The organism is Methylomonas lenta (assembly GCF_001644015.1).
Lineage (GTDB): Bacteria > Pseudomonadota > Gammaproteobacteria > Methylococcales > Methylomonadaceae > Methylomonas > Methylomonas lenta.
Genome location: NZ_LUUI01000076.1, coordinates 57,672 through 100,776, shown reverse-complemented (window position 1 = coordinate 100,776; position 43,105 = coordinate 57,672). Strand labels below are relative to the sequence as shown.

Annotated in this window: 29 protein-coding genes and 1 pseudogene (1 of these 30 running past the window's edge); 19 read left to right on the top strand and 11 right to left on the bottom strand. The window is 47.7% G+C overall.

What is annotated here, in order from left to right; translation table 11 throughout:
* Positions 1–375 precede the first annotated feature (375 nt).
* On the top strand, positions 376–1,401 hold the full coding sequence (hypE, locus tag A1359_RS05115; protein WP_066978946.1) for a hydrogenase expression/formation protein HypE: 1,026 nt from the start codon (positions 376–378) through the stop codon (positions 1,399–1,401).
* Positions 1,402–1,422: 21 nt separating this feature from the next.
* On the opposite strand, the gene A1359_RS05110 is transcribed toward hypE, so the two are convergent.
* The 3 genes from A1359_RS05110 to A1359_RS05100 are packed head-to-tail and all read right to left on the bottom strand — an operon-like array spanning position 1,423 to position 5,195.
* Positions 1,423–2,892: an endonuclease/exonuclease/phosphatase family protein gene (locus A1359_RS05110; protein WP_066978943.1), complete on the bottom strand. Its 1,470-nt coding sequence runs from the start codon at positions 2,890–2,892 to the stop codon at positions 1,423–1,425.
* Positions 2,893–2,895: 3 nt separating this feature from the next.
* Complete coding sequence (locus A1359_RS05105; RefSeq protein ID WP_066978940.1) at positions 2,896–4,500, bottom strand: glycoside hydrolase family 57 protein; 1,605 nt, start codon at positions 4,498–4,500, stop codon at positions 2,896–2,898.
* An 8-nt stretch (positions 4,501–4,508) separates the two neighbouring features.
* Positions 4,509–5,195, bottom strand: coding sequence for a DUF4912 domain-containing protein (locus A1359_RS05100; RefSeq protein ID WP_066978937.1), 687 nt, complete (start codon positions 5,193–5,195; stop codon positions 4,509–4,511).
* 185 nt (positions 5,196–5,380) lie between these two features.
* On the opposite strand from A1359_RS05100, the gene glgX reads away from it, so the two are divergent.
* A complete protein-coding gene (gene glgX / locus A1359_RS05095) occupies positions 5,381–7,549 on the top strand; it encodes a glycogen debranching protein GlgX (protein ID WP_066978972.1) in 2,169 nt (722 codons plus the stop codon).
* Positions 7,550–7,716: 167 nt separating this feature from the next.
* Here the strand turns inward: glgX and fchA are convergent, their stop codons facing one another.
* Together fchA and cysS are read right to left on the bottom strand one after the other, a co-directional pair.
* The gene (gene fchA / locus A1359_RS05090; protein ID WP_066978934.1) at positions 7,717–8,346 is read right to left on the bottom strand and encodes a methenyltetrahydrofolate cyclohydrolase; all 630 of its coding nucleotides are present in this window, start codon (positions 8,344–8,346) and stop codon (positions 7,717–7,719) included.
* Positions 8,347–8,355: 9 nt separating this feature from the next.
* The gene (gene cysS, locus A1359_RS05085; RefSeq protein ID WP_066978931.1) at positions 8,356–9,771 is read right to left on the bottom strand and encodes a cysteine--tRNA ligase; all 1,416 of its coding nucleotides are present in this window, start codon (positions 9,769–9,771) and stop codon (positions 8,356–8,358) included.
* Between the two features lie 112 nt (positions 9,772–9,883).
* Between cysS and A1359_RS05080 the strand changes: the two genes are divergently transcribed.
* The gene (locus A1359_RS05080) at positions 9,884–10,465 is read left to right on the top strand and encodes a peptidylprolyl isomerase (protein ID WP_066978928.1); all 582 of its coding nucleotides are present in this window, start codon (positions 9,884–9,886) and stop codon (positions 10,463–10,465) included.
* Between the two features lie 42 nt (positions 10,466–10,507).
* Complete coding sequence (locus tag A1359_RS05075) at positions 10,508–11,233, top strand: UDP-2,3-diacylglucosamine diphosphatase (protein ID WP_066978925.1); 726 nt, start codon at positions 10,508–10,510, stop codon at positions 11,231–11,233.
* Positions 11,234–12,007: 774 nt separating this feature from the next.
* On the opposite strand, the gene A1359_RS05070 is transcribed toward A1359_RS05075, so the two are convergent.
* Entirely contained in the window at positions 12,008–14,542 is a 2,535-nt protein-coding gene (locus A1359_RS05070) for a glycogen/starch/alpha-glucan phosphorylase (RefSeq protein ID WP_066978922.1), read from the bottom strand.
* A 643-nt stretch (positions 14,543–15,185) separates the two neighbouring features.
* Here A1359_RS05070 and gltB point away from each other — a divergent pair.
* Both gltB and A1359_RS05060 read left to right on the top strand, forming a co-directional pair.
* Positions 15,186–19,838: a glutamate synthase large subunit gene (gene gltB / locus A1359_RS05065; RefSeq protein WP_066978919.1), complete on the top strand. Its 4,653-nt coding sequence runs from the start codon at positions 15,186–15,188 to the stop codon at positions 19,836–19,838.
* Between the two features lies 1 nt (position 19,839).
* Positions 19,840–21,294, top strand: coding sequence for a glutamate synthase subunit beta (locus A1359_RS05060; protein WP_066978915.1), 1,455 nt, complete (start codon positions 19,840–19,842; stop codon positions 21,292–21,294).
* 70 nt (positions 21,295–21,364) lie between these two features.
* Here the strand turns inward: A1359_RS05060 and A1359_RS05055 are convergent, their stop codons facing one another.
* The gene (locus A1359_RS05055) at positions 21,365–22,816 is read right to left on the bottom strand and encodes a TolC family protein (RefSeq protein ID WP_232322123.1); all 1,452 of its coding nucleotides are present in this window, start codon (positions 22,814–22,816) and stop codon (positions 21,365–21,367) included.
* A 333-nt stretch (positions 22,817–23,149) separates the two neighbouring features.
* Here A1359_RS05055 and A1359_RS05050 point away from each other — a divergent pair, with 333 nt between their 5' ends.
* Genes A1359_RS05050 through A1359_RS05040 form a run of 3 tightly spaced genes read left to right on the top strand, consistent with a single transcriptional unit; the run spans position 23,150 to position 26,815 of the window.
* Positions 23,150–23,419: a YtcA family lipoprotein gene (locus tag A1359_RS05050; RefSeq protein WP_066978912.1), complete on the top strand. Its 270-nt coding sequence runs from the start codon at positions 23,150–23,152 to the stop codon at positions 23,417–23,419.
* Between the two features lie 7 nt (positions 23,420–23,426).
* A complete protein-coding gene (locus A1359_RS05045; protein WP_066978908.1) occupies positions 23,427–24,590 on the top strand; it encodes an efflux RND transporter periplasmic adaptor subunit in 1,164 nt (387 codons plus the stop codon).
* A complete protein-coding gene (locus A1359_RS05040; RefSeq protein ID WP_066978905.1) occupies positions 24,587–26,815 on the top strand; it encodes an FUSC family protein in 2,229 nt (742 codons plus the stop codon). Before A1359_RS05045 ends, A1359_RS05040 begins: the two co-directional genes overlap by 4 nt.
* A 302-nt stretch (positions 26,816–27,117) precedes the next feature.
* On the opposite strand, the gene A1359_RS05035 is transcribed toward A1359_RS05040, so the two are convergent.
* The 3 genes and pseudogenes from A1359_RS05035 to A1359_RS05025 form a co-directional block, all read right to left on the bottom strand.
* Complete coding sequence (locus tag A1359_RS05035; RefSeq protein WP_066978902.1) at positions 27,118–27,741, bottom strand: response regulator transcription factor; 624 nt, start codon at positions 27,739–27,741, stop codon at positions 27,118–27,120.
* Entirely contained in the window at positions 27,738–30,734 is a 2,997-nt protein-coding gene (locus A1359_RS05030) for a PAS domain S-box protein (protein WP_066978899.1), read from the bottom strand. Before A1359_RS05030 ends, A1359_RS05035 begins: the two co-directional genes overlap by 4 nt.
* A 15-nt stretch (positions 30,735–30,749) precedes the next feature.
* Positions 30,750–31,172, bottom strand: a pseudogene (locus tag A1359_RS05025) (IS5 family transposase); the annotation flags it as partial.
* Positions 31,173–31,850: 678 nt separating this feature from the next.
* On the opposite strand from A1359_RS05025, the gene A1359_RS05015 reads away from it, so the two are divergent.
* The 10 genes from A1359_RS05015 (at position 31,851) to A1359_RS04970 (ending at position 42,997) form a co-directional block, all read left to right on the top strand.
* A complete protein-coding gene (locus tag A1359_RS05015; RefSeq protein WP_066978893.1) occupies positions 31,851–32,663 on the top strand; it encodes a Crp/Fnr family transcriptional regulator in 813 nt (270 codons plus the stop codon).
* A 96-nt stretch (positions 32,664–32,759) separates the two neighbouring features.
* Positions 32,760–34,565, top strand: a complete 1,806-nt coding sequence (locus A1359_RS05010) for a diguanylate cyclase domain-containing protein (protein WP_066978890.1) — start codon at positions 32,760–32,762, stop codon at positions 34,563–34,565.
* Positions 34,566–35,109: 544 nt separating this feature from the next.
* Positions 35,110–36,087, top strand: coding sequence for a hypothetical protein (locus A1359_RS05005; RefSeq protein ID WP_066978888.1), 978 nt, complete (start codon positions 35,110–35,112; stop codon positions 36,085–36,087).
* Positions 36,088–36,121: 34 nt separating this feature from the next.
* Complete coding sequence (locus A1359_RS05000) at positions 36,122–36,406, top strand: hypothetical protein (protein WP_066978885.1); 285 nt, start codon at positions 36,122–36,124, stop codon at positions 36,404–36,406.
* A gap of 30 nt (positions 36,407–36,436) precedes the next feature.
* Positions 36,437–37,384, top strand: coding sequence for a hypothetical protein (locus A1359_RS04995; protein ID WP_066978882.1), 948 nt, complete (start codon positions 36,437–36,439; stop codon positions 37,382–37,384).
* 49 nt (positions 37,385–37,433) lie between these two features.
* The gene (locus A1359_RS04990; RefSeq protein ID WP_066978879.1) at positions 37,434–37,733 is read left to right on the top strand and encodes a hypothetical protein; all 300 of its coding nucleotides are present in this window, start codon (positions 37,434–37,436) and stop codon (positions 37,731–37,733) included.
* A gap of 192 nt (positions 37,734–37,925) precedes the next feature.
* Entirely contained in the window at positions 37,926–39,347 is a 1,422-nt protein-coding gene (locus A1359_RS04985; RefSeq protein WP_066978877.1) for a hypothetical protein, read from the top strand.
* Between the two features lie 24 nt (positions 39,348–39,371).
* Positions 39,372–40,478, top strand: a complete 1,107-nt coding sequence (locus tag A1359_RS04980) for a class I SAM-dependent methyltransferase (RefSeq protein WP_066978874.1) — start codon at positions 39,372–39,374, stop codon at positions 40,476–40,478.
* A gap of 29 nt (positions 40,479–40,507) precedes the next feature.
* The gene (locus tag A1359_RS04975; RefSeq protein ID WP_198159277.1) at positions 40,508–41,788 is read left to right on the top strand and encodes a GNAT family N-acetyltransferase; all 1,281 of its coding nucleotides are present in this window, start codon (positions 40,508–40,510) and stop codon (positions 41,786–41,788) included.
* A gap of 300 nt (positions 41,789–42,088) precedes the next feature.
* Positions 42,089–42,997, top strand: a complete 909-nt coding sequence (locus tag A1359_RS04970) for a hypothetical protein (RefSeq protein WP_066978868.1) — start codon at positions 42,089–42,091, stop codon at positions 42,995–42,997.
* On the opposite strand, the gene A1359_RS22285 is transcribed toward A1359_RS04970, so the two are convergent.
* A protein-coding gene (locus A1359_RS22285) for a hypothetical protein (RefSeq protein ID WP_157200476.1) crosses the window boundary here: on the bottom strand, positions 42,946–43,105 show its 3' end. 206 nt of this gene lie beyond the right edge of the window; the window shows 160 of its 366 coding nt (coding positions 207–366); its start codon lies off the right edge, out of view; it ends in the stop codon at positions 42,946–42,948. The genes A1359_RS04970 and A1359_RS22285 overlap by 52 nt on opposite strands.

The window sequence follows — 43,105 nt, the reverse complement described above, 5'->3', positions numbered from 1 at the left end:
AAATAAAGCTTTTTTGCCTTATTATAAATCTCCTCTCCCCAACCCTCTCCAGCAGGAGAGGGAGCTTTTTCTTAACTTAATGGCATTGACTGCAAGGATAGCTTGGCTTCCATCTAATACGGCTGGCTGCATTGTTAAGGCAAGCAAAACTATGCGGATTTAAAAATAGCAATCCCGCGCGTTGCGCTTGTGCTAGGCTGTAATTTAAAGTGAACATACTCCCAAACGCTAGACATTTTCGCTATGCAAGCTTTTGAATTTATCCACAGGTCATTGCAAAACCGAGTTTTTCTTTTTTCTTCCATCGCATCACGTATCCTATCGGGAGCGATCGTTTAATTTGCGACTTATTAACACAGCATTCAATCAATATTTATGAACTTATCTCGGCATTTTCCCGAATCTCATATTGCCTTGGCTCATGGCAATGGCGGACGATTGATGCGCGAACTGATCGAATCCCTTTTCGCCCATCATCTGAAAAACGACTTATTAGATACAGCTGTCGATGCTGCATGCCTGCCCATTACTACCGGTGCAGGGGACATCATGATGACTACGGACGGCTTTACTGTGGAACCGCTGGAGTTTCCCGGCGGCAATATCGGCAGTCTTGCCGTACACGGCACTATCAATGATTTAGCGGTTTCCGGTGCCATTCCACTGTATCTAACACTCAATGCTTTTATTGAAGAGGGGCTGGAAGTGGCTCTACTGGATAGAGTGCTGGAAAGCATGGCCCAGGCCTGTCGTGAAAGTAATGTCAGCGTGGTTGCAGGTGACACAAAAGTTTTGCGTCGAGGTCAGGGCGGAGGCATTTATTTTGCCACCACAGGCATCGGCATACGGCCATCGCATTTAAAACTGGGTATGCAGCAAATTCGTCCGGGCGACGCTATTTTGCTAAGCGGCTCGGTGGGAGATCATGGCACTGCTGTATTACTGGCTAGGGAACAATTTGGCTTATCGGGTGAACTTAACTCTGACTCGGCCAGCGTACTACCTATCTGCCAAGCACTGACTGAGTTAGCCGGCTTACGATTTATGCGCGACCCCACGCGTGGAGGTTTGGCCACCGTTGCGCATGAAATGGCCAATGCCACCCAAGCCAGTGTGCGATTGATCGAGACACAAATACCGGTCTTAGATCCTGTACGCATGGTTTGCGAAATACTGGGTTACGACCCAATGTATCTGGCTTCCGAAGGACGGGTGGTTGCGGTGATAGATCCTGCCACTAGCGATACTGCAATCGAAAAACTACACGCTTTAGGTTATACAGATGCAGCCATCATTGGCCATGTCGAAGTTGGTAGAGCGCAAGTCATTTTACAAACCGAAATCGGCGGCGAGCGCATCTTACAAGAACTGGAAGACGATCCTTTGCCACGGATCTGTTAAACCAACCTATGGCTTTTAAACTTACTTAGGCTCAAACGTCAGCAAATATCCGCAATGGTCGGACACCTGACCATAATCCGAATCGGTAAATATCACCCTGGCCGAGGTCACACGCAGGTCGCTGGCTTTATTCATAAAGACGTAATCAATGCGATAATCGTCGGCCATTGAATGTCCCCAGTGAGCATCGTTGACGCGAAATATTTTTTCGAACAAACCTTGATGATTGGCGGCCAGATATTGATCTTCGTATTGATTGCTACTAACAACCAACTGATAACCAACAGAACCGGCGGCAATATTAAAGTCCCCACATAACAAGGTTGTTTTTACTGAATCGTTTATTTGACTGTCAGCCCATTCCCCTAAGCGCTGAAACTGTTGTTTAAAGCCATCTTCCCACCAACTCAGATGAGCTGAAAATACATTCATAGCACCTATGTAAGGTACCTCGATACGCGCCTTCACCACTTTACGGGAATGAATGCTGTAGGCATCTTGACTATCGGAGACGTACTGCGACTGAGTGTGATGCAAGGGGTAACGGCTTAAAATCGCTACGCCTTCCCTGTATTTATCAAACCCCAGATGCGACCAGTCGGTGTAAAGATGCATAGGCTGCTTTAAGCGCTGATTGATAATGTTGGCGGAATTGGATCCCCAATCCCCATGGCCGTCATTCCAATATTCGGCCACTTCCTGAAAGCACACCACATCCACATCCTGTTCGTTGATGGCTTTAGCGATTTGCGACAATTTAAAATCCTGTTTATCTTCCTGGTAACAGTGCAGATTTAAAATCATCAGTGTCAGTGGTTCGCGACTGAAACAATAATTTTTGCCGCCATTGTTATCCCAAATCTCGCCTTGCCGAGTTTTACAGCAAATACTGTATTGCAGCGCAAACAGGTCCGCGACTTTTAAGCGGGCCGTCCACAATTGCGCCCCTTGTTGCCTAATGCGTTTATTTCTATGGCACTTGACTTGCTGACTATTACGCCAGTTATCGCCTGTCCATTGCAATACCAGACTTTCGGCATGCAGCGCTGGGTCGACCGCCACCTTGACTTGCACATATTGCTGGCCGTCATCCAGCTTGGGTTTAAAACTAAGATTCTGTAACGGCAAATCACTGGTCAAGGTAATGCCGCCGCCTAGCCTACTCTGGTAATTCCAACCTTGGTTGTTATCCCAAAACTCACCGGCATCACAGCGTAAATGTATAGAAAAACTGATGTTGCCAGCCAACGTTCTAACGGATTTACCACTAAAAGTCACCCGCGCCCGCCAGAACTCTTGTTGTTCACCACGCGGACCAATGTATTTAGCCGCTAAGGTATGCCAAACACCATCATCCCCAGCCCAGATTACCTCGACCTGTTTGTGATAAGCCAGGTTATTCACCGCCAGCAAAAAATGCACAACCTGCTGCTGGGCGTCTTTTTTTCGTGTTAGCCTGTTTTCCACCGCCAGTAATTGAATGTTGGCCATTGCTTACTCCTTGCGCTCTGGAACGCAATAATCGCGAAAATCAATTTCCGGAAAGATGTCATCCATCACTTCCAGTGCGGTCAGATACCGCCCGTCAATGCGGTTTTTTCGGATGCAATCATGCAGATAATTAAAGCGAGCCAGATGATCGGTAAGCCGCTTTTTAGCATATTCGACCGTAGTGCCGGATTTTAGAATAAACGGCCAATCGGAGGCCTGTGCCAATAATAACGACCGTACCGCCTGATTCAAAGCCCGCTGCTGCAGTTCGCTAAGCTTGAAGCTTTTTAAATCTGCCGTCAGCTTTTCCATTTCGCTACCGGCCTTATGCAACAACGGATATATCCAGTCGTTGCTTTCATTCAGCCAATATTCTGAATAGCCCTGATCGCCCCAGGTAGAGGCTGACGGAGTTGCTTGTTGTTGGGTAGGCTGACGTTGCAAATAATCTCCGCAACTGACTGTCTCAATACCGCTATTTTCAGCCGCCGCCAACCGCAACACCCACTCCAGCCAGTGTGGACCTTCGTACCACCAATGGCCAAATAATTCAGCATCGTAAGGTGCAACGATAATCGGTAATTGATCCATGGCCGGTGTCAGCGCTTGAATTTGCTGCTGACGTTTACTGATAAAGTCTTCCGCATGTTGACGGGCTTTGAGCAAAGCCTTGTCCGGTTCATACAGTTGTTTAAACTCACCTTCACCGGTAACCCGATGATATTTAATCCCGGTGTTGATACGCGTGCTGCCATCGAGAATATAGTCAGCAATATAATCCAGCGGCAAATCAAAGCCGATGTCGCGGTAATACTCACGATAATCCGCATCGCCGGGGTAACCTTGATCTGCGCTCCATACTTGTTGCGAACAAGCCGGATCGCGGCCAAAAGCCATCAGCCCATTCCCACAATCCAGCGGCGCATAAACCCCATGCTTAGGCGACTGGGTAGCATCCATGATGCCGTGACTATCGACAAAAAAGTACTGCACGCCTGCATCCAGCAAAATAGTCTCCAGTCCTGGATAATAGCCGCACTCCGGCAACCAAAAACCTGCAGGCGCATAGCCAAAGCGGGCTTTAAAGCTATCGATACCGACCTTTATCTGATTGCGAACTGTAGCTTCGCTGACATTCAACAGCGGTAAAAAACCGTGGGTGGCCGCTGTAGTAATAAGTTCTAGCCTACCGCTACGCTGATGCTTGGCAAACGCTGCCAGCAAATCAGTTTGATAGTGGTTTTGGTAACTGTGCAAGGCTTCCAAAAAACTGCTGTGATAGCGCCTGGCCAAGTCATTAAACAACGGCTGATCCAAAGTACGCGTCACTTCCTTATTTGCCAGTTCAATTAACTTTTTTAAATGACGCAGATAGCGATTTTGCAGTAATTCGTCCTGCAGCATGCTAATCAGCGTGGGTGACAACGATAATGTCAGCCGGCAGCTGACTTGATCCTGCTGCAACCTGTCCAACATGGCAATCAGTGGCAAGTAGCAGTCGGTTATAGCTTCAAATAACCAGTTTTCTTCAAAAAAACTGTCATGCTCTGGATGATGCACATACGGCAGATGGGCATGTAAAACGATGCAGAGATAGCCTTTGTTCATCTTGAAGCTTATTTTCCTTGTCCTGAGGCGGTTTTGCCGGCAGCAGAAGCCGGGTTATTAGCTGACATTATAAACTGCGCAATAGCATTAGGCAGCTGAATACCTGTCTGCATAGGCATAGAAATTGAGGCTGCGGTAGTATTGGAGTACAGCTGGGGGGTAAAAATGTGCTTGTCATCAATTTGGCCTAGTACAGCCCGATAGTGCATCAAATTATTAGCAGGGACAGTCTCAGGCAACAAAATATCCTGCTGACCATCAGCCTGCTTAACATCAATATCAAACCAGTCCGGCTCTACATTAAAAAAGCTTGATTCATTTTCCTGCGGATCAATAATTTGCGGCTCAGGCTGGGTATAAATCCTCAGAATCATCGCCTGTTCTGGCTCGATACGGTTTAAGGCATTTTGCAACCGACGCTTGGCTACATCCCAATAGACATGTAAACGGCGCGGAGTTAACGCCAACAACACCAAGCGTGACTGATGACTCACTTTACCCGGCGCATATTCGCGGCTAATTTGTTGGCTGATTTCCAGTAATTCCTGCGATGAGAAGCGACTTTTCGCTTGCCGCCCTACCCTACTGGCAAAAAGTTGCGGCGAAAAGTCACGACTGATAGCCTGGCTGATAATGCACATTTCCTGCCGAGACAGCGCGATACGGTGACCAGGATTAGATTGTACTTGGAGCATTATTTGCCTGAAAATTAATATTTTTAATTCAAAACCACCCTGCAAACCTGATGCTTAATGCAATAGGTACTCAAACAGGCATTCGATCAAACTCTACTCGTTGTCGATTATTTGCGCAAGATAAGGGCCAATTTGCCGTTATTTGCAGTAGAATCCTATCTATCGCAACGCTTTTAATTCAGTTCATGCACAAAAAGTACACATTAAAATCCGGCAGCCCCTATCCAAATGGTGTGCAAGTTGAAGAGGATGGTGTCAATTTTTCCATCACCAGCCGCCATGCTACCCAAGTGGAACTGTTGCTGTTTAGCCAAGAAGATAGCCCACGCCCTTTTCAAATCATATCTTTGCATAAGGGTAGCCATCACACGTTCTTTTCCTGGCATGTTTTTGTTGAAAATCTACCCACCGGCATTTGGTATGGTTGGCGTATCGATGGGCCCTCGTTTACCCGCGAATCCGGCCTACGCTTCGACAAGGAAAAAGTATTACTCGACCCCTGGGCGCGCGCCGTCAGTGACAAACTCTGGCAACGGAAAAATGCCTGTATACCGGGCGACAACTGCGATACAGCTATGCGGGCTGCGGTGGTTGACGAGAAAGATTACGATTGGGAAGGTGATATCCCTCTGGCGATACGCAGCGAAAAAGCCATTATTTACGAATTGCATGTTGGCGGCTTCACCAGCCATCCTTCTTCTAAAGTCAAACACCCCGGTACTTTTCTCGGCCTGATTGAAAAAATACCTTATCTGCAACAGCTAGGCATTACCCATGTCGAATTATTGCCCGTGATGGCTTTTGACGAACAAGACGTACCTCCTCACACCTCCGAACTTGGACTAAAAAATTACTGGGGCTACAGTACGCATAGTTTTTTTAGTCCGCACCCCGGTTATTGTGTCAGCCAACATCAAGCCTCGCATTTAACAGAATTTCGCGACTTGGTGAAAGCCCTGCATCAGGCCGGCATCGGTGTGATTATGGATGTGGTATTCAACCATACATCCGAAGCTGGCGTCGATGGTCCTGTGATCAATTTCAAGGGTATCGCCGGCAACAGCTTTTATCTGACAGATATGCACGATAAACGCATATTCCATGATTACACCGGCTGCGGAAATACCGTCAACGCCAACCATCCATTGGTAAGCAATTTTATTATCACTTGCCTGGAATACTGGGTGCAGGAAATGCATGTGGATGGCTTCCGTTTTGATCTAGCCAGCGCGTTGGCACGCGGCGAAGATGGTCATGTCATGCAAGATCCGCCTTTGGTATGGGGTATAGAACTCTCACAACAACTCGCCAAAACCAAGCTTATCGCCGAAGCCTGGGACGCTGCGGGACTATATCAAGTCGGCAGTTTTCCTGGCTATCGCTGGGGTGAATGGAACGGTATGTATCGCGACGTCATTCGGCGTTTTTTGCGCGGTGACTCTGGTGTATCGAATGAAGTAGCTACCCGTCTGTGTGGCAGTAGTGACTTGTATGAGCATCAGGGTCGCCTGCCGATCAGTGGCATTAACTTCATCACCTGCCATGACGGCTTCACCCTCAGCGACCTGTTCAGTTATAACGAAAAACACAATGATGCCAATGGCGAAAGTAATCGCGACGGTTGCAATAACAACCTCAGTTACAACTTTGGTGCCGAAGGTCCGACCCAAAATGCGGCCATCAACGCTTTGCGCCATAAACAAGCCAAAAATGCTTTCGCCATTTTGTTACTCAGCCATGGCGTGCCTATGCTGTTAGCCGGCGATGAGTTTTTGCACAGCCAACAAGGCAATAACAACGGTTATTGCCAGGATAACGAACTAAGCTGGCTGGACTGGACAGACAGCAAACGCAACGTTGACGTTCTGCGCTTTGTGCAACAAATGATACAGCTACGCAAACAACACCCTTCGCTGATGCGGCGCAACTTCCTGAGTGGCGCAAAGCTCGAACACAGAGATATTGCCGATATCAGCTGGCATGGCCTAGAGCCTGGTCAGCCACCGGAATGGAATAACCCGGAAACACGCATCCTGGCATTTACCCTGGCCGGCATCAACCCTGATGACCCGGATTTACATGTCATTATGAACATGTCCGAGGATAAACACATCATGCAGCTGCCCAGCATCTTCAACAGAACCTGGTGTTTGGCGCTGGATACTTCGTTACGCTCTCCCAATGACATCATTCCACCGGAACTGCAAAAACCACTTAGCAAACCCAGCTACCCGGTCGACAGTCGTTCGGTAGTGGTGCTTGAAAATGTCGACAACGATCTGCTGCACACTAAAAAATCCCCAGGCTTTTTTAGCAAACTAGCCGACATGAAGATTTTTAATCCGAATGAATAAGGTTTTTTATGCTGCAAAAGGGCCGTAGGTCCGATTAGTGATAGCGTAATCGGACGCATGTTGGACTTCGTACCTCCGATTACGCTGCGCTTTTATGCCCTTTAGAATAACTCTAAGCTAAGCGGGCTAGTTTTCCCCCTCCATTGAAACAGAGGGTTAGGTCATGATTACAATTTGTCTTTTACGAGTTGGTAAATCGCCTCTACTTCCAGGTCCATGCCTTGCATGACATCTTCTAATTCAGCCAGCTTGGCTTCGGCGAATTCGCGATCTTTCAGACTGGAAGTATTGATGTAGACATTTAATGCCGCGCTTTTCAGACCGGCATAACCCGCCATCACCGCCACCCCGGCATCACTAATTACACCCAGATTGCCTTTTTCCGCCGCAACCCGGCTCAGGGCGATCGTTTTGGCGCAGGCTTTCGCACAGGCCAAAGGTACTTCTGTAGCCTCTCTCAACATGATCTGGATTTGTTGACTACGCTGCGCTTTATCTGCATCAGTCTCCTTAGCTAATCCATAGCAGGCCATCAATTTGTCAAACACATCGACATCGGCTTTAATCATGCCAAGCAAGGTCTGCCGCAAAGCTTCAGATTCTGCCAGCAATGCCTGCATGTCCAGTTCGACTTCGGCGTATTTGGGTTTACCGATGGTTAAATTGCAAACCATGCTCAGCAGCGCTGCTGCTTGCGCACCCATTACTGCCGCCGCACTGCCGCCGCCTGGTGTGGCTTGTTTGCTGGCCAGCTCGTCCAGAAATATTTCTATTGATTTATCTTTAATTTCGCTCATATTCTGCCTTTAATTTTCCCGGCGCCAATCTGTTGTGCCGTCAGGTCGGTCTTCCAAAATAATCCCAAGTTGTCTTAACCCATCTCTGATCTCATCGGCTTTAGACCAGTCTTTGTTTTGCTTAGCTACCAATCTAAGTTGAATCTGTTGATTGATATATTCTTCTGTTAATTCCACAACATTAATTTGGGTATGGATAGATAAACGAAATACTTCCTTTAGCCAGATGTCCGGTTCAGTTTGAAGTATTCCTAATAAATCACCCAATTTTTTTAAAGAAGAGGCTAACTTGGCAACTATTTTTAATTCATTTTTGTCCTTTGCCTTGTTTAGCTCTTTGGCCAAATCGAACAATACAGACAGAGCTATAGGTGTATTGAAATCATCATCCATGGCCTGCTCGAAGCGCTGTTTGTATTCAGCGTCTATTGCCATATCGGTAATCTCAACGCCTCTTAAGGCGGTATACAAGCGCGTCAAAGCCAGACCGGCATCATCCAGTTGCTCATCGGAATAATTTAATGGGCTACGATAATGACTGGACAGAATAAAAAACCGGATCACTTCCGGCCGATATTGCTTCAGCACCTCGCGCACGGTAAAAAAATTACCCAAGGATTTGGACATTTTTTCTTCATTGACCCGCACGAAACCATTGTGCATCCAATAGTTAACGAAGGGTTCGCCAGTGGCACCTTCGGATTGGGCGATTTCATTTTCATGATGGGGAAATTGCAAATCCATGCCGCCGCCGTGAATGTCAAAATGATTGCCCAAACAGCAGGTAGACATGGCTGAGCATTCGATATGCCACCCCGGACGCCCCTGCCCCCAGGGCGATTCCCAATATGGTTCGCCGGGTTTGGCCATTTTCCATAGCACGAAGTCCAAAGGATCACGTTTGGCATTATCGATATCCACCCGCTCACCGACGTTTAAGTCTTCGGTATTTTTACCAGACAATTTACCGTAGCCCTTAAACCGGTTTACCGCATAAAACACGTCGCCATTGCTGCCCACATAGGCATATTCCCGCTCGATCAGCTTGTTAATCATATTCAAAATATCGGCTATCGATTGGGTGGCTTTGGGCTCAATATCCGGCGGTAAAACAGACAAAGCGCGTTCGTCTTCGTGCATCGCATCGATGAATCGCTCGGTCAGTGCCGAATATTCTTCGCCATTTTCGTTGGCGCGCTGGATGATTTTGTCATCAATGTCGGTGACATTGCGGACATAGGTCAACTCATAACCTGCATGGCGCAAATAGCGCGCCACCGTATCAAATACCACCATGACTCGGGCATGACCGATATGACAATAGTCGTACACCGTCATGCCGCACACGTACATGCCGACTTTACCGGGCTGTTTAGGGATGAATTCTTGTTTACTTCGGGTTAGCGTATTGTAGATTTTCAGCATGAGGATGAAGTGAAAAACAGCGAAAGACCGAGCAATCTATCAAGATTCCGACTTCTCTTTCAAGATAAAAACACATAGAATTCACGGCTTACAGCAATTTTATGGAGCTTTTATGCGTAACACTCTTGTTTACCTGATGCTGTTTTTGTTCTCAACCCTTTCATTTGCAACGGAAAAACAAATGTCCGACACCCAAACAAAAGTAAAACTGACCACTACACTCGGCGCTATCGTAATCCAGCTGGATAATGCTAAAGCCCCTGTTTCCGCCGCTAATTTTGCTGAATATGTGAAACAAGGTTTTTATTCCGGCACTATATTTCACCGTGTCATTCCCGGTTTTATGGCGCAAGGCGGCGGTTTTGACAGCAGCTTTGAGCAAAAAGCCACCCTAGCCCCTATCAAAAACGAAGCTGACAATGGCTTAAAAAACAAACGCGGCACATTAGCCATGGCGCGCACTAACGATCCTAACTCAGCCACTGCTCAGTTCTTTATCAACCTTAAAGACAATGGATTCTTGGACCACACTGGCCCTACACCAAGCGGCTGGGGCTATGCAGTATTCGGCGAAGTGATCGAAGGCATGGAAGTGGTCGATGAAATGGCTAAACAACCTACCGGCAACCGTGGCGGACACCAGGATGTGCCTAAAACCGAAATCGTGATCGAAAAAGCTGAAATTATTGAATAAATTTTGCGTCAGGTTCCGCCTAATAGGCGGAACTGTTATGCTTTGAAACAAGACATACTCTTCATCTCCGACCTGCACCTCTCGCTAGAAAAACCCGAGATTACCCGCCGTTTTGTCGATTTTTTGCAACAGCGTGCCAGACAGGCAGAGGCTTTATATATCCTGGGTGATTTGTTTGATGCCTGGATAGGTGACGACGACAATACGCCGCCGAACAAATCCGTCAAAAATGCCCTCAAACAACTCAGCGCATCCGGTACGAAAGTCTTTCTGTTACAAGGTAATCGAGATTTTTTGCTGGGCCAGCGCTTTTGCGATGAAACAGGCATTATCTTGCTAGACGAGTTTGCGGTAATCGAGCTCAGCGGCCAACCTACCCTGCTGACGCACGGTGATTTACTCTGTAGTGACGACTTGGCCTATCAAGCGTTTAGGCTGAAATCACGCAGCCCGGAATGGCAACAAAATGTGTTATCCAAACCTTTGTGGCTACGGTTGTTAGCGGCACGCTGGTATCGCTTGCGCAGTTATTTTCATAAGCGCAAAAAAAACCAGGACATCATGGATGTGAACCAGAAAACCGTGCTGGAAACCCTGCGGAAATTTGAATGTCGCACTTTAATACACGGCCACACACACCGCCCGGCCACACATATTGTTTCTATTGATGGTCATGCTGGGCAACGCATTGTATTGGCTGACTGGAAAAAACACAGCGGCGAATGCTTGTGCTGGGATGGCGCAGTATTTTTACGAGAATCACTTTAAACAAAAGTGCCAGGCAAAAAAAACCGGTAGTACATTAAGTAAACTCTCTGCACCACCGGACCTTTTACTATCTCCACTTCAATTGACCGAAATTTAACCCAGTAGTTCACTCGACAATTAATTTTTTTAAAATCCAATGATGGCGCAATTGTTCAATCCATCCTCTCTAGCAGTCATACACTTAGCCTAACTTTCCAGTCCCCTGGGGGAAAGAGTGCGTTGAAAAGCTTCCATCCCAGGTTGTTTAAGACAGCATTTCAGAGAGGTCATTCGGAAAGTTTCAAGCTAGATACCGCCTCGATGTATTAATTTTAGGATTTGGTCTGGAATAACTTCCCGAATTGAAACCCCATGCCAAACATCGTCGTTAGTGCGTGTTTTAAAAGTAGCAAATCGGCCTGACAGATAGAATGCCCAGTATTTTACCAATGACTAAAAAGCTTAATAAATCAAAAGTTAAGCGCTATCCAACTGACTTGTACATACCGTTCCTCAGGAGCATCCCGGATCGCTAAACGGGTTATGCATTTATGATACGAACTCGCCCTTTTAAAACTCGCACTGCACAACATAACCAATAATCGCGCAGAGCAGGATTTGCCCATGGCTTAGGACAAACAAAAGGTCTCCGACTGCTTTCGATCGGAGCACCATACCCATGCCTACTGCCGAATATCCAGCTATCCACAGACCATGGCTAACCGGGGATCTAATCCGCTCATCGCAATTCAAATTGCCTTGACGACGAATGCTGCGACTATGGCGTGCCAGTAGTTACGAAAAGGATTGCATACTTTTTTTCACATCCTCCTGGGTTAACAAGTCAATCTTGATGGGGTTGACCTTCCAGATATCCCGAGAATATTCCTGAATGGTTCGATCGGAGGAAAACAAACTGCTACGCGCCACATTCAAAATCGACATGCGTGTCCAATGTTCGGTATCCAAATAAGCTTGGCCTACTTGATATTGGCAGTCGACAAATGACTGGTAATCGGCAAGCAGCATGTAGTTGTCGCCCTGCAGGAGAGCGTTAACGATAGGTCTAAACAGATCACGATCGCCCCCCGAAAAATAGCCGTCTGAAATCAGATCAATCACGGCTTTGAGTTCGAGATTGGAATGATAAATATCCATAGGGTTGTATCCCTGAGATTTAAGCGTCTGAACTTCGTCTGCATCCAAACCGAACAGAAAAAAGTTTTCCGCACCCACTTGTTCGCGTATTTCAATATTCGCCCCATCCAGCGTACCTATAGTCAGTGCGCCATTCATGCAGAACTTCATATTTCCGGTGCCTGATGCCTCTTTGCCGGCCGTTGAAATTTGTTCTGACAAATCGGCCACAGGATAAATACGCTGCCCGTTGCTGACGTTAAAATTGGGCATGAAAACCACTTTTAGACTATCCCTGACTGCCGGATCGTTATTAATGACATCGCCCACGGAGGTGATGAGTTTGATGATCAGTTTAGCCATGTAATAACCGGGGGCTGCCTTACCGCCAAAAATAAAGGTACGCGGTACGAAGTCCTTATTAGGATTGGATTTCATGCGGTGATACAAGGAAATGATATGCAAAACGCTCAGGTGTTGCCGCTTGTATTCGTGGATACGTTTAACCTGAACTTCGAATAGCGACTGCGGATCGATGATGTAACCGGTGCTGTGGCGCAAATAGGCAGCAAAATCTTCTTTTATCGAGCGTTTAATGTAGCGCCACTCGGAACGAAACGATGGCTGTTCCGCATAAGGTTCCAGTTGTTTTAAATGACTGAGTTGTTTAATCCAGGATTCGCCAATATTTTGCGATATCAGTTTGGTCAGCTTAGGGTTAGATAGGGCCAGCCAACGCCGCGGCGTGATCCCATTGGTTTTATTGCTGAACTTTTCCGGCCATAGGGCATAAAAATCGGCTAACACGTCTTTCTTCAGCAATTCGGTATGCAATGCCGCCACACCATTGATGGCATGGCTGCCGACGCTGGCCAAATGCGCCATCCGTACGTATCGCTCGCCGGATTCATTGATCAACGACAAGCGAGCCAGACGTTCGCTGTCACCCAGAAAGCGGATTCTGACTTCATTCAGAAAACGGCTATTAATTTCAAGAATGATTTCCAAATGCCTGGGTAATATGCGTGCAAACAGACTTAACGGCCATTGCTCAAGCGCTTCCGGCAACAAGGTATGATTGGTATAAGCAAAGGTTTTTTGCGTGATGGCCCAAGCCGGATCCCACTCCATGGCATGCTCGTCTATCAACAAGCGCATCAATTCCGGGATGGCGACCGCAGGATGAGTATCATTGAGTTGAACGGTAAATTTTTCGTGAAATTGCGTTAAAGGAATTTCCTGAACCTGCATGATGCGCAACATATCCTGTAAAGAACAGGACACGAAAAAATATTGCTGTTGCAAACGTAATTCTTTACCTTGAATTTGCTCGTCGTTCGGATACAAAATCTTGGTGATGTTTTCGGAGACCAGTTTTTTTTGCACTGCGCCGTAATAATCGCCGCGATTAAAGTTACCCAGATCGAACGATTCAGCGGCTTCGGCCTTCCATAATCTGAGAGTATTGGCGGTATTATTGTGATAGCCAAGAATCGGCGTATCGTACGGCGTACCTAATACGGTCCAGCCGGGTATCCAGCGCACCCGCATGGTTTCTGTGGCATCAAGATAGGTTTCGGTATGTCCGCCCAGTTTGATTTCGACGGCCCATTCCGGCCGCTGAATTTCCCAAGGGTTGCCAAAACGCAGCCATTTGTCGGTTTTTTCTTCCTGCCAGCCGTTGACTATTTCTTGCGCGAAGATGCCGAACTCGTAGCGGATACCATAACCCAACGAGGGTATCTCCAGGGTCGCCATCGAATCCAGAAAACAGGCCGCCAATCTGCCCAAGCCTCCGTTACCCAGACCCGGCTCTACCTCTTGCCTTAATAGATCGTCGTAGATTAAACCTAGCTCCGGCAGCACCTGTCGCACCTGCTCCGCTATACCCAGATTGAGCAGGTTGTTGCCGAGATGCGGACCAAGTAGAAATTCGGCCGAAAAATACACCACTGTGCGGGCTTTCTGGCGGGTGTAGGTTTCAGCCGTGCTAATCCAGCAATGCAACAAGCGATCCCGCACGGTATAAGCCAAGGCCAAATAATAGTCGTGTTGCGTCGCTAACTCCGGGAATTTTCCTTGCACGTAGAATAAATTATCTAAAAATGCGTGCTTTAAGGCTTCTTTTGACAGGCCGGTATGAACATCTTCATCAGCAGTATTTATGCTAGAGGGGGTAGCTGTGCCTTTCATAAAAATACCACTGATTCAGGTAGACTCTTTAATTTAGCAATCTTTAGGCCAAAAGACTGAGACAGGCATTTATACTGTGAAGAGCTATAAAATATATCTTAATTCAATGCTTTACAAAAAAGTCGAACATGAAAATTGACGCATTGCTTGCAAAGCTTGGCGCACTATTGTCGTGCGAAATTTCCTGCTGTGGTGCAAGTCAGCATACTGCGAGCATAACTCTGGCATCACTGGCTTAATGTAATCTTTCGGTAAAATGCTGGTAAGGGCAGAGAGATTATTGGATTAAATCCGTTCTATTAGGTCTATGTACTCATATTAACTGTCTGCGTTCATTGGCAAGATAATTGCTCTGTAAAATCTTAAGCTCTGAAAGCATTTTTAGCTTGTTTAAATCCGGCCAGTGTTGCTGGCATGAAAAATTCATCGTCCTGATACCTTCGAGGATTAAAATTTAATTTGAAATCCATTGCAGAAGGGTGTATTGATTTTAGGGTCTTGATCAGAATAAGTAGAGGTTAGTCCGAGGGGACAATTTTTAATCCCTGAACTTATTTTTTAGTCATTTGCGATGGGCAACTGCGATTACACGTCTCCTCGACAATGTATCGTCCCTGATAACCCAATAACAACGAGATCGGCCATGAGTATCCATAATTTACCCGCTGCCCAAGGCCTTTATGACCCTGCGCATGAGCATGACGCCTGCGGCGTCGGCTTCGTCTGCAACATCAAGAATCAAAAAAGCCATGCGATCGTACGCCAGGGCTTGGAAATCCTTGAGCGCATTCATCACCGAGGTGCGGTAGGCGCCGATCCCAATGCGGGTGATGGCGCCGGCATGCTGGTACAGATTCCGGATGGATTTTTTCGAGGGGTAACCGATTTTACACTTCCGCCCGCCGGTCAATATGGTGTCGGCAATATTTTTCTGCCGCAAAATACCCACGATAGGCAGAAAATGGAGGCCATCATAGTCCGGCATGTACAAGATGGCGGACAGCATATTCTAGGCTGGCGTGACGTGCCGGTGGATAACAGTGTGCTGGGTAAAAGTGTGCTAAACAGTGAGCCGGTGATTCGGCAGATATTTATTGCCTGCGACTCCGTTTGTCCTGATCAAGATGGCTTTGAACGCAAGTTATTCGTTATTCGTAAGAGCATGGATAACGCCATTCGCGAGTCGGATCTGCAAGACACAACCTATTACGTCACTTCCATGTCTTCCCGCACCATAACCTACAAAGGCATGCTGTTAGCGGGTCAGGTCGGGCGCTATTATCTCGATCTGCAAGATCCCCGTTTCCAGTCTGCACTGGCATTGGTGCATCAGCGGTTTTCCACCAACACCTTCCCGACCTGGGATAGAGCTCATCCGTTTCGGATGATTTGTCACAACGGCGAAATCAATACCTTGCGGGGTAACGTCAACTGGATGGCCGCCCGCCGCCATACCATGCGCTCCGGCATTTTAGGCGCGGACCTGGATAAAATCTGGCCGCTGATCCCCGAGGGGCAATCGGATTCGGCTTGCTTCGACAATGCCTTGGAATTGTTAGTAATGGGTGGCTATTCTTTGGCTCATGCGATGATGATTTTGATTCCGGAGGCTTGGTCCGGCAATGAATTAATGGACGCTAAGCGCCGGGCCTTTTACGAATATCACGCCGCATTGATGGAGCCTTGGGACGGGCCTGCTGCCGTCGCATTCAGCGATGGCCGGCAAATCGGCGCCACACTTGACCGTAACGGCCTGCGCCCGGCACGTTATTTGGTGACTAACGACGACATGGTGATCATGGCCTCCGAAATGGGAGTACTGGATATTCCGGAGGAAAAAATTATCAAAAAATGGCGCTTACAGCCTGGAAAAATGTTTTTGATCGATCTGGAACAGGGGCGCATTATTGACGATGCCGAAATCAAAGCCCAACTGGCATCCGCGCATCCCTATCAGGAGTGGCTGAATAGCACGCAAATTTACCTGGACGAATTGCCAACCGATGTCGCGCCGATGGCGCCCGATGCCGATACCCTGCTGGATGCCCAACAGGCTTTCGGTTATACCCAGGAGGAAGTCAAATTTCTGCTGATGCCTATGGTTTTAACGGGCCAGGAAGCCGTGGGCTCGATGGGCGCGGACAATCCGCCCTCGGTTTTATCGCGCCGTGCCAAACACTTATCCAGTTATTTCAAACAAACCTTTGCCCAAGTGACCAATCCGGCTATCGATCCGATTCGCGAAGAAATGGTCATGTCATTGGTATCCTTGATCGGGCCGCGCCCCAACTTGTTGGGCATCAATGATACCGGCAAACACATGCGCCTGGAAGTCAAACAGCCGGTGTTGACCAATGAAGACCTGGAGCGAATTCGCCACATTGAAAACAATACCGGCGGCATTTTCCGCACCTTTACCCTGGATACCACCTATCCGGTCGAGCAAGGCGCGGAAGGCATGGAACCCGCATTGAGGCGGTTGAGTCAGCAGGCGGAACAGGCGGTTTTGCAAGGTTACAACATTCTGATTTTGTCCGATCGCAACATCAACCGGGACTTCATCGCCATTCCGGCCCTGCTGGCCACTTCCGCCACCCATCATCATTTGATTAAAAAAGGTCTGCGCACCAGTTCCGGTCTGGTTGTGGAAACCGGCGGCGCCCTGGAAATTCATCATTACGCCACCTTGGTCGGTTACGGTGCCGAAGCGGTCAACCCGTATCTGGCTTTCGATACCATTCAGGATATGTTGCCTCGCTTACCGGAAAAACTCAGTTTCGAGGAAGCGCAGTCGCGTTATATCAAAGCAGTCGGCAAAGGCTTGAAAAAGGTGATGTCGAAAATGGGCATTTCCACCTTCCAGTCTTATTGCGGCGCACAGATTTTTGATGCCGTAGGGCTGTCCACGCCTTTTATCCAACACTATTTCACCGGCACGCATACTCAGGTCGAAGGGGTTGGTCTGGATGAAGTCGCTGAGGAGACCGTTAGTTGGCATCGCAGTGGTTTTGGTTACGAGCATATCTACAGCAATCAACTGGATGTTGGCGGCGATTATGCCTTTCGCTTACGTGGCGAGGATCATGCCTGGACCCCTGAAACCATCGCTAAACTGCAACACGCCACCCGAGCCAATAATGCGGAAACCTATCAGGACTATGCACGCATCATCAACGAACAAAACGCACGTTTGTTGACCTTTCGCGGTTTGATGGATTTCAAATGGGCGGCTCAAGCGCTGCCAATCGAGGAAGTCGAACCGGCTAAAGACATCGTCAAGCGTTTTGCCACCGGCGCCATGTCCTTCGGTAGTATTTCATACGAAGCCCACTCGACGCTGGCGAAAGCTATGAATTTGATAGGCGGCAAATCCAATACCGGCGAAGGCGGCGAGGAAGCCGAGCGCTTTCTACCGTTAGCCGATGGCTCGCGTAATCCGGAGCGTTCCGCCATCAAACAGGTGGCGTCCGGCCGCTTTGGGGTCACGATTGAATACCTGGTGAATGCCGATGACATTCAAATCAAGATTGCTCAAGGCGCCAAGCCCGGCGAAGGCGGACAGTTGCCGGGGCATAAGGTCAACAAGCAGATTGCCCGGGTGCGCCATTCCACACCCGGCGTTGGCTTGATTTCGCCGCCGCCGCACCATGATATTTACTCCATTGAAGACTTGGCGCAATTGATTCACGATCTGAAAAACGCCAACCCGAAAGCCCGTATTTCCGTGAAACTGGTGTCCGAAATTGGTGTGGGTACCGTGGCGGCGGGGGTTTCCAAGGCGCATGCCGATCATGTGACCATTGCCGGTTATGATGGCGGCACCGGCGCTTCTCCGTTAACCTCCATAAAACATGCGGGTTCTCCTTGGGAAATCGGGCTTGCCGAGACTCATCAAACCCTAGTATTGAATCAGTTGCGCGGCCGGATTGCGGTGCAGGCGGACGGCGGCATACGCACCGGGCGCGATGTGGCGATTGCTTTTCTACTCGGCGCGGATGAGATCGGTTTTGCCACTGCGCCCTTGATAGTCGGAGGCTGCATCATGATGCGCAAATGCCATCTGAACACCTGCCCGGTAGGCGTGGCCACCCAGGACCCGGAATTGCGCAAAAAATTCTCCGGCAAGCCCGAGCATGTGGTGAATTTCTTTTTCTTCATTGCCGAGGAACTTCGGCAGATTATGGCCAAGCTGGGCTACCGCAGCATCAACGACATGATAGGCCAGATGGACAGGCTGGAAATGCGGCCTGCCATCGAGCATTGGAAGGCTAAAGGTTTAGACTTTTCCAAATTATTGGCCAAACCGAAAGTAGCCGACACGGTGGCCATTTTCAATTCCGAGACGCAGAATCACGGCCTAGATAAGGCGCTGGATCTGCAATTAATCGAACAAGCACAGCCCGCTATTCAGCGTGGCGAGCCGGTACGCATAGAGATGCCTGTGAAAAACTATAATCGCACCGTGGGCACCATGCTGTCCGGTCGCTTGGCAGAGAAATACGGCTTGGCGGGGCTACCGGACGATACCATCCACATTAAAGCCAAAGGCACCGCAGGACAGTCCTGGGGCGCCTGGCTGGCAAAGGGCATCACACTTGAACTGGAAGGCGATGGTAATGATTATGTGGGAAAAGGCTTGTCAGGCGGGCGTTTGCTGATTTATCCGCCGCGTCATTCCGGCATGGCCGGGCAAGCCGAACACAATATCATTGTCGGTAACACGGTGCTGTATGGCGCCATTAGTGGCGAATGTTACTTCCGGGGTATAGCCGGAGAACGATTCTGTGTGCGTAATTCAGGCGCAACTGCGGTGGTCGAAGGCTTAGGCGATCACGGTTGTGAATATATGACCGGCGGTATCATGGTTTGCTTAGGACCTACCGGACGAAATTTCGCGGCCGGCATGTCGGGCGGTATCGCTTATGTGTTAAATGAAAACGGTGATTTTGCCAAACGCTGTAATATGGCGATGGTAGAGCTGGAGCCCATTGCAGCTGAAGACGATGCGCTGGAAGCCCTGGACCATCAGGGCGGCGACATGGAAACCATGGGCCGAGTAGACATCAGCCGGGATATGACCCGCTTCGACGCCATCCGTCTGCGACATTTGATCAGCAATCACTTGCACTACACCGGAAGCAGCCTCGCCGAGCGCATCCTGGCAGATTGGTCACACTATTTGCCTAAATTCGTAAAAGTCATGCCGGTGGATTATCGACGCGCCTTGAGCGAGATGGAGGCGCGGCATCGCCGGCCACCGCAATTACCAAAGCATCAAATCAGAAAGGTGGACTAACATGGGTAAACCAACAGGATTTAGAGAATACGTACGTCTGGATAGAGGCTATGAACCGGTAGCCGACCGCGTGGTGCATTATAACGAGTTCGTTGTACCGCTTTCCGAGGCCGATATCAGTACCCAGGGTGCCCGCTGCATGGATTGCGGCATACCCTTTTGCCATACCGGCTGCCCGGTGAATAACATTATTCCGGATTGGAACGATTTGGTTTATCGCGGCGACTGGCGACAGGCCATCGATGTGCTGCACTCCACCAACAACTTCCCAGAGTTTACCGGTCGCATCTGTCCGGCACCTTGCGAAGCGGCCTGCACCCTCAACCTGGAAGATGCGCCGGTTGCCATCAAAACCATCGAATGCGCCATCATAGACAAAGCCTGGGCCGAGGGCTGGATAAAACCAGAAATCTCTCATCATAAAACCCGCCGGCATGTCGCGGTAGTGGGTTCTGGTCCTGCGGGGCTGGCCTGTTCACAACAGCTGGCCAGAGCCGGTCACTTCGTAACCTTGTTTGAGAAGCAGGACAGAATCGGTGGGCTGTTGCGTTACGGTATTCCGGATTTCAAACTCAATAAACATTTGATCGATAGACGCATGTCTCAAATGCGCGCCGAGGGCGTGGATTTTCGCACCAATGTGCATGTGGGGGTGGATATTTCCACTGCCAAATTACAAACGGATTTTGACGCTGTGGTATTAGCCGGCGGCTCCGAGCATCCTCGGGATCTGGCCGTACCGGGCCGGAGTTTGAATAATGTGCACTTTGCGATGGATTTTTTGCGCGCCAACAGCAAACGGGTACAAGGTGTAAAAGTGCCGGATAGTGAATTTATCAGCGCTGAAGACAAGCATGTGGTTGTCATCGGCGGCGGCGATACCGGTTCGGACTGCATAGGCACCTCTAATCGGCATGGCGCAAAATCAGTCACCCAGATCGAGATTCTGCCAAAGCCGCCTGAAAAGGAAGATAAGGCGATCACCTGGCCGCTTTGGCCGAATCGGCTGCGCACCTCCAGCTCTCAGGAAGAGGGCAGCAACAGAATGTGGTCGGTTGCCACCAAGGCATTCATCGGCGATGCTGAGGGGCATCTGAAAGCGCTGCAATGTGTCAAGCTCGAATGGACTAAAAACGACAGCGGACAATGGCAAATGAGCGAAATTCCGGGCTCGGAATTTGAAATTAAGGCGGATCTAGCCTTGTTGGCCATGGGTTTCGTGCATCCGGTTCATGAAGGCATGCTGCAACAGCTCGATGTTACGCTGGACCCGCGCGGCAATGTGGCCAGCCCAACCGAAGGCCATAACGCCTACCAAACCAGTGTAGAAGGGGTTTTTAGTGCCGGCGACATGCGCCGTGGCCAGTCTTTAGTGGTATGGGCTATTCGCGAAGGTCGCCAGTGCGCGCGTGCAGTTGACGAATGGTTGATGGGGAAGTCGGATTTGCCAAAGTAAGCGTTTTTGCAGGTTTGCGATCCCAAACGGAGATTCAGATTCCAAACAAATACTATTTTTCCGGCCTGCTTTAGTCAGCTGCTGACTGTCCGCCTGCCGTATAAACCAACGCGGCAGCAGACTTTAGCAATTCGGCGCGACTATCGATTTCAGTGTAACGGGCTCGGGCCAAGTCTTTTTGCGCCGTCAGCAGATCAATCACTGTGGAAAAACCGTGGCGGTAGGATTCCTGGGTCGCGGCGAAGGATTCTTCGGCGGCGCGCAGCAAAGCCAGAGCGAACTCGCGTTTTTCCAGCGCGGTTTTAGTGTCCGCATAGGCTCGCCAAATATCGCGCATGATTTCCAACCGCAGGGCCTCGACCTGAGCCTGACCGGCCTGTTGCTTAGCTTCGGCCTCCCTGACGGCGCTGCTGCGCTCGAAGCCGTCGAACAGTTTCCACTCCAAATTCAACATCGCGGTACCAACCAGATTGTCGGACGAGTAATTTTGTTTACTGGGCGGGTTGGTATGTACGTCGCCCCAGTATTGGTTACCAACATTGCCTTTGATTGATAGCTTGGGCCAAAACTCAGCCCTGGCCTTTTTCACTTCCGCTTCCCTGGCCCGCAATTCGGCAAGTTGCGCCATCAAATCCGGGTGCTGCGCCAGAGCATCATCAACTATATGTTCGACCGAAGACTCTAGCTTGTCGGGCAGCGCTACTTGACTCAGATCCACCATGTTGAGTGTTTGCGACGGTGAAACACCGATATTGGTGGTCAGCTCGGCACGCAGCTGTATCACCGAACCGCGCGCATCATGCAAGTCGTAGTTGGCTTTAGCCTGTTCCTGCATGGCTAACAACAAATCCGGCCTAGTGGCAAAACCTTGTTTGAGTTTGGCCTTGACTGCCTCGGCATTGGTTTTCGCCGCTTCGAATGTTTGCTGAGTCGCGGCGACTTTGGCCAGTGCTGCCTGATAGCTGAAAAAGCTGGTAACAACCCGATAAGCGATTTGTTGATGTTTACGCGTCAAGGCGAATTGTGCCACATCCAGACGTTCCAGACTGGCATCTACCAAGGCTTCGCGGCGGCCGAAATCGAACAGCGTCCAGGCCAATTCCAGACCACCGAAGGTACCATAACCGTGGCTGACCAGCGCGCTTTCCGGAATAGGAATACTGGTTTTGAAATACTGTCCGAACGCCAGTGCGGTCAGTGTCGGATACCAGGCACTGCGCTGTTTGTCGACCCGCGCGGCGGCGGCTTTGGCTTCCTGCCAGCTTTGCCGGGTTTCGGGATTTGTTTGCAAGGCCAGATCGACTAAAGCAGGCAAATCGTAGGTTTGCTGCTGGTCTGACAGTAACGCCACTGTCTCGGGATTGGGCGCCGGCAGTGCTGCGTTGTTAGCATGGTATTCTGACCAGCGTATAGTATGCGTACTTGGCTGCGCAGAGGGTACTGCATCGGTAATCAACGATGGCGGCGACTTACAAGCCGTTAATAAAGAGGCCACGGCCAAGGTCAGAATAATCTGCCGCAACCTTACTATGTAAACTGGAGACGTGTTAATCCAACTAGCGTTCGTAAATCGCGCGCAACGGAGAAATAGCGTCATCAATGGTTGCTCATTCCATAAGAAATTACTGATATAGTAACAGAACTGCCTAACCAAATTGGTGCAACAAATTAATAACTAACATCGAACAATATGCCGCCCCGTTAAGCTCCGGATCACATTAGAATAGCCCCAATTCGAGTTCATGTCTTGGGATTGATGTCTCGCCTGTTGTAATGCCCTGATATACGGTGGCCTAAAGTTTGCCGCCACCGACTAAAATTTAGATTTGTCTTTTTCCTGTGATGGAGGATCGCCATGAAGCCGATTGCAACGCTGACCAGAATGGCAACTGCCTTGACTTTACCGTTGCTACTGACCGCCTGCGATCCGATGCTAAGCCTGCAGGGTTCGTTCTGGCCTGCCTGGATCATTTGCATCCTCGCCGGATTGGCAACCAGCATGTTGTTGATGTGGCAACTGATCCGCCTGAGGCTGGCGCCCCATCTAGGCTCACCACTTTTGATCGCGCCGAGTTTATGGGCTTTGTGCACCTTTAGCATTTGGCTGTTGCTCTACTCACGCTAGGAATCGCATGGAAAACCCGCAAAATACCGACCAGCAGCGCCGCATCCTAATCGGCCGCGTGCTGGGCATCCTGATCGTACTTGGCGCGATTACCACCGGCAGCTTGGTCTGGCGGATCAATTTCCAACATCCGCGCACTAACGACGCCATGATCAGGGCCAACATCGTCGGCATCACCGCCGAAGTCAGCGGCCGTATCGTGGAATTGCATGTCGAGGACAACCAGTTCGTCCGTAAGGGCGAGCTGTTGTATGTCATCGATCCCCGCCCCTATCAGGCCAAACTGGATCGTGCCAAGGCCGAATTGATGCTGACGGAAAAAGAGGTCGATTCGCGGCGCGCCACCAGCAGCTCAGCGCAAACCGCCATCGAACGCCTGCAACACCAACACGCCGCTTCTGCGGCCGAAGTCAAACGCATCGAGGCCGAAGACAAATACCTGCATCATCGTTTGCAAGAACTCGAACCCTTGGCCGAAAAGCAATATGTGACGGGCGATCAGCTCAGACAGGCACGTTCCAGCCTGGATGCATCTCGGGCCGAGTTGGCGGACGCGCAAGCCAAACAACGCTCGGCAGCCAGCGCTATCGAGGAAGCCAAAAGTGAAAGCAGTCGAGCGCAATCCTTGATTGCCCAGTTCAACGGCATCAACGCCCGTGTCGAAGCGGCCAGAGCGCAGGTTACTAGCGCCGAATTGGAACTGGAATATTGTTTCGTACGAGCGCCCTTTGACGCCTACATCACCAACCTGAACACCCGCGAAGGCGAATACGCCAAAGTTGGCAGCCAATTGTTCGCCTTGGTCGACGACCGCCATTGGTATGTTATCGCCGATTTCAAGGAAACCTACCTGAAATCCATACAACCGGGCCGGGAAGCCGAAGTGTTCCTGGTGAGCTATCCCGGCAAACAGTTTCGCGGCGTGGTCACCGGCATCGGCTGGGCCAATTCACCCGACAATATCAAGCAACAAGGCGTACTACCCGAGGTCGAGCGCACCTTGAACTGGGTGGTTCTGGCATCCCGCTTTCCGGTCCGAATCGAAATTCTCGACCGCGACCCCGCATACCCGTTGCGGATGGGCATGACCGCCTTTGTAACTGTGCTCGATCAGCCTGAAAAGCCTGCAGTCTCGCCAGACCAGAGCAGTGTCCACCCGCACCCGCAATGAGTCACCACAACAAACAAAATACCTCGATCCACGGCCAAAGCCGGTTCTGGTTCGGTACCGGTCTGGCGCAATTTCTGGCAAAGGAGCTGCAGGACTTTCCCGGTCGGCGTGTCGCCGCTGTCCGTCTGTTCGCCGTCACGCTCATCATCGCCCTGGTTAGCCAAACTTTGCATGTGCCAGCCCTTGGCGCACTGGCTATTCTGATCAGCCTTAGTTATGACGCCTACGCCAACGCCGGGCAGTCGCTGGCTTTCGGCTTGCGCCAGCTATTTTATCTAATCGTCACCGTGATAATGTCGGTCTTGACATTGATGCTGGCTGGCAACGATGGCTGGTTGGTGCTGAGCCTCTCCTTCATAATCATGGCCTTGGCCTTGTTTCACGCCCGTTTGATTGCCTGGCCGACCGGAATTGCGTTGTGGTATTCGATTGCAGTGCTATATAGCCCGAGCACGACCGACGCAAACATTTACCAAGCCCTGTGGAATATTCCCATCATTGGCGGCTTGGGTTTGGGCACCTGGACGCTGGTACATCTAAGCATCAAGCCGCAGGACCCTCGCCAGCTGTTAACCGCAGGCATCGCCGCGCAACTTGCGTCAGTGGAAGCGATTTTCAGCAGTCGTCTCGCCGACGCCGGAGTTACAGGCCAACAAAAAACGCTCCACAAAGCGGCGGGCGCTGGCCAGTTCGGCAAGTTGCAAGCGTTACTCGGCGACGCGGAACTGCTATATCCATCCATACGCCGGCAACACGACATATATTTGAATTTGTTGCTGGAAATTGACGGATTACACCAATTGGCGGTCTGGCTGGATCAAAGCCTGGAGGCGGACTATCGCAAGCAAGCAATGAATCCGGAAAAGCTGCGCGTCTATTTGGCGCTGCAAAAGGCCTGCTCCCTAGTGCGGTTGAGCGTGGAAGAATACCGCAATGTTTCCGAGCCCATCGACGTTTTACTCAATAACGAGATACTCCACGCCTATTCGCGCTTAAGCCATCCTTCGGTATTGACCGCCTTTTGGCAAGCTTTGCAAAGTATTGCCGCCTTGAACAGCCAAATGCATCATCCCGATGCTTACAGCAGCCAGCATACCGAGCCGGAGGATGAGGACACAGCAAACTGGCGGCCGGCCTGGCTAGACTACGAGTTTTGGGCAAGACATGCCGACAGTTTGCAATTCGGCATTAAATTTTCCCTGGGTGCGATACTATGCATGCTGATCGTGCAAGCCCTGGATTGGCCCGATATCAATACCGCAATCCCTACCTGTCTGGTTGCTGCGCAAACCAGCCTTGGTGCCGATTACCGACTCTCGCTGTTGCGGATATCGGGGGCTGCCATTGGCGGGTTGTGCGCCTATTTTTACGTACTGGTATTCCAATCGCAGTTCGATACCATCATCGGTTTCGCACTGAGCACTACGCCGTTCTGGGCCTTATCGGCCTGGATAACCGCAGGTAGTGATCGCATAGCCTACCTAGGCCGCCAACTAGGCTTTTCCTTCGCCCTATTTGTCTTGCACGATTTTGGCCCGGTCACCGATCTCTACCTGCCGCGCGACCGAGTGATTGGCATCATGCTGGGTCTGATCGTCATGGGTGTACTCGACTACGCGCTCTGGCCTAGGCGTTCCGTGGTTCTGGCGCGCCACCATTGCATTTCGGCCTTACGCACTCTGTCAAAATTCACCGTACGTTTACCCGATATAGGTCATCTGATGAGCTATATCCTACCGCTACGTTTGGCGGCGGAGAAGGATTTAAAGACCGCGCAAGACTTGTTGGCACATGCATTGTTGGAACCGGACGCCCGCTCGCAGACCAAGACTCGCGAAAGAGCGGCATTGCAGACAATTATCCGCGATGCGAATCAGCTGTCCGCGCTATTACAGGTCAGAAAACGCTACCGATTGATGAGCGGCCAGCAGTTCGACACTTTTCCCGCCGAACTGCAGCAACATAGCCGCACGCTAGACTCTGCACTGTCGCTAGCGCTAGAGCAGATCGCTCAGATTTTAGACGGTGAACGTCTGGATAGGGTAAAACAGACCACTGAGGCGCAGGTTCAGCTTAAACAAAGCTATATTGAACATCATGGTGTCGACAGCCTGTCGGCTGATTGGGCCTTGGAATGGGAATTGCGCTTCATGCTGGACGAGCAAATCACGGCCTTGATCGAAAATATGCAACAAACTGCGCTAAATTCGGGGTTAAAGTCCTAAGATCAGCGTCCAAAATTGCTTCGTAAAAAAACGGTATCAATGTTGTTCATGACATAAGCTAACGGTAGTTTAATCATCAGGCAGCAAGCGGTCCGTTCGAGTACAGCGTTTACCAGACTTAAATCATCATAACGCTCAATGAGCAGACAATGGGGGCCCGCCGGTTAAACCTGAATACGATGAAATGCTAGCTGATATGAGCCGACTGCAAGCGGCTCTAGGACAGAAAAAACCGCTTATCGATAAGGCTGTAACTCGTGATGTCAGGCGACACCATTTCATGCTCAAAATAGGTGTGTTTTTTATGCGGGTGGTTCTGGAGGAAGTTGGCAGGCTTCAAATAATCTGACGAGTTCTAAAAGACAAGTTGCACCGGTTTTTTCCATGACGTGCGCCCGGTGAACCTCGACGGTACGATGGCTGATGCCCAATTGGTTGGCGATTTCCTTATTGGAATGTCCCGCTACCACCAGTGATACGATCTCTAATTCACGGGCGGTGAGTCCATATTGGCAACTACAATGCGCATGCACTTCCTTTGCCTGTTCTTGTTTCAAAGATTCTTGCTGCAGTGCCATCTGAATGCGTTCGATCAAAAGCTTGCTGGGAACAGGCTTGGTCAGAAAATCAATTGCGCCTGCTTTGATGACACGAACGGTTGTCGGTATATCGCCATAGCCGGTCAGGAAAATAATCGGTAAATGAATATTCCGGCTGAGGAGTTCGGCTTGCAATTCGTCGCCAGTCATATCAGGCATATTGAGATCGAGCAGCAGGCAGCCTGACATGCCAGGACAATAGGTTTGTAAAAAGTGCTCGGCACTTTCAAAAGCCTGAAAGGCCAAGCCGGCGTTCTCCATGACTTGTCCAAGGCTGTCGCGAACCGCATCGTCGTCGATGATAAACACGCAAGGTGGAGCTCTCATTTCTCGAAGGGTAAAGTAAAGTGGATCGAGATGCCAATATCAGCATTTTGTTCCGCCCATAATTTACCACCATGGGCTTCAATCAAGGCGCGACTAATAGCCAAACCCATTCCTAATCCTGTAGTTTTTGTGGTGTAGAAAGGTTGGAATATTTTTTTTAGGGCGGCAGTGTCGGTGACGCCTACCCCACTATCACACACCGACACTAATACCATGGCAGGATCAACGTCGAAGGGACGGGTTGTCACCGTCAATATACCGGCATCTTTACCCTCAACCTGCATAGACTCCAAGCCGTTGCGCACCAAATTAATCAACACCTTTTGGACTTGAAGAGCATTAGCCATGACCGGCGGTAAATCGGCGGTAAGATTCATCTCTATTTTAAAAACGTCTAAGAGTCCATCCGCTTTCACAATCTCGATCGCTTTATGCACCGAACTATTGATATCCATAGCCTCGCTGGTCGTTTCGCCTTTTTGTAATAAGGTTAATAATTGTCGTATCACTTTACCGGCACGTTGCGCTTGCTGAGAACAATTTCCCATGATTTGAGAGAGCTTTTCCGGGTTGGAATTACCCGTTTGTAGCATATGGGTTGCCACATCGGCATAAGAGCAGATGGCTGTCAGAGGCTGATTCAACTCGTGGGCTATGGCTGCTGCTGTCTGTACCGCAACATGTAATCGAAACGATTGTTCCAATTCCACTCGCCGCTCGTTGATTTCCTTTTGCATCTTATAGTCGGTAACGTCTAAATTGATACCCAGCATTCGAGAGGGTCGATTGTTCTGGTCGCGTAACAAGCCGCCTCGAGAATGAATCCAACGGTAGGAGCCATCTTTGTGTTTTAGACGAAACTCCAAGTCATAATTATGCTGATGGCCGGAGATATAGTTTTTTGCAGTTGCCCAAACCATAGCACGGTCATCCGGATGCAAGCGACTCTCCCATTCTTCCCAGCGGTTAAGTAAGTTGTCCTCAAAGCCGATTTGACGTTTCGACTCACTTGATAAAAATAACTCACTAGTCAGCGGATTCCAGTCCCAGCAACCCGCTTTGGCCTCTTCGATAATCAGCGCAAGTCGTGCTTCACTCTCACGTAATTCATCTTGAGCCTGTTTGTGTTCGGTAATATCCAGATGAGTAATCACGACGCCTTCCGAATCGTGGCTCATACGTTTGGCATTCATCAGAAACCAACGATTATTGGCGGAAGTGTGGCATAGGTATTCCATTGCAAATTCATCTTGCCGTCCAGCCAATATGGCTTCTAGTCCTGCGAGTGCCTTACCCGAATAAGGTTCGCCAACCTTAGAGGCTTGGCGGCAAACGTGAAGATAATTCGCCCCTATGCATACGTCTTTGGGTTTGCTGCTATTTTCTAACGCGAAACGTTTCCACGGTTCGTTCACTGCTATCACTTCACCGTGGTTATCCAGTACTGCAACATGTTCGGGTAATGAGTTCAGCAGATTACTTACAAATGCCTCACTTGCTCGCACAGCCGCCTCGGCTTGGTGGTATGCAGTTATATTCTCGGCAGAGATAATAATCCCACCGATTTCGCCCTCCTGATTTGTCCACGGATAAACAGCCCAGCGCAACCAAAGCTGACTGCCATCGGACTGTATCCAAAGGTCTTCGTCATTTTTCAAGAACGCGCCGGCTTGTGCTTTGCGGTGAATCTGTTTCCACTCCGCCGGAATATCCGTGTGAAGGTCATAGTGATTGCGACCAATCAATTCAGGGTATCCACGTCCAAAATCGTCTATCCAGCGACGACTGGTGACTACATAGTTCATATCCCGGTCAAACATCGCAATACTGATAGGTGCTTGATCGACGAACAGACGAAGCTGATCTTGACTCATTTTTAGCGCTTCTTCAGCCCGTTTGCGGGCGCTGATGTCACGGCTTACAGTGGCGAATCCAACCTGATCACCTTGATTGTTTTTAATGCTAAACACATTGTAAATCATCCAGATGGCGGCGCCAGTCTTGAAATGGCGGAAGCGGATTTCCACATTGCCGGATTGCTCCTTTGGTAAACGCGGTAAGAATTCTTCGATGATAAAGCGTTGATCTTCGGGAAAGAAAAATTCCTGGACTGGGGTCCGGCAGGCTTGTTCCAGGCTATCAAGGCCAACTAGGCGCATGCCGGCGGCATTGACATAGAATGAGGTAAAATTCATATCGCACATGCTTATGAATTCTTGGCTGTTATCTGCGAGGGAGACGAATTTTTGCCGCTCCAGTTCAACCTGTTTGCGTTCGGTAATATCCTGGGTAATGCCGAATCCACCTAACAATTTGCCCTTTTTATTGAACTCTAGCGTAGCTTTTTCTCGAACCCATTTCACCTGGCCGGTAATCACAATTCGATGTTCGATATCGTAGGGCTCGCCGTTCAAGGCTGCCTGCCACATCTTGTCGACGTAATCTCGGTCTTCGGGATGCACAGTGTCAAGAAAGGTCTCGTAAGTCATCGGCGTATCTGGGGGAATCCCGAATATACGATGATTTTGCTCCGACCACTGCAATTGGTTATGTTGCACATTCATTCGCCAACTGCCGATTTTTCCGACGCTTTGTGCGTGGTTCAAATTTTGCCGGCTTTCCTTCAACGCTTCGGCTAATTGCCGATTGAAGCTGGTTGTAACGAGCATAACCGCCGATACAAAACAAAAGCCGGCATTTAAAATCAAAATCTTATGCAGTTCAATTCCGGTCGGAAACAAAACGAATGCATTGACGGCGATTAAGGATAAAACTGCCGTAAGTGCGCCCGGTTTTAGACCAAGCCAGAAAGAGGCCTGGGCGATGCCAAAAAAAAACAACAAAAAAGCAGCTCTTTCGCCAATCAGAGGGATATAAAGAGTTGCAGTCGTTGCGGCAATAACAGTTATTAGTGCTAAACCATATCGCAACCAGGCGGGTTGTGCCGCAAAATAAAAGAAAACAGATTGGATTTGAAATCGCCCGTTTACCATCTGCTCTACGTCAGTTTAGGGGCTATTGCCGTTTAACATGGGTAACCATATGAAAGCGCAAACCAGAGCGATAGCACCTGCAAAATTACATTTTAGTTTGTCATATCGCGTGGCGATGGTTCTAAAATGTTTCAGCCGCGCAAACATGTTTTCAACGAGCTGGCGATACTTATCCAGACACCCATCCATGTCTTTATTCCCGACTGTTGAATCTTGTTTTCTTGGGATGAAGGGGATTGCACCTTGGTCTCGAATTTGGAACCATAATGGCTCGCTGTCATAGCCCTTGTTAGCAATCATGTAGTCAGCCAAGGGCAGTTTTGCCACAAATTCCGGCGCCTTTTTGCAATCATGCAGTTCGCCAGCTGAAACCGAGAACTGGATAGAAAGGCCGCCGGCATCAGCTGCCATATGGATTTTGCTGGTGTTGCCTGCAACAATGATTCATGCTGTATTTCCAGTTCAATCTGATACATCTGCAGTTCGTGAAAGATCTTCTCTGGCGCATCCTCAGAACAATGGCTTCTTGCTGTACTTACGAGTCTTTTCTGCGCTTCTTGTCGAAAAAGACTTTGGGTGTGTGCAGACTTGTAACGCGTTTCAGTCATGAGGCATCTTCCATTTCAAAAGGAATTGAGGCAACTTTAGGCTTTTTTTTTGGGGGGGGGGGACTTGAATCAAGCCGTACGTGCGACTTTTGCTTGCTGGGAAGCTCTGATTTAGTAAAGTTCGCAATTAACAATCGGGTTTTCCACGCCTGGCTTAAGGCTAAATTATCTCACCTTGGTCCACCCAATGCGTCAATACAGCAACCCAGCATCCTCCCCCCCCTTCTAGACGAAAAGTATGCTGGCAAAAAAACAACCCTGTCAAATTAATCTTTCAAGCTGTAAGGTTTTGTAGAACGCTAAAGCGTCTAAATAGGCAGTAGAAATAAGCCAGATTGCTGCTTTCGCGGAAACGATAAAGCAAGGGGTTTTCGAAGCTCCCTAAGTAGTAGCACGTATTCTTGTCCGTTAGGTGATGTGATAAAACACTACGCATTAGTAAAGTTTTACCGTTTTAGCTACGAGAGAACGTACTTCGGACTATTGTCAAATAACCTGGAAGTGACTGATGACTGAAATCGACAATCCAAGACAAAACCAACTTCTGGCAGGGCTGCCCAAAAAAAATTATGCGTTTGTTTCAAGTCTGATGGAACGGGTTGAACTATCTAGTGGCGACATTCTGAATGAACCCGGCGAGGCATTGCGCTATGCCTATTTCCCTATAACCGGCATCATCTCCAACCTGTATTTCACCGAGGATGGCGCTTCTAGCGAACTGGGGATGATAGGCCACGAAGGGATGCTGGGCATCTCGCTGTTCATGGGCGGCGAAACCATGCCGCATCAAGCCGTGGTCGTGATGCCAGGATATGCCTATCGCTTGCGCAAACATCGATTTGAGCAGGAAGTCAACCGGCTAGGCGGGCAACGCAGTGGGGCGCTGCATTTCATTTTACTCCGTTATACCCAGGCATTGATTACGTATATGACGCAGATAGCGGCCTGCAATCGGCATCATTCAATTGACCAGCAACTCTGTCGCTGGCTGCTGCTAATCCTCGACCGACAACGCGATAGCCAGATAAACTTAACCCAGCAATCGATCGCCACCATATTGGGTGTGCGCCGCGAAGGCGTCACCGAGGCCGCCGGGAAATTACAGCAAGCTGGCGTAATTCGTTACTGTCGTGGGCGCATCAGCGTGCTGGACCGTGCCGGCTTGGAAGCACAAAGTTGTGAGTGTTATCAGGTCATCAAAACCGAGTTTGACCGTCTGCTTTCTATTCACCCTATGCCGTCCCCAAGGCTAAAACCGATTACAACTGTATATACGCAGACAAATGCCAACAATATCAGGAGGCACTTAGCATCTGGCTGATAAAACTGTTCGGCCAGTGGGAAATAATCTTACATCTGCGGATTGCAAGATCATTTCAGCAATTGAAATCTAGTCACCGATAAGGGGGACGATGCTATGAATACTGTATCTGCGAAATCCAATATCTATTTATTGTCTACTGACAATGACCTAGTTAACCGTGAGGCTTACAAACAGGCTTTCGGCACGTTTCAGGAACAGCATTCGGAATCCTTCGAAGAAGATACCGGCCATCATAGTCTTGAACTTGCCAGCATCCATCAGTCCGAGTGTGTGCTGTTGGACCAGCATCTACCTGATACCGCAGTTCTCAGCGAACAAGCGGAAAATGTCAGCAAACCTAACATACCTGCCGCAATGCAGACAGAATTGATTGATGCATTGCGTGAACAGCGTGAACAACAAATGCTTCTGGAGAAGACTGTAGCATTGGAGCAATTGCGTGAGGCTGAGGCCAAATACCGAACCTTGGTAGAACAAATACCGGTCATCACTTATATCGCCTCACTAGAAACGCCGGTAAAGCTTTTATATGTCAGCCCGCAGATATCTCAACTGGGTTTTCCCGCGGACGATTGGCTTGCTGAGCCGCAAGGTTTGCTTAAACGGGTCCATCCGGACGATCTGGCCGCAACCATAGAGGCCTACACCTATACCTATGAACACCATGTACCTTTACGCTGTGAATACCGCTTAACCAAACATGACGGACAAAGCCGCTGGTTTCTGGACAAAGCCATTGTGGTGCGTAATGAAGCAGGTGAAAGTATGTTTCTACAGGGTGTGTTGGTTGATATTACTAAAGATAAAGAAATCGAGCAGGAACTGAGTTATTACCGGCAGCGCCTCGAAGAAATGGTGTGTAATCGCACAGAACAGCTGGAAAAACAATGCGTCATCCTCAAGTCCGCCAATGCGAGTCTTGGCGCAACCTTAGGCAAGCTCAAACGCGCAAATACAAAAGTACGAAACAGTGAGCGGCGTTTCCGCTTGCTGTTGGACGCGACCAGCGAAGGCATTGTCGGTTTTGATGCCGACGGACATTGTAGTTTTGTCAACCGGGCTGCGCTAATCATGTTAGGTTACGCCGAGAAAGACCTTCTAGGACAAGACATATTGTCTACGATAGACCAACCCAACACAGACGATTTTACTTTACCGATAGAAGCTCTAGTACACTCTAACCTAAGCCAAGGCCTCGCGTCCGAGCTTTGTCTCACTAGCTTTAAGCGCAAGGATGGCCATTCTTTTCCAGTCGAATATTCGTTTTATCCTGTCGAGCCAGAAAGACTTATCGACAATGCGGTGCTGGTTTTTTTGGACATGACAGCATCTCACGCTCAAATTCAGAGTTTGGAGTATCAGGCTAGCCATGATCCCCTGACAGGACTCGTCAATCGGACAGCATTCGAACAACGCCTGTCCAGAGTGCTGGAAAGTGCCCAAAGCGACCATTCTCAACATGCGCTCTGCTATCTTGATTTGGATCATTTTAAGTGTGTCAACGACATCTGTGGACACGCTGCCGGGGACGAATTACTCCGCAGACTAAGTGGCGTGTTGACTTCCAAACTGCGTCAACGCGACACCCTGGCAAGGCTGGGCGGCGATGAGTTCGCTTTATTGCTGGAACACACCACGCTTAATCAAGCTCGAAATATCGCTCATGAGCTGTGCGAAAGCCTACGCAACTTTTGCTTTACTTGGGAGGATACCGATTTCTCGATTAGCACAAGTATTGGGTTGGCCATAGTGACTCGTAACGTTCGAGATGCCGGTGAGTTTTTAAATAACGCGGATAGCGCGTGCTACAGAGCTAAGAAAAAAGGCCGGAACCGGGTAGATGTCTTTATACCCGACAATATCAAGCATCTTGACCAATTTGTCCGCCGCAACTCTTAACCCAACTTCGTCACCCTAGCCTCTCTAAGTCAAGGACAACAGGTCAAACAGCGTGCTCTGCTGAAAAATGCCAGCGCTCCTACATTTTCTATATCCAAATCAGCCGACTACTAAAACCTCCTGCCTTAGCATAGCGCTTAAATTGTTTATTGGTCATTAAATTGACCAATTTGGGTCATGGCATCAGTACAACACTTAGTCTAAGCTGACAACCAATAGTATTAGGATTTGATCCCAATAATCCTGTGATAGATGTGTGGATGTCAATCTGGATAATTAGCTTTTAGCTCTGCTATATCTTGGCATTCTATAGAATATTAAGAATCATTATTCAGCACGCCTTGTCGGGTCGATAAATGATGATGTCTTATCGAGATTGCAAGCTTAGACGAATTTATAATATTTGCTGCATAAATTAGTCAAAAATTAGTTATTGACCAATTAGTAATTATTTTTTGGGTTAGCAAACTAGTCAAAGGCGTTAGTGACTGTTTGATTATGAATTATTAAGGCATTCTATAATCCTTACATGAAAGGAGCCAACATGACTGAGCTAGATAACTCTCTCGAGCTGAAAACAAAAAGCAGCTCTTCTGCGATGAATAAGCTTTCATCTGTTCTTGCAGCTGCAGTTATGCAGCGAATAAACCTTCCAAAATTAATATCTGCATCCGGCAGTGCAAATTCTATAAAAATAGACCAAATTAGACTAAATGACACATCGGTTGACAGCGTGGATGTTTTGGATGTTAAAACTGAAGTGGATACCGGTACAGTAACTATGGAAAATGCAAGGGCAATAGTCAGTTTGAACCTGCGCTTTAATTTTGGGGTTCATATTCCCCTTCCATGGCCGTTTGATGATATTGATTTTAGTGACAGTATATCGCTTGGAGGTATAACCTTTCCATTCGATATTGGAGACATATCAATTCCTGAGCTAAACAATGTAGATCTTGAGATACCTTCAGCAACACTAATAGATATTCAGGTATCACTCGAGCCTGTCAATAATCTCCATTTGGGTGGCGCTGTATTCAATGGTTTAGAGCTTGATAATACCGTTTTGCCATCCGCAGGATTTGGACTGGGTGGGATGAGTCTGGGGGCGTTAAGTTTATCTGAGCTAAATATGCCATCAGTCTCTTCAGCACGTCTGTCTGTAAAGGGTTTTTCTCTGGATAATACTCTGCTGCTTCCCTCGATTTCTATTGAAGATATAAAATTGCCGGCAACATCTGCAGCACGGGTTACTACAACAGCGCCTGTAGTAGTTCCCGGTGTCACCTCGGAAACCCGAAATATTCCCTTAACTTCCGGTCTCCTTAATACCAGTATAGACATATCCCCTACCCTGACGATTGCAATCAGTTCTATGGTTATCAATAACATTTCAGCCGTTTCAACCATCAGCAAGATCGATATACGTGACATACGATCAACAGTGCAGGTTTCAGGCGTTACTGCGGACGGTATAGAACTGAATAGTGTAGAACTGGAGAGTATTACTACGACAGCATAATAAATTTAAACCTAATCTAACCGGAGACAATAACATGATGGAGAATGACTCATCTTATAGTGAATTTGAATCTTTATGGCAACAGGCAAACAATCCGCAGCAACCTACTCAGGTAGTTGAGGTTGGAGGGATAGATACCGATATCCAGATTGTGTCATTGTTACAACAGCTTTCCCAGTTAGCGGATAGTCTGAATAACGCCGACATTATTGATACCCATCAGCATGATCAGATGCTGACGTCCATTGCACAATTGAAAGAAGTTATACAGACAATTGACCCGCAAGTGTTATCCAAAGTAATCGGGTCTTTAAATTGATTTAATCACTCAATGGAGCGAGGAATAACGATGTCGAACTCATTAAATACCATGGTTAATCCACAGCTGGATAACAGTCTGCTGGAATCACTCACCAGCGCTGTATTACGTAGAATTAATATAGCTCAAATAGCTTCGATGCAGGGGCGAGCTAAGTCGGTAAATATTGATGCAGTTACCTTCGAGGATACAAACGTAGAGCAGGTTAATATTGAAAATCTATCAACCAATATTAAATGTGGGGCTGCCATACTGCGAAATGTTCGGATGATTCTTGAGCTGCATTACAAAGTTAACTGGTCATATGATTTAAAGTGGCTGGGTAGCAATAGCGGTATCAAAGAGCTCGGGTCTAAAGCCAAACCTATCCCGTTACATGATATTCACATTCCGGCGCTTCAGGACATAGCGCTGGATATTCCACAGGCTGAAATAGAAGATATAGATGCCGAGATACAGCCAGTTACTAATTTCAGTCTTGGCGGCATAGGTTTTGAAGACTTAGCTATTAACAATACAAACCTTCCTTCCGATGGTTTTAGTCTATCAGGCATGGGTTTTAAATCATTCAAACTGGATACGTTTGGAGTACCCGCCAGCGACAGCGAAGATTTAACAATTAGTCAATTTACGCCGGACAATCGTGTCAGTTTGCCGACCATTTCAGTAAGCGGGATAAATATACCTTCAGTTGCTATCGATGATGTCGTATCTGATGGCGCTGTTTCGATAATGGATATACAACCTGAAGAATTTGAAGCGCCGGTGTTTAAAATAGGCGAATATTTTAAAGCCTATTTTATCGTTACACCGGTTCTTCATTTTCAGATAGGCGAACTTGTATTGTCTGATCTGAAAGCCTCTGCGTCCATTGGCTCTGTTAGTGTAGAAAGGGCGAGTTCAGGTATAGTCGCGAAAGGAATAAAATTGGATGGTTTAATTCTGAACGAACTCACGGTTAATCAGGTAAAAGTTTAATACGAAAATATTCTTAATTTGAAACATATAGCAATTAAGCGAGGCCAAAATGACTCAGATACAGGATGCCAACGATCGTTTTAATACCTTATGGGAAGATATTGGAGCCAAGCGCATGACTATTGGTGATGAGGAAGATGGCGTAGAAATCGTTATTGATGAGGATCTTTCAATATTCACCATTCTGGACAAGTTGAAAGAGGAGTCTGAGTTAAGTCATAGGAAAGGCGAACTGAGTAACGAAGACTTCCAGGCGGTGAAAAAAGGAGCGGATGCTATCAAGGACGTGCTGGATGGGGGGGTACATAACCGGTTGAGTGATCATTTCAAAAGACTTATTCATAAATAGGCCATCTTGAAACAAGGCGGATTGCCTCATCTCATAGACATCGGACGATCACCAAATGATTTTTAATATCAACGAATAGGCTGAAAGCTGTCAGTCTATTTAAGTATTATAGTTCTACTAAAAATCACAAATGGCAAACGGAAAAAACAGGCCTTACTTTACTATTTTGCATTTTTTTAAATGGAGAATGACATGGAAAACCCAATCATTATGGCTATTGGTTTGGACTACACGGGAGATAAGGAATTGCAGAACAAAGAACCTCCGTGTGTAAAAACAGTATTGCCAGTGCTTAATCCATTGCTGCCGATAAAAAGTATAGAAGCTTCTAAAGGGATACGGACTTTTAAGAATTATGATGAAGCAGAAAAGATTATCAAAAATATATATTCGCTTTCGTCGGTAATAAATAAATCCGCCGCCAAAGAGAGGTCATTATATTTTTACATCGTATTAATGGCTGATGACGACCCAGAAGACAAATACCCATCTGTTACCGCAATAAATATACTTAATGGCACTATAGCCGAAAAACAAGAACTCTTGCAAAACTATCCCGTGCGAGTTTATATCACCGGGGACGTCTATAAGAGCTTGGAACCTAAATTTCAAGATATGTATCATTCAGCTATTGAAGTAGCTGGCAATGAATTGCACCAGCGTTTCATCCAGGATGCCCAGCGATGTTTTGTGATCTCTCCAATAGGCGTAAAAGATAGTGAGCACCGTAAGCGTGCCGACTATGTTTTCGAAACCTATATCAAGCCAGCATGCGAAGGAACGCCATATAGACCCGTTCGCGGAGAAATGATGCACGGCTCCCTCGTGGTGCCGGAGTTAGTAGACGCTCTACAATCTGATCCAATGGTCATCACATATCTTGGCCATCGTCCTGCAAAATATGGGTGGAATCCTAATGTAATGCTGGAATTAGGTGGCCGATTATTTGGAAATAACAACGCACCTTGTGTAGTCATAAAAGATAGCACGTCAGAAGGTAAACCTTATGATTTACCCTTTGATCTGAAAGACGTTCGAGTTGTAGAAATACCTGAACATGAAGAAGAAGATTTGGGACAAGGAGCTGTAAAAATAAGAACCATCCGGGAAGCAATCCTCGCCGTGATAGATAAAAACCCATGGAAATGTCTTTATCCGGTCGCTAACGTCGATATAAAAATTGGTGATTCAAATGATCGAACATCTAAATATACCGAAGCGTCCAACGAATTGGAGACACTGTTTGAATTAGAAGGAATAGCCGGAAGAGAAGTATTGCTAGTTCTAGAAGCTATTATGGAAAAAATGCCCGAATGCCAACGCGAGCCATTTATAAATGAGCAACAGGATTTAATCGGGAGGCTGATTACGAAGGGACTAGGATCTCAGAGAATGTACGCTACTGTACCGATTGTTTTCGAAAAGCATGCAACTTATCCAGGCCAGGCCTTTCTGCCGATTATAGTAAGATATTTTTATAACAAAATAACTGATACTTTAAGGTTATCAGTAGTTTATTTTGATGTGACCGAAATTACCGAAAAGAACAGGGATGGATACTGGGTATGTAAGCTGGTCGGCAAAAAGCGCTTAGATTTCAGCGACCCATCATAATAAAATCAGCCCTATATAGCCACCATGAATACCATATATAGCCTTTCAAAATCTGAATATTACGCGCCTTTCCCCTTATTAAGGCTCAACGATGATTGGAAGGTTGTTGACATTAATCTGGCCGCACAGGTTCTATTCAAGCCAATACTTCATAACGGTTTTAACGAGTCAATAAACCAACTCGTTGCTGGTTTTCAGCCTCATGCGTTGGGAACTTCTGCTTCTTCAAATTACGCCAACCTGAATAGGGACGAACTCAAGGATGCAGTCACCGATACGGTCAATGGCACTATTGATTCAAAGGAATACGGCAAGGTTAATTTCAAGCTGACAATCATTAGTTTGCCTAGCCTAAATTTAGAGAATTCGCTTGAAAGGATAGCCTATGCCGAAATTAACACTATTGAACTCGATGAGACATTTCAAGATAACTTCCAAAGGGCGTTGCAACATCAGCTCATTTGGGAAAGTTATGCTGTTAGCTACGATTTTGTTTTAAACGAGCAGGATTACTATCGTGAAGTCCTAAACCGCCATATCATTGCATTATCTGAGAATGGAATAAATCGAGTCATTGATATTGGTGCAGGGACAGGCAATGTGACGATACCTCTTTTGGAAGCAGGACGTTCAGTAACAGCTATCGATAACAGTAGAGCCATGCTCGACAAAATGCATTACAAGTTATCCGCCATGCATAATCCAGAAATCAAGATTTTACTGCAAAGCGCTGAAGACCTATCAGAATATCCAGATAACTTTTTTGATGGAGTCAATATTCTATTAGCTCTATTCGACATGGTTGATCCTGCGACCGCGCTCAATGCAGCAATCCGGGTACTGCGCTTTGGTGGAGTTATAATAATAACTGAGCCAAAGAAGACGTTCGATCTTTCCTCGCTTTTATATCAAGCCAAAAAATTTTTAGAGGAAAAAGGGCTATATGACAAGCTAAGTTCACATTGGGCATGTGTTACTAGGGCGAATAAAAAAATTGATCCATCGAAAAAATCGTCGTTATTTATTGAAGACATTGAAGAACGCTTGCTGATAGCCGGTTTTGAAGTTATCCAAATGAAAGATTCACATTTTGGAAATTGCGCGACTTTATGGGCTATTAAATCAGGCTAAGTTTTTACAAACTTACTAAGAGTCATAACTTGGCATTCCAGACATTAATTCCAATTATACGTACTGCGCGACCCGATGATGCACAGGCAATAAGCCGTCTCTATCATGATGCATATACCCCAGCAGATGGTGGTGATCCTCGAAAGTGTTATCCTTATCCACAGTTTCTTGAACCAGAATTGTTAGCGAGCATTCTCAAATGTGACTCGATACACTGGTTAGTGGCTGAAATCGACGATAAAATCGTCGGCACCATGGGGGCTATTGTAAATATCGGCAATCAGGAAGACAGGATCGCTGAATGTTTTGGATTCGTCGTGGACAAAGACTGGCGTTTCCAACATTTAGGCTCGAACTTATTCAGATCTTTATACGATTTTTTGTCTACAACCGGAAATGCTGAATTTATTATTGTTGAAGCCCGTACCGCAAATTCTGGTGGTTGGAAAATTGTCAGGCATTGCGATTTTATTCCGTTAGGTTTAGAGCCTTATGCGCACAAAATGCCTGTAGGATCGGAGTCCATGCTATTAACAGGTAAAATATCGGTCAATGCCCTAGCGCAACGTAATCTTTCGAATAACACATCCGATCAGGTTTATAGATTATCGCTTCCAATTCTCAGCAGTTTGGGTTGTATTCCTTTATCCATTAATAAGAACATATCTGCTTATTCTTTTTCGAATAATTTAGCTGTCAGTCAACTCTTATTACTAGATGATGGCTATGAACTTTCATTGCCAGAGTTGCAAGACAACACTTGCCATATTGACATATATGAAGAGGATGCAGCAAATGGGCCTCCAGCAAAATTAAGTATTTTAGCGCGGCATAAAGCAGGCATCGTTAGTCTACAACGGCTGGAAGGGAAAGATACTCAAGGCATTCGCTATCAAAGAAAATATTTTGTCGCTTATTTGAATAAACAACCCATTGCTTATGTATTTGTCGTATGGGATTTACTAGATCATCGTATGCGTATTCTTGATCTGAGGAGTCATATTGATGGAATTCAGGGAATATTAATCCAACATGCTTTGGAAATCGTAGTAGCCAAAATTGCGGACACTCCCCTGACAGTTGTTGTGGATATACGTGCAGATAATGTAAGACTAATTGCCACTTTGGAAACACTAGGTTTTTCTCCAACTGTATATTACCCTGCACTGATTGCTGAAGGCGCATATCGGGTCGATGCAGTACAATTTACTCGTTTGTATAATTTAAAGTATGACGAATGTCAGGGCTTAGTTGACCTCAAAGAATGGGCTTTAGCCTTTACCTTGGCATCCAAAATCACTATAAAATGAACATATGATGACTTGTTTTTATACCTAAAATCAGTACTCACTTGGCGACAACAAGCCGTGTGACAGCCTGTTCTTTTAAGATTATTTGTTCAGGAATCCTTACGCCTAGTCATAAGCCTTGGAGTTAACCAAATGAATAATAGAAGAATCTCAACAACCTTACTAATTTTTGCTGTACTTGGGGAGCATGCAAAACCGGGGAAGGCAGTCGAAGCCAATCTTTCGGTAAAGGAAAACATGTGTTTTCCGGCAGACTAAACATGGTTATTTTTGCTTTCTGACTGCTTAAAGGACAAGAACATGGCCAACCAGAGAATAGTGAACACCGATCCCATCATATTGTCTCAGAACGAACTTGAGGAATTAGTTGACAAGAAAGCAACATGCCCATTTATTGGGACGGCGGTCATGGCTAGAGAACTGCCCGTTCGAAACAACGCCCATCAACCACTCGCTAGCATTGAAGATGTCGTCCGCCTCGGGAATTTGGGAGGTGGTGACTTAGGACAAGTTTTGGAAATTTTTGCCAAGGGAAACCATGCCTTCATGCTTGGTAACCCAAACAAATTAGATAAACCTGTCCCTGCGGATCAATTCAGCCTGGATTTCCCAAGCTCCCAGGGTTCGCACTCTGGACATAGCGGAATTTTGCAAGGAGATCCGCGTGTTTTGGATTCAGGCCGGTTTAGCCTAAAGGATTTCAAACGACTTACCGATAAGGCAACAAACGGTTTGATCACGCTATCTGCTGTAGGCAAGTTTATTGCGGAGAACCTGGACCTGGACACTACCTCGAAAGTAGACGAACCGGACCTCGTCTTTGTATTTGGCAAAGATCTGGTAGAGACTGCATTACAAGGAGGGGCATTTCTTTTCGAACAACTGACAAATGTGGTGACAGGAAAAAATATGTCAGACGAGGCAAGAAAACTAGCCGAGAAAATGACAAAGTTAGCCGGCGAGAACAACTTGCTCGGTTCCGCGGGAGAGTTTGGGTTGCTGTTCGCGTTTTTTGCCAATAAGCCTGGGGCACAGATGGTCGAATCAGAGCCAGCGTTATCTGTTGAAGACTTGACGTTGATATTTGAACACAAGCAGTTTCCACCAGGTTGGAAAACCTGGAAGAAAACAGCTTCAAGCTGGGTTACGAACACCATTCATTTGGTAGCATCAGCCATAAAGGAGTTTGAAAAGCTTCCGCACGCCTGAATTGACGGCTTACTACCGTAAAACTCGTCCACCAGACTAAAAAACTCTGCACTGCGCATAGAGAAGGATGCTAACGCAAGCGTTTCCCGATAGTCGAACAGGGCAATC

Excerpts from the sequence above, each read along its gene's own strand:
- A1359_RS04980 (WP_066978874.1), top strand. The coding sequence starts at position 39,372 with ATGAATACCATATATAGCCTTTCAAAATCTGAATATTACGCGCCTTTC.
- cysS (WP_066978931.1), bottom strand. The coding sequence starts at position 9,771 with ATGCTGAAAATCTACAATACGCTAACCCGAAGTAAACAAGAATTCATC.
- A1359_RS05070 (WP_066978922.1), bottom strand. The coding sequence starts at position 14,542 with ATGAAAGGCACAGCTACCCCCTCTAGCATAAATACTGCTGATGAAGAT.
- gltB (WP_066978919.1), top strand. The coding sequence starts at position 15,186 with ATGAGTATCCATAATTTACCCGCTGCCCAAGGCCTTTATGACCCTGCG.
- A1359_RS05010 (WP_066978890.1), top strand. The coding sequence starts at position 32,760 with ATGAATACTGTATCTGCGAAATCCAATATCTATTTATTGTCTACTGAC.
- A1359_RS05080 (WP_066978928.1), top strand. The coding sequence starts at position 9,884 with ATGCGTAACACTCTTGTTTACCTGATGCTGTTTTTGTTCTCAACCCTT.
- glgX (WP_066978972.1), top strand. The coding sequence starts at position 5,381 with ATGCACAAAAAGTACACATTAAAATCCGGCAGCCCCTATCCAAATGGT.
- A1359_RS05035 (WP_066978902.1), bottom strand. The coding sequence starts at position 27,741 with ATGAGAGCTCCACCTTGCGTGTTTATCATCGACGACGATGCGGTTCGC.
- hypE (WP_066978946.1), top strand. The coding sequence starts at position 376 with ATGAACTTATCTCGGCATTTTCCCGAATCTCATATTGCCTTGGCTCAT.
- A1359_RS05000 (WP_066978885.1), top strand. The coding sequence starts at position 36,122 with ATGATGGAGAATGACTCATCTTATAGTGAATTTGAATCTTTATGGCAA.
- fchA (WP_066978934.1), bottom strand. The coding sequence starts at position 8,346 with ATGAGCGAAATTAAAGATAAATCAATAGAAATATTTCTGGACGAGCTG.
- A1359_RS05110 (WP_066978943.1), bottom strand. The coding sequence starts at position 2,892 with ATGGCCAACATTCAATTACTGGCGGTGGAAAACAGGCTAACACGAAAA.
- A1359_RS04995 (WP_066978882.1), top strand. The coding sequence starts at position 36,437 with ATGTCGAACTCATTAAATACCATGGTTAATCCACAGCTGGATAACAGT.
- A1359_RS05040 (WP_066978905.1), top strand. The coding sequence starts at position 24,587 with ATGAGTCACCACAACAAACAAAATACCTCGATCCACGGCCAAAGCCGG.
- A1359_RS05050 (WP_066978912.1), top strand. The coding sequence starts at position 23,150 with ATGAAGCCGATTGCAACGCTGACCAGAATGGCAACTGCCTTGACTTTA.
- A1359_RS05105 (WP_066978940.1), bottom strand. The coding sequence starts at position 4,500 with ATGAACAAAGGCTATCTCTGCATCGTTTTACATGCCCATCTGCCGTAT.
- A1359_RS04970 (WP_066978868.1), top strand. The coding sequence starts at position 42,089 with ATGGCCAACCAGAGAATAGTGAACACCGATCCCATCATATTGTCTCAG.
- A1359_RS04990 (WP_066978879.1), top strand. The coding sequence starts at position 37,434 with ATGACTCAGATACAGGATGCCAACGATCGTTTTAATACCTTATGGGAA.
- A1359_RS04985 (WP_066978877.1), top strand. The coding sequence starts at position 37,926 with ATGGAAAACCCAATCATTATGGCTATTGGTTTGGACTACACGGGAGAT.
- A1359_RS05045 (WP_066978908.1), top strand. The coding sequence starts at position 23,427 with ATGGAAAACCCGCAAAATACCGACCAGCAGCGCCGCATCCTAATCGGC.
- A1359_RS05015 (WP_066978893.1), top strand. The coding sequence starts at position 31,851 with ATGACTGAAATCGACAATCCAAGACAAAACCAACTTCTGGCAGGGCTG.
- A1359_RS05030 (WP_066978899.1), bottom strand. The coding sequence starts at position 30,734 with ATGGTAAACGGGCGATTTCAAATCCAATCTGTTTTCTTTTATTTTGCG.
- A1359_RS05005 (WP_066978888.1), top strand. The coding sequence starts at position 35,110 with ATGACTGAGCTAGATAACTCTCTCGAGCTGAAAACAAAAAGCAGCTCT.
- A1359_RS05100 (WP_066978937.1), bottom strand. The coding sequence starts at position 5,195 with ATGCTCCAAGTACAATCTAATCCTGGTCACCGTATCGCGCTGTCTCGG.
- A1359_RS05060 (WP_066978915.1), top strand. The coding sequence starts at position 19,840 with ATGGGTAAACCAACAGGATTTAGAGAATACGTACGTCTGGATAGAGGC.